The sequence below is a fragment of the Hyphomicrobium sp. D-2 genome, assembly GCF_029872155.1.
Lineage (GTDB): Bacteria > Pseudomonadota > Alphaproteobacteria > Rhizobiales > Hyphomicrobiaceae > Hyphomicrobium_A.
The window spans coordinates 175,037-232,707 of record NZ_JARXLA010000008.1 but is presented as its reverse complement, the minus strand read 5'-3'; the positions used below and the strand labels follow the sequence as shown (position 1 = coordinate 232,707).

The 57,671-nt window shown below is 62.1% G+C and carries 45 protein-coding genes and 5 pseudogenes (2 of these 50 running past the window's edge); 28 read left to right on the top strand and 22 right to left on the bottom strand.

The genetic code is table 11. The features are described from left to right. The 3 genes from QEZ49_RS13520 to hemC form a co-directional block, all read right to left on the bottom strand. Nucleotides 1-1,272, bottom strand: partial view of a hypothetical protein gene (locus QEZ49_RS13520; RefSeq protein ID WP_280387637.1) — the 5' portion only. Its footprint begins 495 nt before the window's first position; 1,272 of the gene's 1,767 nt are visible here — the first part of the coding sequence; its start codon is at nt 1,270-1,272; its stop codon lies off the left edge, out of view. A 94-nt stretch (nt 1,273-1,366) separates the two neighbouring features. After that, on the bottom strand, nt 1,367-2,080 hold the full coding sequence (locus QEZ49_RS13515; protein ID WP_280387316.1) for a uroporphyrinogen-III synthase: 714 nt from the start codon (nt 2,078-2,080) through the stop codon (nt 1,367-1,369). A gap of 11 nt (nt 2,081-2,091) precedes the next feature. Next, entirely contained in the window at nt 2,092-3,021 is a 930-nt protein-coding gene (hemC, locus tag QEZ49_RS13510; RefSeq protein ID WP_280387318.1) for a hydroxymethylbilane synthase, read from the bottom strand. A gap of 108 nt (nt 3,022-3,129) precedes the next feature. Between hemC and tsaD the strand changes: the two genes are divergently transcribed. The 6 genes and pseudogenes from tsaD to acs all read left to right on the top strand — a co-directional run bounded on the left by tsaD (nt 3,130) and on the right by acs (nt 9,198). Beyond that, nucleotides 3,130-4,233 carry a tRNA (adenosine(37)-N6)-threonylcarbamoyltransferase complex transferase subunit TsaD gene (gene tsaD, locus QEZ49_RS13505; RefSeq protein WP_280387635.1) on the top strand — a complete coding sequence of 368 codons (1,104 nt, stop codon included), beginning with the start codon at nt 3,130-3,132 and terminating at the stop codon, nt 4,231-4,233. 75 nt (nt 4,234-4,308) lie between these two features. Next, a pseudogene (locus tag QEZ49_RS13500) lies at nt 4,309-5,303 on the top strand (NAD(P)H-dependent glycerol-3-phosphate dehydrogenase). A gap of 141 nt (nt 5,304-5,444) precedes the next feature. Next, nucleotides 5,445-5,867: pseudogene (locus QEZ49_RS13495) on the top strand (EVE domain-containing protein); the annotation flags it as partial. 102 nt (nt 5,868-5,969) lie between these two features. After that, on the top strand, nt 5,970-6,650 hold the full coding sequence (locus QEZ49_RS13490) for a methyltransferase (RefSeq protein WP_280387322.1): 681 nt from the start codon (nt 5,970-5,972) through the stop codon (nt 6,648-6,650). A 67-nt stretch (nt 6,651-6,717) separates the two neighbouring features. Next, on the top strand, nt 6,718-7,134 hold the full coding sequence (locus tag QEZ49_RS13485) for a DUF1761 domain-containing protein (RefSeq protein WP_280387324.1): 417 nt from the start codon (nt 6,718-6,720) through the stop codon (nt 7,132-7,134). Between the two features lie 108 nt (nt 7,135-7,242). Continuing rightward, on the top strand, nt 7,243-9,198 hold the full coding sequence (gene acs / locus QEZ49_RS13480; RefSeq protein ID WP_173952937.1) for an acetate--CoA ligase: 1,956 nt from the start codon (nt 7,243-7,245) through the stop codon (nt 9,196-9,198). 160 nt (nt 9,199-9,358) lie between these two features. Here the strand turns inward: acs and QEZ49_RS13475 are convergent, their stop codons facing one another. After that, the gene (locus QEZ49_RS13475) at nt 9,359-10,069 is read right to left on the bottom strand and encodes an extensin family protein (RefSeq protein ID WP_280387327.1); all 711 of its coding nucleotides are present in this window, start codon (nt 10,067-10,069) and stop codon (nt 9,359-9,361) included. Nucleotides 10,070-10,295: 226 nt separating this feature from the next. Continuing rightward, nucleotides 10,296-10,508, bottom strand: coding sequence for a DUF1674 domain-containing protein (locus QEZ49_RS13470; protein ID WP_280387352.1), 213 nt, complete (start codon nt 10,506-10,508; stop codon nt 10,296-10,298). Nucleotides 10,509-10,595: 87 nt separating this feature from the next. Here QEZ49_RS13470 and htpX point away from each other — a divergent pair. The 6 genes and pseudogenes from htpX to QEZ49_RS13440 all read left to right on the top strand — a co-directional run. Then, nucleotides 10,596-11,469: pseudogene (gene htpX / locus QEZ49_RS13465) on the top strand (zinc metalloprotease HtpX); the annotation flags it as partial. 396 nt (nt 11,470-11,865) lie between these two features. Continuing rightward, on the top strand, nt 11,866-13,209 hold the full coding sequence (locus tag QEZ49_RS13460; protein ID WP_280387634.1) for a transcription antitermination factor NusB: 1,344 nt from the start codon (nt 11,866-11,868) through the stop codon (nt 13,207-13,209). 144 nt (nt 13,210-13,353) lie between these two features. After that, on the top strand, nt 13,354-15,084 hold the full coding sequence (locus QEZ49_RS13455; protein WP_280387329.1) for a heparinase II/III family protein: 1,731 nt from the start codon (nt 13,354-13,356) through the stop codon (nt 15,082-15,084). Further along, entirely contained in the window at nt 15,077-16,663 is a 1,587-nt protein-coding gene (gene purH / locus QEZ49_RS13450) for a bifunctional phosphoribosylaminoimidazolecarboxamide formyltransferase/IMP cyclohydrolase (protein ID WP_280387633.1), read from the top strand. Before QEZ49_RS13455 ends, purH begins: the two co-directional genes overlap by 8 nt. Nucleotides 16,664-16,668: 5 nt before the next feature. Continuing rightward, nucleotides 16,669-17,130 carry a GNAT family N-acetyltransferase gene (locus QEZ49_RS13445; RefSeq protein ID WP_280387631.1) on the top strand — a complete coding sequence of 154 codons (462 nt, stop codon included), beginning with the start codon at nt 16,669-16,671 and terminating at the stop codon, nt 17,128-17,130. A 295-nt stretch (nt 17,131-17,425) separates the two neighbouring features. After that, nucleotides 17,426-17,749: a hypothetical protein gene (locus tag QEZ49_RS13440; protein ID WP_280387331.1), complete on the top strand. Its 324-nt coding sequence runs from the start codon at nt 17,426-17,428 to the stop codon at nt 17,747-17,749. Nucleotides 17,750-17,966: 217 nt separating this feature from the next. Here QEZ49_RS13440 and QEZ49_RS13435 read toward each other — a convergent pair whose 3' ends face one another. The 5 genes from QEZ49_RS13435 to QEZ49_RS13415 all read right to left on the bottom strand — a co-directional run bounded on the left by QEZ49_RS13435 (nt 17,967) and on the right by QEZ49_RS13415 (nt 22,390). After that, nucleotides 17,967-18,512 (bottom strand): hypothetical protein, encoded by a 546-nt coding sequence (locus tag QEZ49_RS13435; RefSeq protein WP_280387333.1) that lies wholly within the window; start codon nt 18,510-18,512, stop codon nt 17,967-17,969. A 194-nt stretch (nt 18,513-18,706) separates the two neighbouring features. After that, nucleotides 18,707-20,095, bottom strand: a complete 1,389-nt coding sequence (locus QEZ49_RS13430; RefSeq protein ID WP_280387354.1) for an MFS transporter — start codon at nt 20,093-20,095, stop codon at nt 18,707-18,709. A gap of 194 nt (nt 20,096-20,289) precedes the next feature. Further along, entirely contained in the window at nt 20,290-20,907 is a 618-nt protein-coding gene (locus QEZ49_RS13425) for a TPM domain-containing protein (RefSeq protein WP_280387335.1), read from the bottom strand. 52 nt (nt 20,908-20,959) lie between these two features. Next, complete coding sequence (locus QEZ49_RS13420; protein ID WP_280387337.1) at nt 20,960-21,805, bottom strand: TPM domain-containing protein; 846 nt, start codon at nt 21,803-21,805, stop codon at nt 20,960-20,962. A gap of 24 nt (nt 21,806-21,829) precedes the next feature. Continuing rightward, the gene (locus QEZ49_RS13415; RefSeq protein ID WP_280387356.1) at nt 21,830-22,390 is read right to left on the bottom strand and encodes a LemA family protein; all 561 of its coding nucleotides are present in this window, start codon (nt 22,388-22,390) and stop codon (nt 21,830-21,832) included. A 309-nt stretch (nt 22,391-22,699) separates the two neighbouring features. On the opposite strand from QEZ49_RS13415, the gene QEZ49_RS13410 reads away from it, so the two are divergent. The 4 genes from QEZ49_RS13410 to folD all read left to right on the top strand — a co-directional run bounded on the left by QEZ49_RS13410 (nt 22,700) and on the right by folD (nt 25,360). Further along, the gene (locus tag QEZ49_RS13410; protein ID WP_280387339.1) at nt 22,700-23,590 is read left to right on the top strand and encodes a ParA family protein; all 891 of its coding nucleotides are present in this window, start codon (nt 22,700-22,702) and stop codon (nt 23,588-23,590) included. Between the two features lie 215 nt (nt 23,591-23,805). Then, nucleotides 23,806-24,111: a YggT family protein gene (locus QEZ49_RS13405; protein WP_280387341.1), complete on the top strand. Its 306-nt coding sequence runs from the start codon at nt 23,806-23,808 to the stop codon at nt 24,109-24,111. 199 nt (nt 24,112-24,310) lie between these two features. Continuing rightward, nucleotides 24,311-24,445, top strand: coding sequence for a hypothetical protein (locus tag QEZ49_RS13400; protein ID WP_280387629.1), 135 nt, complete (start codon nt 24,311-24,313; stop codon nt 24,443-24,445). 36 nt (nt 24,446-24,481) lie between these two features. Continuing rightward, the gene (gene folD, locus QEZ49_RS13395; RefSeq protein WP_280387344.1) at nt 24,482-25,360 is read left to right on the top strand and encodes a bifunctional methylenetetrahydrofolate dehydrogenase/methenyltetrahydrofolate cyclohydrolase FolD; all 879 of its coding nucleotides are present in this window, start codon (nt 24,482-24,484) and stop codon (nt 25,358-25,360) included. Between the two features lie 351 nt (nt 25,361-25,711). Here folD and QEZ49_RS13390 read toward each other — a convergent pair. The 4 genes and pseudogenes from QEZ49_RS13390 to QEZ49_RS13375 form a co-directional block, all read right to left on the bottom strand. Further along, a pseudogene (locus QEZ49_RS13390) lies at nt 25,712-27,245 on the bottom strand (YifB family Mg chelatase-like AAA ATPase). A 235-nt stretch (nt 27,246-27,480) separates the two neighbouring features. Beyond that, on the bottom strand, nt 27,481-28,278 hold the full coding sequence (locus tag QEZ49_RS13385; RefSeq protein WP_280387627.1) for a protein phosphatase 2C domain-containing protein: 798 nt from the start codon (nt 28,276-28,278) through the stop codon (nt 27,481-27,483). Between the two features lie 36 nt (nt 28,279-28,314). Then, nucleotides 28,315-29,148: an FHA domain-containing protein gene (locus tag QEZ49_RS13380; protein WP_280387625.1), complete on the bottom strand. Its 834-nt coding sequence runs from the start codon at nt 29,146-29,148 to the stop codon at nt 28,315-28,317. 60 nt (nt 29,149-29,208) lie between these two features. Beyond that, complete coding sequence (locus QEZ49_RS13375) at nt 29,209-29,784, bottom strand: FHA domain-containing protein (protein ID WP_280387623.1); 576 nt, start codon at nt 29,782-29,784, stop codon at nt 29,209-29,211. A gap of 354 nt (nt 29,785-30,138) precedes the next feature. Here QEZ49_RS13375 and QEZ49_RS13370 point away from each other — a divergent pair, with 354 nt between their 5' ends. The 4 genes from QEZ49_RS13370 (at nt 30,139) to QEZ49_RS13355 (ending at nt 37,120) form a co-directional block, all read left to right on the top strand. Continuing rightward, entirely contained in the window at nt 30,139-32,760 is a 2,622-nt protein-coding gene (locus QEZ49_RS13370) for a serine/threonine-protein kinase (protein ID WP_280387621.1), read from the top strand. Nucleotides 32,761-32,924: 164 nt separating this feature from the next. After that, nucleotides 32,925-34,322, top strand: a complete 1,398-nt coding sequence (locus tag QEZ49_RS13365) for a cytochrome ubiquinol oxidase subunit I (protein WP_280387619.1) — start codon at nt 32,925-32,927, stop codon at nt 34,320-34,322. A gap of 3 nt (nt 34,323-34,325) precedes the next feature. Further along, nucleotides 34,326-35,339, top strand: a complete 1,014-nt coding sequence (gene cydB / locus QEZ49_RS13360; RefSeq protein WP_280387617.1) for a cytochrome d ubiquinol oxidase subunit II — start codon at nt 34,326-34,328, stop codon at nt 35,337-35,339. Between the two features lie 155 nt (nt 35,340-35,494). After that, the gene (locus tag QEZ49_RS13355; protein WP_280387615.1) at nt 35,495-37,120 is read left to right on the top strand and encodes a hypothetical protein; all 1,626 of its coding nucleotides are present in this window, start codon (nt 35,495-35,497) and stop codon (nt 37,118-37,120) included. Nucleotides 37,121-37,503: 383 nt separating this feature from the next. Here the strand turns inward: QEZ49_RS13355 and QEZ49_RS13350 are convergent, their stop codons facing one another. Next, on the bottom strand, nt 37,504-38,376 hold the full coding sequence (locus QEZ49_RS13350; protein ID WP_280387614.1) for a hypothetical protein: 873 nt from the start codon (nt 38,374-38,376) through the stop codon (nt 37,504-37,506). 310 nt (nt 38,377-38,686) lie between these two features. Between QEZ49_RS13350 and QEZ49_RS13345 the strand changes: the two genes are divergently transcribed. Beyond that, on the top strand, nt 38,687-39,613 hold the full coding sequence (locus QEZ49_RS13345; RefSeq protein WP_280387612.1) for a hypothetical protein: 927 nt from the start codon (nt 38,687-38,689) through the stop codon (nt 39,611-39,613). Nucleotides 39,614-39,828: 215 nt separating this feature from the next. Here QEZ49_RS13345 and QEZ49_RS13340 read toward each other — a convergent pair whose 3' ends face one another. From QEZ49_RS13340 to QEZ49_RS13315, 6 genes and pseudogenes are all read right to left on the bottom strand, one after another. Next, nucleotides 39,829-42,687 carry a phosphoenolpyruvate carboxylase gene (locus QEZ49_RS13340; protein WP_280387611.1) on the bottom strand — a complete coding sequence of 953 codons (2,859 nt, stop codon included), beginning with the start codon at nt 42,685-42,687 and terminating at the stop codon, nt 39,829-39,831. Nucleotides 42,688-42,807: 120 nt separating this feature from the next. After that, nucleotides 42,808-43,707: a succinate--CoA ligase subunit alpha gene (sucD, locus tag QEZ49_RS13335; protein ID WP_280387609.1), complete on the bottom strand. Its 900-nt coding sequence runs from the start codon at nt 43,705-43,707 to the stop codon at nt 42,808-42,810. A 13-nt stretch (nt 43,708-43,720) separates the two neighbouring features. Continuing rightward, nucleotides 43,721-44,897, bottom strand: a pseudogene (locus QEZ49_RS13330) (malate--CoA ligase subunit beta). 37 nt (nt 44,898-44,934) lie between these two features. Beyond that, complete coding sequence (locus QEZ49_RS13325) at nt 44,935-45,888, bottom strand: CoA ester lyase (protein WP_280387607.1); 954 nt, start codon at nt 45,886-45,888, stop codon at nt 44,935-44,937. 836 nt (nt 45,889-46,724) lie between these two features. After that, on the bottom strand, nt 46,725-47,324 hold the full coding sequence (locus tag QEZ49_RS13320) for a response regulator transcription factor (RefSeq protein ID WP_280387605.1): 600 nt from the start codon (nt 47,322-47,324) through the stop codon (nt 46,725-46,727). 140 nt (nt 47,325-47,464) lie between these two features. Continuing rightward, entirely contained in the window at nt 47,465-48,421 is a 957-nt protein-coding gene (locus QEZ49_RS13315) for a cation diffusion facilitator family transporter (protein WP_280387603.1), read from the bottom strand. Nucleotides 48,422-48,584: 163 nt separating this feature from the next. On the opposite strand from QEZ49_RS13315, the gene QEZ49_RS13310 reads away from it, so the two are divergent. The 6 genes from QEZ49_RS13310 to QEZ49_RS13285 all read left to right on the top strand — a co-directional run bounded on the left by QEZ49_RS13310 (nt 48,585) and on the right by QEZ49_RS13285 (nt 55,702). Further along, nucleotides 48,585-49,556 carry a DMT family transporter gene (locus QEZ49_RS13310; protein WP_280387601.1) on the top strand — a complete coding sequence of 324 codons (972 nt, stop codon included), beginning with the start codon at nt 48,585-48,587 and terminating at the stop codon, nt 49,554-49,556. Between the two features lie 208 nt (nt 49,557-49,764). Then, a complete protein-coding gene (locus tag QEZ49_RS13305; RefSeq protein WP_280387599.1) occupies nt 49,765-51,441 on the top strand; it encodes a formate--tetrahydrofolate ligase in 1,677 nt (558 codons plus the stop codon). 232 nt (nt 51,442-51,673) lie between these two features. Beyond that, complete coding sequence (locus QEZ49_RS13300) at nt 51,674-53,068, top strand: circularly permuted type 2 ATP-grasp protein (RefSeq protein ID WP_280387597.1); 1,395 nt, start codon at nt 51,674-51,676, stop codon at nt 53,066-53,068. A 61-nt stretch (nt 53,069-53,129) separates the two neighbouring features. Continuing rightward, nucleotides 53,130-54,077: an alpha-E domain-containing protein gene (locus tag QEZ49_RS13295; protein ID WP_280387595.1), complete on the top strand. Its 948-nt coding sequence runs from the start codon at nt 53,130-53,132 to the stop codon at nt 54,075-54,077. An 18-nt stretch (nt 54,078-54,095) separates the two neighbouring features. Beyond that, nucleotides 54,096-54,911: a transglutaminase family protein gene (locus QEZ49_RS13290; protein ID WP_280387593.1), complete on the top strand. Its 816-nt coding sequence runs from the start codon at nt 54,096-54,098 to the stop codon at nt 54,909-54,911. A gap of 53 nt (nt 54,912-54,964) precedes the next feature. Then, on the top strand, nt 54,965-55,702 hold the full coding sequence (locus QEZ49_RS13285) for a peptidase (protein WP_068459520.1): 738 nt from the start codon (nt 54,965-54,967) through the stop codon (nt 55,700-55,702). Here QEZ49_RS13285 and QEZ49_RS13280 read toward each other — a convergent pair. Further along, on the bottom strand, nt 55,692-56,654 hold the full coding sequence (locus QEZ49_RS13280) for a hypothetical protein (protein WP_280387591.1): 963 nt from the start codon (nt 56,652-56,654) through the stop codon (nt 55,692-55,694). The genes QEZ49_RS13285 and QEZ49_RS13280 overlap by 11 nt on opposite strands. Before the next feature lie 367 nt (nt 56,655-57,021). Between QEZ49_RS13280 and QEZ49_RS13275 the strand changes: the two genes are divergently transcribed. Then, nucleotides 57,022-57,671: the 5' portion of a class 1 fructose-bisphosphatase gene (locus QEZ49_RS13275; RefSeq protein WP_280387589.1), read on the top strand. It continues 391 nt past the right edge of the window; 650 of the gene's 1,041 nt are visible here — the first part of the coding sequence; its start codon is at nt 57,022-57,024; the stop codon falls past the right edge of the window.

Sequence of the window (57,671 nt, the reverse complement as noted above, 5' to 3'; positions counted from 1 at the left end):
GATGGCGCGCTTCAGGTTGGCGAGCTCCAACGACAGCACGATGCGTTCGGCGGTCGATTTACGCGCGCCTTCGCTCTGCAGAACGGTTTGCACGTCCTTGTGCAGTGCTGCGAGGCGGCTCGTGATCGGGTTCACGGCGGTCGAGACTTCATCCGACTTGGCAAAGTCGGTGAGGCGCGTGTCGATCTCGGTCTTAAGGCGCTTGATCTCTTCCTGGGTCGAGCGGATAGCGGCCGCAACGCGGTCGTCTTCCGATTTCAGCGACGACACGCCGGTGACGATCTCGGCGTTCTCGGCCTTGATGGTCGAAAGTTCGCGATCGATGCGCTGGGTGCCGGAGCGTGCGGCTTCGGCAACCTCGGCGGCGGCGGTGAGGCGCGTGTCGATCTGCTGGGTCAGGTTCTTGCGCAGCGCGTCGAGCTGATTGCCGAGCGTAGCTTCCAGATCAGCAAGCTTGCCGGTCAGCGCGGCGAGCTGCGGAAGCTGGCCAGCGTTCGGATCGTTGGCGGCGGCGGTGGACATCAGTGCAAGCTGGTCTTCCAGCTTGCCGATGCGCTTGCCAGCATCCGAATCCGATCCCTGTGCCAGTACCTTGTCGCTGATGTTGCCGACAGCGGTGCTCAGATCAGCCTGCTTGCGCGTTACGCCTTCGATGTTGGCGTTGAGTTGTTCAACCTGGCCGAGCTTGGCCTCAGCGGCGGCGAGGCGCGTGGCGAGTTCCGGATTGACGGCGTTCTGCGACTGGCTTGTCTCAACCGCACCAAGGCGCTGTTCAAGCGCGCTCAAAGCCTGCGATTGCTGCCGGTTGAGATCGACGCCGAGGTGATTGGCGATCTGGTCGCCGGCGAACAGCGCGACGGCGCCGCCCGCAACGCCAGCGGCGATGTGGGAAATGAAGCTGCCAATGCCACCGCGGCGGGCGCGTGGAGCTGGCGCATCCTTGGGGCCGTTGCCCGCCGCGGCTGTTGCCTTGGAAGCATCGCCTGTCTTGGCGGCCTTGTCGGCAGAACTGGCGTCAGTCTTTGCGGCTGCGCCCGATGCGGATGTTGCGGCGGAAGCGGCAGCGGCGCCAGCTTCCGTTTTACCGGTCGCGGCGGTTTCGCCGGGCTTGGCTGATGCAGCCGCAGCGTCCTTCGGCGCGTCCTTGTCCTTCGCCGTCTCGGGCGGCGTGACGTCCTGCGCCTTGAGATCAAGCGTAGCGTGAGGGCGGTTGCCCTGCTGAGACGCTGAACCTGCCGGCTGCTTGCCGGGCCCGTTTTTGTTCGCAGTCATGTGTGCAAGTACCTCGCAGCGGACCGATCAAGCGCACGCCCGATTTTGGGGTGGAGCTGTAGCACGCGGGTCAGACGCTACCCTACAGTCCTGACTAGAGCGTTTCCACCCGGCTAATGACTGTCAGCAGGGCGGGAACATCAGGTGTTTGAGCAACTTCAACCCGCAGGGGAGCCAGCGGCTCCAGCGCGGCGGCGACGGCCGACGAAATGCAGGCCATAACGGCCCTGCGCGTGCCTTCCTCGACGCCACCATCCTTAGCTAACCGCGCAAAGGTCGCTCCGGTTCGCGGCGACATCAAGATCACGGCATCGATTGCGCCGGCGGATAGCAAATCCCGCGTGGTCGGAAGCAATTCCTTTGCCGGATCAGAGCGATAGGCGATGACGGGCGATAGCTCGACGCCGCGTGCGGCCAGCGCTCCGGCCAGATCGAAGGCGACCACCTCTCCGCGAACGTGGGTCAGCGGTCCACCTGTTGTGCGGGCCATCTGCTCGATGAGGGGCAGGATGCTGAGCGCGGTGCCTTCACCTACCGTTATGTTTTTAAAGCCGATTTCCTCGGCATGGCGGGCCGTTGCAGGGCCGACCGCGATCAGCGGCAGGGAAAGCGCTGCTGATAAGGCCGGGCTTTGCGCCAGCGCCCGCAGACCATTGCGGCTGGTGACGACAAGGCCTTTGGCACCGTCCAGCGCATCGGCGGCGATCGGCAACGGCGTGATCTGCAACAACGGATCGGCCGACACCCGATGCCCGAGCGCCTCAAGCTGCGCCGTGAGTGCCGCCGCGTCGGGTTTGGGGCGTGTCACCAGAATGTGCATCAGGCGACCGTGAAGAAATCCGGCCCGGCCTGATCGAGCACCTGGGCGGCGGCATCGCGGCCGATGGATTCAGCCAGCGCGGCCCCACCCATATGATCGACGGCGCTGATGCGCTTGCCATCGGTGGAAAGGATCTCGGCGCGCAGGCGTATCATGCCATCGGCGATGAAATCGGCATGTCCGGCGATCGGCGTGCGGCATGAGCCTTCGAGCTGGGTCAGGTAGGCGCGCTCGGCGGCAACACAGGTTGCGGTGGGCTCGTGGTTCAGCGGCGCGAGCAGGCGGGCCGTCGCGTCATCATCGGCGCGGATCTCGATGCCGATAGCGCCCTGCGCGACCGCGGGCAGCATCACGTCGGCTTCCATGGCGGCGGTTATATGCTGCGAAAGCCCGAGGCGATTGAGGCCAGCGCAGGCGAGGAAAGTGGCGTCGGCCACGCCTTCTTCCAGTTTGCGCAGGCGCGTCTGCACGTTGCCGCGAAAATCGACCACTTTCAGGTCGGGTCGCGCGCGCAGTGCCTGGGCCGCACGGCGTGGCGATGAGGTGCCGATAAGCCCACCTTCCGGCAGGTCATCGAGCGAGTTGAATTTCAGGCTGACGAAGGCATCGCGCGGGTCTTCGCGCTCCAGGATGGTCGAGATGACGAGGCCTTCGGGCAGCACCGCCGGCATATCCTTCATCGAATGGACGGCCAGATCGATCTCCTTAGCGAACAGCGCCTCTTCAAGCTCCTTGGTGAACAAACCCTTGCCGCCGACCTCGATCAGCGGACGATCCGTCACGCGGTCGCCCGTTGTCTTGATGACGACGATTTCGCACTGATCCGGCTTCAGGCCATGGGCGGCGCCGAGTTTGCGCGCCACTTCATGGGCCTGCGCGAGCGCCAGCGGCGAGCCTCGGGTTCCGATGCGGATTTTGCTAACTTGCAAGCCGTTCTCTCCGGATGGTAGGCGACGGGCGACAGAAGCGGCGCCGATGTGCCGCCATCTATGCCCCCCGGAACCGGGGAACGCAAACGCGGGATTGCCCCAGCCGCCATGGCGAACGAACAGCACCAGGGAAATCGGCCCAGCATCGTTCTGGGTCTGGAAACAAGCTGCGATGAGACAGCGGCGGCTGTCGTCGTGCGCGAGCCCTCGGGCGAGGGGCGCATTCTTTCCAGCATCGTGCGCAGCCAGTGGGAGCAGCACCGTCCGTTCGGCGGCGTGGTGCCGGAAATCGCTGCCCGCGCGCATGTTGAATGTCTCGATGTGCTGGTGCGGGAAGCGCTCAACGGGGCGAATGTTGGACTGGACGATCTTTCCGCCGTGGCAGCCACAACCGGTCCGGGGCTGATCGGTGGCCTGATCGTGGGTGCAATCACCGGCAAGGCGATTGCTATGGCGCGGGGCATTCCATTCATCTCGGTGCACCATCTGGAAGCGCACGCACTGACGGTGGGGCTGACCGAAGGCATTGCGCCGCCGTATCTGCTGCTGCTGGTTTCCGGTGGGCATACGCAACTTTTGATCGTGCGCGGCGTCGGCGATTACGAACGCCTCGGCACGACGATTGACGACGCGCTGGGCGAAGCCTTCGACAAGACGGCCAAGCTGCTCGGTCTCGGCCTGCCGGGCGGTCCGGCGGTGGAGCGGATGGCGCTTAAAGGCGATGGCAGCCGGTTCAAGCTGCCGCGCCCGATGGCCGGGCGGCCGGAGCCGCACTTTTCATTCGCCGGCTTGAAAACGGCGGTGCGCCGCGCGGCTGAAAAACTTGCGCCGCTGTCGGATCAGGACGTCGCCGATATCTCCGCTGCGTTCGAGCAGGCGGTGGTGGAATCGGTATCGGATCGGTGTGCGCGGGCGGTGGAAATCGCGGCGGCGCGGTTGGGCTCTGATGTGCCGTTGCGGTTTGTGGTTGCGGGCGGTGTGGCTGCCAATCAGCGCCTGCGTGCTTCGCTTGCTGAACTGGCGCAAGCGCGCGGGTTTTCGTTCCATGTTCCGCCCGCCAATCTGTGCGGTGACAACGCGGCCATGATCGCGTGGGCCGGGGCGGAGCGTCTGGCGCGCGGGATGGTTGATCCGCTCGACGCACCAGTGCGTCCGCGCTGGCCACTTGATGCCAACGCTGCGCCTGCTATCGGTGCTGGGGTAAAGGCGTGAACGGGTGAAGGCGTCGTGTTCGCAGGCTATAGTGGCCTCGCAGTTGCGTGTGCGGACCTGCTTCAGGAGCTTGCGGTGAAGATCGATAGCGTCGGCATTATCGGCGGTGGCGCCTGGGGCACGGCTCTGGCGCAGGCGATGGCGTTCGCAGGGCGCAAGGTCACGCTGTGGGCACGGGAAGACGATGTCGTTGCCGCTATCAACGCGCGCCACGAAAACGAGACCTTTTTGCCGGGCGTTACGCTTGATGCCGGCATTGTTGCAACCGGTGATCTGGGTGCGGCCGCCGCATGTGATGCGGTTTTGCTGGTGGTGCCTGCTCAGCATGTGCGCCGCGTTGCGCGCGACCTGCGACCGTTGCTGCGGAATGCTCAGCCCGTCGTAATGTGCTCCAAGGGCATCGAGCAGGCCAGCGGCAAGATGATGGGCGATGTGCTGGCGGAGGAGCTGCCGCACGTAACGCCGTTGGTGCTTTCCGGTCCGAGCTTCGCGGCCGACGTAGCGCGCGGGTTGCCCGCCGCGCTGACACTGGCGTGCGCCGACGAGGCTATCGGGCAGGAGGTGGCGGAGCGGCTGGGCAGCGCGAAATTCCGTCTCTACTGGTCGAGCGACATGGTGGGCGTCGAGTTAGGCGGCGCGCTGAAAAACGTGCTGGCGATTGCCGCGGGCATCGTGGACGGTCAGGGGCTTGGTGCCAGCGCGCACGCGGCGCTGGTGACGCGCGGTTTTGCTGAAATGCGCCGCCTCGGCAAAGCGCTGGGTGCGCGGACTGAAACCCTGAACGGGCTTTCCGGTCTGGGCGATCTGATCCTCACGTGCGGCAGTCCGCAGTCGCGCAACATGTCGTTAGGGCGGGCGCTGGGCCAGGGGAGGCGATCGACAAGGTGCTAGCGGGCAGGCTTGCGGTGACCGAGGGCGTCTACACCGCTACGGCCGTGCGCGGGCTGGCTGAAGCGAATGACGTCGATATGCCGATCTGCGCCGCCGTTTGCGATGTGGTTGAAGGGCGTGCGAGCGTGCGCGATGTGATCGGCCAGCTTATGCAGCGGCCGTTGAAGGCCGAGGACTGAGCGCTATCGCGGCGCTGTGCGCCGAGGCTGCAAGCGATTCTGTGTGTTGATGAAACGGCCAGCCCGCAGCCTCGGCGCTTGACAGTGCCGCGCCCTTGGGCGACGCCCCGATGACAGAATAATTTAGCGGAGGTGCGGCTTATGCCTTCCTACTGGCTTATGAAGTCCGAGCCGGATTGCTTCTCGTGGGACGATCTGAAATCGCGCGGCAAAGGCGGTGAAGCCTGGGATGGCGTACGCAGCTTTCAGGCGCGCAACTTCATGAAGGCGATGCAGATAGGCGATCTGGCGTTCTTCTATCACTCCAACATCGGCAAGGCCGTTGTAGGCGTGATGGAGATTGCGGCGCTCGCCCATCCCGACGCTTCTGACGACACCGGCAAGTGGGAATGCGTGGATGTGCGCGCCGTTGCGGACATGCCCAATCCGGTGCCGCTGGCCGCCATAAAGGACAACTCCAAGCTTGCTGAAATGGTGCTGGTGAACAATTCGCGCCTTTCTGTGCAGCCGGTTTCGGCGGCGGAATGGGCGGAAGTCTGCCGTATGGGCGGCTTGAAGCCGGCGGAAATCAAGGCGTCCGGCGGCGGCGGTCAGAAGCCTGCTGGCTCCGCCAAGGAAGTCGCAAAGAGCGGCGCTGCAAAGCGACCTGCCAGGAAAGCAAAATAAATGACGAAGGTGTCCGGACGGCTTGATCCCAACAATGGTGAAGCCGTCAGGGCTTTCATCGCGGAGAATACGCGATGCCTGGCGCCGCCTCTGGTGCCTGAAATCCTGCTGCACCTGGCCGAAGAGTCGGTGCCGATCTGGCAGAAAACCGAAGAAGAACTGGGCGAGATGAACGTGCCGCCGCCGTACTGGGCATTTGCCTGGGCGGGCGGGCAGGCGCTGGCGCGCTACATGCTGGATAATCCGCATCTGGTGGCCGGTCGGCATGTGCTGGATCTGGGGGCTGGTTCCGGTTTGACTGCGATAGCGGCGATGAAGGCTGGCGCGATAAGCGTACTGGCCGCCGACATCGACCGGTTTGCGCTGGCGGCGACGGAGCTGAACGCGGCCCTTAATGATGTGAAGGTGAGCACAACCGCCGAGGATCTGCTTGCCGGAGCTCCGCAGGGTTTCGATCTGATCCTGGTGGGCGACCTGTTCTATGAGCGCGCGCTGGCGGAACGCGTGACGCGCTACATCGAGGCGGCGGTTGCCAATGGTGCGCTGGTGCTTATCGGTGATCCGCAGCGCAACTATTTCCCCAAAGGCCGCTTTGAGTGCGCGGCGGACTATCGGGTGCCGGTGACGCGCGAGCTTGAAGACGCAGAAATAAAGAATTCTGCTGTTTGGCGGCTTGGCTAACCGGGGATCGGGCGACGGGGCGCAGGCGGTCTGCTACCTTCAAGTTCTGATTTCCAGGGGAGCTGCCATGACTTTTGCGGGAATGAACCTCATCGCGATCGTTTCGGCGGCGGTTGCGGCCTTCATGTTCGGCTGGGTCTGGTATGGGCTTCTGTTCGGCGAGGCATGGCGGCGGGCCATCGGCTGGAAGCGCACGGAAGTGCAGTCGCAAAGCCCCAGCCCCATGCCTTTTGTCATCAGTTTCATCAGCCTACTGGTGATGGCGTGCGTGTTTTCCGGCGTGCTGCGCCACACCAAAATAGAGCTGACCGTTGCCAACGGCCTGATCACCGGCGCGTTTCTGTGGCTGGGCTTTGTGATCACAACGATTGGCACCAACAACAGATTCCGCGATGCAAAAACGGCCCTGACTGTCATTGACGGAGGTCATTGGCTGGGCGTTTTACTGCTGCAGGGTGCTATTCTTGGCGCATTCGGTCCCTGATATTGGCCAGATGCGACCAGACAGCTTCGCCGAAGTGCCAATTTGCGGACCATGCTCGCCGCCGTCATAATGCGTCCAATTACGAATACTTTCGCGGGAGAAATGCCGATGTCGGGGAACCTTTACCCAGTACCGGGTGAATGGCGCGAGGGCGCCTTCATTGACGAGAAAGCCTATCACGAGCTTTACGCCCGCTCCGTCTCCGACCCCGACGGGTTCTGGGGCGAGGTCGGACGCCGTATCGACTGGATCAAGCCCTATACGAAGGTGAAGAACACCTCGTTCGATCTGCAGAATGTTTCGATCAAGTGGTTTGAGGACGGCACGCTGAACGTGTCCGCCAACTGTACCGACCGCCACCTCGAAACTCGCGGCGATCAGGTCGCGATCATCTGGGAGGGCGATGAGCCCACCGACGACGAAGAGATCACCTATCGCCAGCTGCACGAGCGCGTGTGCAAGCTCGCCAACGTGATGAAGTCGCACGGCGTCAAGAAGGGGGATCGGGTTACGATCTACCTGCCGATGATCCCGGAAGCGGCCTATGCGATGCTAGCGTGCGCGCGTATCGGCGCGGTGCATTCGATCGTGTTCGGTGGCTTTTCTCCGGACAGCCTCGCCGGACGCATCGAGGACGCAGAGTCCAAGTTCATCATCACCGCCGACGAAGGCGTGCGTGGCGGCAAGTATGTGCCGCTGAAGAAGAACACCGACGACGCGTTGGCCAAGTGCGGCAAGGGTGATGAGAAGGTGCTGGTTGTTCGCCGCACCGGCCGCCCTGTTGCCTGGAATGCAGGCCGTGATCTGTGGCTGCATGAGGAACAGAGCAAGGTTTCGGCTGAGTGTCCGCCGGAGGAAATGCGCGCGGAAGATCCGCTGTTCATTCTTTATACGTCTGGTTCAACCGGCAAGCCGAAAGGCGTGGTGCATACGACCGGCGGCTATCTGGTGTTCGCGTCGATGTCGCACCAGTACGTGTTCGATTATCACGACGGTGATGTCTACTGGTGCACGGCCGACGTGGGCTGGGTCACTGGCCACAGCTACATCGTTTATGGACCGCTCGCGAACGGCGCCACGTCGGTGATGTTCGAAGGCGTGCCGAACTATCCGACCATGTCGCGCTTCTGGGATGTCGTGGACAAGTGGAAGGTCAACATCTTCTACACCGCGCCGACGGCAATCCGTGCGCTGATGGGCGCTGGCGACGACTTCGTGAAAGGTAGCGATCGCTCATCGCTGCGGCTGCTTGGCAGCGTCGGCGAGCCGATCAATCCGGAAGCATGGGAATGGTATTATAACGTTGTCGGGGAGCAGCGTTGCCCGATTGTTGATACGTGGTGGCAGACCGAAACCGGCGGCATTCTCATTTCGCCGTTGCCGGGTGCAACGGATCTGAAGCCGGGCTCGGCCACGCGGCCGCTGTTCGGCGTGCAGCCGGCGCTGGTTGATGAGAAGGGCGTGATCCTGGAAGGCGCGACCAGCGGCAACCTCGTTATTCTGGATAGCTGGCCGTCGCAGGCGCGCACGATCTACGGCGATCACGAGCGCTTCGTGCAGACCTATTTCTCGACCTACCCCGGCACCTACTTCACCGGAGATGGCTGCCGTCGCGACGAAGACGGATATTACTGGATCACTGGCCGCGTCGATGACGTGATCAACGTGTCCGGCCATCGTCTGGGTACGGCGGAAGTGGAAAGTGCGCTGGTCTCGCATCCTCTGGTGGCTGAGGCCGCGGTTGTCGGCTATCCGCACAACGTGAAGGGCCAGGGCATCTACTGCTACATCACGCTGATCGCGGGTGAAGAGTGGAGCGATGCGCTGTCGAAGGATCTCATCAAGCACGTGCGTACGGAGATCGGCCCGATCGCGTCGCCGGATCTGATCCAGTTCGCGCCGGGCCTGCCGAAGACCCGTTCGGGCAAGATCATGCGCCGCATCCTGCGCAAGATCGCGGAGGACGAGTTCTCGAACCTTGGCGATATTTCAACGCTGGCCGATCCGGCCGTGGTGCAGGATTTGATCGACAACCGCAAGAACCGCCGCGACGCTGCGAGCTGAGTTCTGCGAGGCCTTTGTTGCTGCATGAATTGAAAAGGGCGCTCCATGTGGGCGCCCTTTTTGTTTGGCGCCGGCGACACCCCTCCGGGGCGCCGGCCGCCGGTGCATTTTAGTGAGGGCTGGCGACTGCGCTTCGCGCCGCCGGCCGCCGAGCGCGATGCTATTTGCAGCTGCGCAGCAGGCCGCGATCGAGATGCAGATGATCATGATGCGCTTCGTTGAACTCAGGCCCGATGGCGACGCGGAAATACGGGCATGCGCGCATGTGCGCTTCGCGCAGGAAGCGGCCCTCCGGCGTGTTGGCGCGGTAGTCGCGCGTGATGCTCATCTGCTTGCCGTTCTCCAGCCGGAACGCGCCGATATCGACGGCGTTGGCATAGGAATGCTGGCTGCGCATTTTCAGCCAGCGTTTGTTGCCGATGATGTTGCGGCAGTTATAAGTGCCCATGTCCTGCACCCAGACGACACGGCTGCCGAACATCTCCATCGCCAACGGCTGCACGCTATGCTCCATCCACAGCGCCAGCGCGACGGCGGTTTCGCAGGTCAACGCGCTAAGGCCGATTTCGGCGCCGCTCACTTTGGAAACGCGCACCGCATCGGTCCAGCCGCAGCCGTTGGCCCGCACGTTGTCCGCGATGGCCTGCGCGTTGATCTGCGGCGGCTGCAGGATGGCGCGGCACATGTCGGGATCGCTGCGCAGGGCGGCGATGCGCGTGTCGACGAAGATCAAGGGCGGATCATCCAGCGTAATGGCGGGGAACGGCAGAAAGCGCTCCGGGATGAGGCCGAAGCGGAAAACAGCGGCGCCCGCGAGTATCAGCAGCAACAGCAGGATTGCGCGCAGAATGTTTCGGCCCGTTCGGCGCATGTGTGTCCTTAGGTGGTGCCGCTGCAGTGGCGAATGCCGGATGCGCATCGGGCGACGCGCAGGCGATCGGCTTTTATGGGGCTATTCAACTCTTAAGAAAAGGTGAAAGCCCGTTCCGCTTTGAAGCACGGCAGCGCGGTGTTTCGGGCGCACAGCGAGCGCCGCGCGCGTGCGGCGAGAACCGTCATGGGGACGGCGCGGAATAGAATGGCAGTCAGTCGTCGGATCAGAAGTCCGAAGCAATGCCGCCTTTTTCCCAATCGCCATAGCGGGCCGGATCGGGCCCTTCGCGCCCGCCAATTTCCTTGGCGCGCTCCTGGGCGGCGGCGTCGGCGGCCCGGCGGCGCTCCTCCGCTTCGGCAAGCGCGCGCTTGGCTGCGGGGCTCAGCACGCGGTTTGCGGGCGCGGTCTGTTGCGCCCCATCTGTCGGGTTTTTGATTGCATGTCGGTCATGAGCACTGGTTGTTGCTTAACTGTCTATCCATATACCATCTCGACGAGTGTTTATGGCGGAGCTGCGACAAGAATGAATCATATCAAGACGGCCATGCTGCTAGCGGCTCTGACCGCTATATTTGTGGCGATGGGCGCTTTGATCGGTGGCACGGGCGGTATGCTCATTGCCTTCATCTTTGCGCTTGGCATGAACTTTTATACCTACTGGAACTCGGACAAGATGGTGCTGCGCATGTATGGCGCGCGCCAGGTGGATGAGCGCACGGCGCCGGATTACTACAATCTGGTGCGCGAGCTGGCGCGTCGGGCCGAACTGCCGATGCCGGCCGTCTACATCATGGAGAGCGCGCAGCCGAACGCGTTCGCGACCGGTCGCAATCCGCAGAACGCGGCCGTTTGTGCTTCGACCGGTTTGCTGCAGGCGATGAGCCGCGAAGAAATCGCCCGGCGTGATGGCGCACGAACTGGCGCACATCAAGAATTACGACACGCTGACGATGACCATCGCGGCCGCGATTGGCGGCGCGGTGTCGATGCTGGCCCAGTACATGCAATTCGGCGCCATGTTCGGCGGCGGCAACCGTGAAGGCGGTGGCGGCATCATGGGCGTGGTCGGAACGCTGATGGCGATCATCGTTGCGCCGCTGGCGGCAATGCTGGTGCAGATGGCGATCAGCCGTTCGCGCGAATATGTGGCCGACCGTATGGGCGGCGAGATCTGCGGTCAGCCGCTGTGGCTCGCGTCGGCGCTCGGCAAGATCGAGAACTATGCGCACCGCATTCCGAACGAGGAGGCGGAGGCTGTCCCGGCAACGGCGTCGCTGTTCATCATCAATCCGCTGCAGGGCTGGGGTATGGACAACCTGTTCTCCACCCATCCCAATACGGGCAACCGCATTGCGGCGCTGGAGCAGCAGGCAAGCCGTATGGGCGGAGGCTCAGCGCCACGTTATGCCGATGATGGGCGTCAGGGTTATGCGGATGACAACGCTGGGCCATGCGTCGCAGCAGCGGCAGGGCTCGCAGCAGCGTCAGGCTGGGCGCAGCGGCAATAGCGGTCCGTGGGGCTAACTGCGCCATCTTGGCCGTTGCGGTTTAGCGACTTGTCCCGACCGGCATCCTGTCGGACAACGGCCCCGCGATTCCGCAGCATTTAACCAGCAAGGCAGGCGCACGTGACTAAAGAGGCCGCGTCAGGATCTCGATCTCAATCCAAATCGCGGCCCGCTTCCCGCTCGCAAGGTTTTGCGAAAGGGCCTGCTCGCGTTAAAGGCCCGGGTGCTGGCCAGGGCTCTGGCAAGCCATCGCAGGGTCAGAAGTCGAACAAGTCGGATGCGCCATTGCCGCCAGGGCTTGCGGCGCGTGAAGCGGCGGTGCGCGTGATCGCTGCGGTATTGAATGAGGGGCGCTCGTTCGAAGCCGCCGCTGCCAAACAGTTTGAAGACTATGGGCTGGAGGGGCGCGACCGCGGCCTGGCGCGTTTGATCGCGGCAACAGTTCTGCGTCGGCAGGGCGAGCTTGAAGCGATCCTCGACAGCTATCTGCAAAAGCCGTTGCAGAAACAAAAAAGCCTGCTGTGGCCAATATTGCTGGCCGGTGCCGCGCAGCTTCTTTTCCTGCAGATGCCGCCGCACGCGGCCGTTGGTCTGGCGGTTGATCAGGCGCGACGCGATCGCCAGGCGGCGCATTTTAACAAGCTGGTCAATGCATTGTTGCGCCGCGTAAGCCGCGAAGGCGCCGAGGCGTTGCCCGCGCTTGATGGCGTGGCACTCAATATTCCGCAGTGGCTGATGACGCGGTGGCGCGAGAATTACGGGGCCGACACTGCGCGTAAGATCGGCGCGGCTTCGCTTGCCGAAGCTCCGCTCGATATTTCCGTGAAATCAGACCCGCAGGCATGGGCCGAAAAGCTCGGTGGCACGGTGCTGGCCACCGGTTCGGTGCGTCTCGCAGCCGGTGGACGCATCGAGGACATGCCGGGCTTTTCGGAAGGCGCATGGTGGGTTCAGGACGCCGCTGCCGCGCTGCCCGCGAAGCTGATGGGCGATGTGCGCGGCAAGAGCATCGTTGATCTGTGCGCCGCCCCGGGTGGCAAGACGGCCCAGCTTGTGTCCGCCGGTGCTGAAGTGACCGCGCTCGATCTGTCGCCGCAGCGGATTGAACGCCTGCAGCAGAACCTCGCGCGGCTCGGATTGTCGGCCGAGACGGTTGCGGCGGATGCTGGCGAGTGGGCGCCGGAGCGCACCTTCGACGGTGTGCTGCTTGATGTGCCCTGCACCGCGACCGGCACCATCCGGCGCCATCCCGACATTCTGCGCCTGAAGCGGCTGGAGGACATTGCGGCCTTGGCCGAGATCCAGTCTCGCCTGCTCGATCAGGCGGCCAAGCTGGTCGCGCCGGGCGGCATGCTGCTCTATTGCACCTGTTCGCTGGATGCTGAGGAAGGCGAGCGTCAGGTTGCCCGCTTCCGGGAGCGGAACGCTCAATTCCGGCTGGCCCCCATCAAGGCGGGCGAATCAGGTGTTGCGGCCGAATGGCTGACAGCCCGTGGCGAACTGCGCACGCTGCCTTTCCACACCCCTAGCCTCACGCCGGGCCACGCGACAGAGCTGCCGACGGGCGAGCAGGACAAACTCGTCGGAATGGACGGGTTTTACGCCGCCCGACTGGTGCGCCAGAGCTGATTCGTTACAGGACGACGCGGCTGCGCACAGGCTAGCGGCCTCCCAGCCTTGTATTAGCCCCGCGACGGGGTTAGTCGGAACGAAGGGGCAATCAGGAGTTCTGCGTCGTGGCCCCCGGTCACAGGCGGGCGGTACGGGGCTCACATGGCGGAACTGACGCTCAAGGATCGTTTGCGCAGAACGGCGCTGCATGCGCACGGCGCGCATCGTACTGGCTTGGCTGGCGTGCTGACCATGCCGTTGCGCCGGCTGGTTGAGCCGACGCCGGAGCTGGAGCACCTGCTCATCGTTCCGCAGGATCTGCGCACCGCCGATCCAAGTTTCTGGGACGAGATCGGCTATGGCCAGTTTGGGCTGGCCGGTTCGGTGGCGGTGTTGAACGGGCGTTCGCCGTTTGAGGTCGATCCGGTGCCGAGCGTGGCCTGGGCGCAGGAGCTGCATGGCTTCGGGTGGTTGCGCAATCTCTCTGCAATCGACGTTGAGGGTGCCAGCGCAACCGCGCGGCGTCTCGCGCTGGAATGGATTGACGGGTTTGACGACGATCGGCGCGGCGTTGCAGCCGACCCGCAGGTGGCCGCGCGCAGGCTCATCTCGTGGCTTTCACACGCCAACTTGCTGCTGGAAGATGCCGATCGCTCAACTTATACGGCGATAACCGGAAGTCTGCGCAGGCAGTTCGCTTCACTTGCGTCAGTGCGCAAGGACGCCCCGATGGGCTATCCGCGCCTGCTGGTGGATATCGCGTTGTCGTTCGCGGTGCTGTCCATCGCCGGTTTCGATCGGCACGCGCGTGATGTTGAAGCAAATCTCAACGCTGAATTAGCGTGGCAGATATTGGCCGATGGCGGGCATGTGACCCGCAATCCGGCAGTGTTGGCGGATCTGCTGCTCGACCTGCTACCGCTGAGCCAGTGTTTCACTGCCCGTGAACGTCCGCTGCCGGATCAATTGCAGCGCGCGCTGAATGTGATGGTGCCGATGCTGCACTATCTGCGGCTCGGCGACGGCATGTTGGCGCGTTTCAACGGCGCGCCGGGCGTTTCTGCTGCCGCTGTTGCGACCGTTGCCGCCTATGACGACAACTCGCGTCCACCGCTGATTGAGGCGCGGGCTTCCGGCTACGCACGTCTGCGGCGGGGCAGCACGGTGATCCTTGCCGATGTCGGCGGTCCGCCGCAGTTGGCGCTTTCGTCCAGCGCGCATGCGGGATGTCTTTCCTTCGAAATGAGTGCGGGCGCCGTGCCGTTGTTCGTTAACAGCGGCGCGCCCTGCCTTTCCGGCGCCGAATGGGGCCCGGCCGCGCGGGCAACCGCCAGCCATAATACGTTGACGCTGGCGGACAGATCGTCGGCGCGGCTTATCGCCCACCGCAAGCTGGAGGCTCTGTTGGGCTCGCCGCCGATCCGGTATCCCGACCGGGTTGACTGGCGCGTTGAGGAGTTCGAAGGCGAGACCGTGCTGCAGGCCAGCCATGATGGCTATTGCCGCCGGCACGAGCTTGTCCATACGCGGACGCTGCGTTTGGACACTGACGGCTTGCGGCTGACGGGGGTAGATCGTTTGAGCGGCGTGCAGGGGCAGTTGCGGCTGCGGGATGACCTGCCGTTCGCGATCCACTTCCACCTGATGCCGGGCGTGCGCCTGGAGCTGGGTGAAACACCGCGCGAGGCCGTAGTGACTCTGCCGGACGGCCAGCTATGGCGCCTCAGTGCGCGGGGCGCAACGCTGTGTATCGAAGAGAGCTCGCACTTTGCGGGCAGTCCGGTTCCGCGCCCTTCAATGCAGATCGTTCTGCGCGGCGCGACGTTCGGCGAAACCGAAGTGAGTTGGGTGGTCGAAAGATTGCCCGAAGCAACAGAGACCTGGAATGACTGAAAACCTGCCTATTCGCCGCGCGCTGCTTTCCGTTTCCGACAAGAGTGGCCTGATTGAATTTGCGCGCGCCCTTGCGGGCATGGGCGTGGAGCTCCTTTCTACCGGCGGCACCGCTTCTGCGCTGCGCGCGGAAGGTCTCGCGGTGAAGGACGTCTCGGAAGTGACGGGCTTTCCGGAGATGCTGGATGGTCGGGTGAAGACGCTGCATCCGATGGTGCACGGCGGTTTGCTGGCCATTCGCGGTGACGCCAGCCACGATGCTCAGGTGGCGGAGCATGGCATCGCGCCGATCGATCTGCTGGTGGTGAACCTCTATCCGTTTGAAGCAACGGTGGCGAAGGGCGCGGATTTCGACGACTGCATCGAGAATATCGACATCGGCGGTCCGGCGCTGATCCGTGGCGCAGCGAAGAACCATGCCGGCGTGACAGTTGTCATCGAACCCGATGACTATGCCGCCGTGCTGGATGCGATGCGCGCCAATAACGGAGCAACGACGCCGGAACTGCGTCGCCATCTGGCCGCGAAGGCGTATGCCCGCACAGCCGCCTATGATGCTGCGATCAGCAACTGGTTTGCTGGCGTGCTGGGTGAAGAAACACCGGCCTATCGCACCGTGGGCGGCCGTTTGCGCTCGCCACTGCGCTACGGAGAGAACCCGCATCAGCACGCAGCATTCTATGCCACGGGTGAAGCGCGCCCCGGTGTTGCCAACGCCGTGCAGCATCAGGGCAAGGAGCTCTCCTATAACAACCTGAACGACACCGACGCCGCGTTTGAGCTGGTTGCCGAGCTTGGCGTTGAGCGCCCCGCTGTCGCGATCATCAAGCACGCAAATCCCAGCGGTGTCGCGTGCGGTGAAAGCCTTGTTGATGCCTATCGCAAGGCGCTGCGTTGCGATCCGGTGAGTGCATTCGGTGGCATCGTGGCGCTGAATGGAACGCTTGATGCGGAAGCTGCGGAAGAAATCGTGAAAGTGTTCACCGAGGTTGTTATCGCTCCGCGCGTGACCGAGGAAGCAGCGGCGATCTTTGCTGCGAAGAAAAACCTCCGGCTGCTGACAACCGGCGGCCTGCCTGATCCCGGCGCGCCGGGCATCACGGTGCGTTCGCTTGCAGGCGGGCTGCTGGTGCAGTCGCGCGATAGTGGCGTGATCCGCGCCTCCGATCTGAAGGTGGTGACGAAGCGCGCGCCGACGGCGGAGGAGCTTGCCGACCTGCTGTTTGCTTTCCGTGTGGCCAAGCACGTGAAGTCGAACGCTATTGTCTACGCTAAGGACGGCGCCACGGTCGGCATTGGCGCAGGGCAGATGAGCCGCGTCGATTCCACCCGTATCGCCGCGCAGAAGTCCGCCGATGCGGCCGCTGCCATTGGCGCCACCGAGCCGCTGACGCGCGGATCTGTGGTGGCGTCGGATGCATTTTTCCCGTTCGCCGATGGTTTGTTGACGGCGGCGGAGGCCGGGGCCACGGCGGTGATCCAGCCCGGTGGCTCGATGCGTGACGATGAAGTGATCGCCGCCGCAGATGAAAAGGGCCTCGCCATGGTGTTCACGGGCGTGCGCCACTTCCGGCACTGACGACGATGGCGGGTGGAGCGGAAGGTGTCCGCCTGCGACCGGCCACCCGCGCCGACTGGGATCTGATACGTGGTTGGCTGGGGCGTGCCGACATCGAAGCCTGGTGGGGGCCGCGCTCGGCAACGGAGGCCGAGGTCAACATCGCCATGGGCTCGCGCCACGCGCTGTGTCGGGTGATCGAGGCCGATGGTACGCCGATCGGCTATGCGCATGCGATTGATGCCACCGCGTGGGGCGATCAGCTACCGCAGGATTTGCCCGCGGGAACCTGGGATCTCGATCTGTTCATCGCGTCAGAAAATCATCGCGGCAAAGGCGCGGGGCAGACCGCGCTGGCAATGCTGAAGGACGAGGTTTTCAGCACCACACTGGCAACGGCGGTGTGCGTGTTTCCGTCAATCCGAAACGAGCGCGCCGTCCGGGCCTATGAGAAGGCGGGGTTTCGCTGGCAGCAGAATCTGGGATGATCCGCACATGGGGCTGTCATGGTTCATGCTGGCGGAGCGACCGAAGCGCTGACGATGTTCAATCGCGCATGAGGTGCGAATACGTACCCGGTGAGCACCCGCTTGATCCGTTCTAACTTCCGCTTCGAACAGTCGCTTGCCGCCAACTTTGCGCATGCTGATGCAAGTCGAAGTGTTGCAGAACTGCCAGCCCGATAGCGTCGCGACACCGCACTTTCGATCAATGACGTTTTATTGTCGTTATTCGCTGAAAGCCCTAAGGTGGATGTATCATTCCTAATCGGGGACTTTCACCGTGAACACTTTTGCCCGCGCAATCATCTATGCCGTCATTCTGGCCGCCATCGCGGCTGGCGTGATCTACATGTATTCGCCGCTGCCGACCGCAACGACGCCTGCCGCTGACGCACCTGCAGCGTCTGAGCCGCTGGCTGCGCCTGCCGAGGAGCCCGCTGCTGAAGTTGCTCCGGCTGCTGAAGCACCTGCTGCCCCTGAGCCGATGGCTGAGCCGGCTCACGAGCCTGCTGCTGAAGCCCCGGCTGAAGCTGCTCCGGCTGCTCCTGAGCCGAACGCTGAGGAAGCAACGCCTCCGGCCACCGAGACGCCTGCACAGCCATAATCGGCATAGGCATCAAGGCCTACTAATGATAGCCGCGGCCCGCCTTCCGTGTTCATCACGGTTGGTGCGGCCGCGGTTTTCTTTTGTGCGCTGTGCGGTACGGATCGGGACGCGCAAGGCGTGCGATCACGCGATCCAGCGGATTACGGCGTGAGGATTCCTGCGCGCATTGAATGCGACATGGCGGATGGCAGACGCCGGGATCTGAGAAGAGCCGTTAGTGCCACTTCTGCGTTTCGGGATCGACGGTGCTGTCGCTTCCTTTATCGGAGGGCTGCTTGTCGCCCTGACCAACGTTCGGTGGCGACAGCGTTTCCGGCTTATCCTTCGCTGCCTCATCCTTCGGCGCATTGAATTCCTTCGCCGCCTCTTTCGCCTTGTCGAGTACCTCGGAAGTGGCCTGCTTGGCCTTGTCCAGCACTTCGCGCACGGCTTCGGCCGCCTTGTCCATCAGCGTCGTTGCCTCGCGGGCATCGTCGAGAGCATCTTCGCTGGCCTTCTTGCCTTCGTCGATGCTGGTCGCGGCATTTTCCTTGGCCTGATCGATCGCCTTCAGAAGCGCTTCCTTGGCGGCATCGATGGCAGCGTTGGTGGCGCTCTTGGCGTCGTCGATCACCTCTGACGCCGAGCGCTGCGGCGGAGCTGGGTCGGCTTCGGTTGCTGCTGGCGGCGGCGTATCCGTCTGGGCCTTGTCGGTTGTGGGTTCAGCGACGGCAGCGAGTGGCAGCATCAGGGCGGCAAGCAACGGTAAAGCGCGGTGCATGGAACGAACTCCTCATTGCCGCTTCGATAAAAGGGCCGGAGGATCATGGCGCCGAAGTGTGTCCGGCGTATTGATCCATGCCAACACGTGCCGCAGATGGGCCATCAGCATCGGCCACCAAGCAAAGATAAGGCGCCCCCGATCCCGCGACCAGAGGCGCCCCGATAAGCGCAAGGCTGAAAGATCCGCCGTTATTAATCCCGTCTTGCGGGCATTCTCACCTTGGTCATGAGGGCCATGCCGACGATGAGGAACAGCGTGATCGCAGCCATGCCGATGCGCTGACTCTGGGTGATCGCCGTAACCAGTGCCACCAGCAGCGGCGCCAGGAATGCGGTCACCTTGCCGGAAAAGGCGAACAGACCAAAATACTGGGTGATCTTGTCGGGCGGCGCCAGTCGCGCCAGCAGCGAGCGGCTGGACGATTGCACGGGCGCCGCAACGAGGCCGACGACGATCGCGAACGCCAGGAACACCTGCTCACCCGCGGATGAGAATGGCCCCGAGCCAGCTTCTTTCGGCGCGACATCAAGGAAGAACAGCACGTGGTTCTTGTCGACGGACAGGATGCCGATGGCACCGAGCAGCAGCAGGAACAGCGCCGTTACGATCACGAACTTGGCGCTGATGCGGTCATCGAGCACGCCGCCGATGAGCGCACCGAATGCGCCGATCAGCGTCAGGATGATGCCGAAGATGCCCAGTTCCAGCGGTCCCCAGCCGAACACTGACGCACCATAGATGCCGCCGAAGGTGAAGATGGCGGTGAGGCCGTCCGTGTAGATCATGCGTGCGGCCAGGAAGAAAAGCATGTCGCGGTTCTGCGGCAGCGCGCGCACCGTGTCCCACAGTTCCGCCGTGGCGGGGCGGCCATCGTGCACCCGCTTCTGTTTGATGTCCGGTACGAACAGGAAGAACGGGACCATGAACACCAGATACCAGACGGCCGATAGCGGACCGACGATGCGGTCGCCCTCGCGTGTGGTGGTGTCGAGCGGCAGCAGCGGATCGAGGCCGAACATTGTCATGCCGCTGTCGCCCATCGGCACGATCAGCCCGGCAACGAGGAACAGGCTGGCGAGGCCGCCGAAATAACCGCAGGCCCATCCTGAGCCGGAGAGCCGGCCCAGTTCGCTTTGCGGCACAAGGCTGGGCATGATCGCGTTGGTGAACACGGCTGTGTATTCAGCGCATACCGTGGCGATGATGAAGGCGAGCAGCACCAGATAGATCGTGGATGATGGCGCTGCGGGTGTTGCGATCCAGAGCGAGGCCATCGCAATGGCGAGGATGACGGAAAACAGCGCGATCCATGGTTTGCGCTGGCCGCGTCCATCGGCGAAAGCGCCGAGGAATGGGCTGCCGAGGGCGATGAAAATGCCCGCAATGGCGGCGCCGAAGCCCCACATCGATTGGCCTTGCGGGCCATCGCCCACCACCACGTTGGCAAAGTAGGGCGCGAACAGGAAGGTGAGGATCAGCGTGTAAAACGGCTGCACAGACCAGTCGAACAGCATCCACGAAATGCGCGCCCTGAGCGGCGCGCGGGCCGTCGCTGTTGCGCCGGTTTGAGGCGTAGCCATATCCACGATCGTCTTCCCCGTTCAATTCTGCGGGGAGCCTATAGCATGAAAGATGGCGGTGCTTGGGGCAGTTCGTCATCAATTTCGACGCGGACCGGGCGCGCCGGCATTGGAGGGCGCAGGCGCGGCAACCCGGCAATTCACCGTCCTGGCTGGGCGCGAGCGCTGGCGACCTGATCCCTCGCTGACCCCGTTCAGGGCAGGATGATCAGATGGTCCGGCAGGTCGTCGGCATCGTCATCGCCCGGCGGAAAATGCCGCGCCAGTTCATCGCCGATGGCGCCAATCGCAATGATGAAGCCATCCGTTGCGCGGCCCTCACCGATATGGTCGGTCAGTTCGTCGATGATCTGCTGCCAGACTCCGTCGGGTACGTGGTTGTTGATGGCGCGGTCGGCGATGATCTCGGCATGATGCTCAGCGCATGAAATGAACAGCAGCACGCCGGTGCGCCCTGCGGTGGTGTCGAGATTCTGAACCAGAAACTGCTCCATCGCCCGGCGGCGTGCGTGCAGATGTTTGATGCTGGCTGGCACCAGGGCAGTGCGCATCTTCAGCGGCATCAGCAGCGCCGTGATAAGCGCGAACACGGCAAGCTGGATCAGATAGATCTGCACGAGGCCGAGGTGCGTGAAATAGATCAGCACCCACGGCACCAGCAGGGCGATGATCGCCGCAACCAGCGGCGGCACATAGTGATAACCATCGCTTTGCATTGCGACGACGACGACAACCTCGCCCGAGGTGTTCCGCTCCGCCTCGCTGATAGCGGCGGAGATGCGTTCCTTGTCGGCGGCCGAAAACATGCTCATGCCGATGTCTCCCGCGTTGATGCTTCCGCTGCCATGGCGTTGCCGTTGTCCATCACCAGCTTCCCGACGAGCCGCCGCCGCCGAAGCCGCCACCGCCGCCGGACCATCCGCCTCCACCGCCGCCGGGCCAACCACCACCCCAACCACCGTAGTTGCCGGGGATCACGATTGGGCCGCGCGCTGATCTCCGCCGTTGGCCGGCCACAGCCTGTGGTGACGTATTGATAGATTGCACGACCGCGAAAACAACGAACAGCGTTATGCCTAGCCAGAACATGATCAGAATGACTGACCACATGTCGAGGTCGTCGGCGGTGCGAGCTGCGCGTGCGCGTTCCTTCACTGCTTCGGCGTCGCCCAGCAGCACATCTTTAATATCGCGCACGCCGGCTTCGACGCCGCCCGCAAAGTTGCCTTGACGGAATTGCGGTAGGATGGCGTTGTGTACGATCAGGCTGGACATGGCGTCCGTCATGATCGGCTCAAGGCCGCGACCAACTTCAATGCGCACCTTGCGCTCGTTGGGCGCAATGATCAGCAGCACGCCGTTGTCTTTGTCTTTCTGGCCGATGCCCCAGTTGCGGCCAAGCTGGTAGCCGTAGTCTTCGATCGCGTAACCCTGCAGCGAGTTGAGCGTAACAACCGCCACCTGATCGGTGGAAATCTCCTCAAGCTCGGCAAGTTGGGCGCTGAGTTCGGCGCGCTGTTGCGGCGTCAGCAAGTTCGCTTCATCGACGATGCGACCGGTGAGAGCGGGGAAGGTCGGCGCCGTCCATGCCGCGGTCATGCTGGCCAGCAACAGCACGCTCGCGACGGCGCACACTAACGCCAGCCATGCCACCGCGACCGGGCGTTGCGCCGCCCGGCTCAACGGCGAAGCGCTTGCGGCCGCGTGCATTGCGCGTCTCCTCAAGGGCGGCGGTTACTGCTTCGGGCCGAAATCGACCTTCGGAGCTTTCATCTCTTCAGCCGGGATGTCGAACGTCGCCATTTCCTTGGCCGACGGATACATCACAGCGCGCCAGATGCGGCCCGGGAAGGTGGTGATCTCGGTGTTGTAGGCCCGGACAGACTGGATGTAGTCGCGCCGCGCGATGGCGATGCGGTTTTCAGTGCCTTCGATCTGGCTTTGCAGCGCCAGGAAGTTCTGGCCCGACTTGATATCCGGATAGCGCTCAACGACAGCCATCAGGCGCCCAAGCGCACCGCCGAGCTGGTTCTGCGCATCCTGGAATTTCTGCATCGCTTCCGGATTGGTGAGGATGTCAGCCGGGATGTTGATCTGGGCCTGCGTGGCTTTGGCACGGGCCTCGACAACATCCGTCAGAACCGTGCGCTCCTGATCGGCGAAGCCCTTCACGGTTTCAACCAGGTTCGGGATCAGATCGGCGCGCCGCTTGTACTGATTGAGCACCTCCGACCACGCCGCCTTGGCGTCCTGTTCGTAGGTGGGGATGGTGTTGATGCCGCACCCGGCCAGCATGAAAGTCACGGTGGCGACGAGAATGGCGGTGAGGGGGCGGGGCAGTGAAAGCGTCGGCGCGTGAGCCATGGCTTGGGCCTCTTTGGAGGTATCCGGGGCGGTCAGTCTCACCTTTCAACCGTTAAAGGCGACAGAAAGGTGACAGATGCTCTGGTTGCAAGGTTTATCGGCCGCTATTTCTGACGGGCAATTTGTGTGCGTTGTGGCCCGTTCCCATGGCTGCCATATTCAGCGGCCATTGATAACGTCGGCCACGGCTCCCAGTCGGGGGCTATCCCGCGTGGCGCATTTTGAGGAAGTCCGTCTGGTATGCGCAATTCCATTGCAGTGATGAACACCAAGGGCGGCGTCGGCAAGTCGACGCTGGTTCTGGCGCTGGCCGAGACAATCTCGGCCTATCACGGCAAGAACGTGCTGGTGATCGACAGTGACGCGCAGGCCAGCGTGTCGAGCATGCTGATGTCGGTGTCGAGCCTCTACAAGCTGCAAAGCGACGGTGCGACGATCGTCGACTACCTGCACGCCCGCGTGCTGAAGGGGCAGGTGATCGATTGGCCGAAGTACATCGTGCGCAATGTATCGGATGTCGATGATGCGCGGTCGCTGTTCCTGCTGCCAAGCGATATGCAACTCACGTTGCTTGAGCGCGAGGTCTCGAAGGAAAATCTGCACGGGCGGCTGCGCGAGGTCATCGGCGAATTGCTGAATGGCGTGCGCCGCGTGTTCGACATCGTGTTGATCGATTGCCCGCCGGGGCTTTCCGTTCTGACGGAGTGCTGGCTGCGCGAAGCGGATTTCCATGTTTCGCCCACCAAGGCCGATTACGTGTCGGTGTGTGGGCTTGAGGTTTTCAGGCGCTTCAAGGCGCTGAATCCGGAAATGGGCTTCGCCGAAAATCTTGGCGTTATCGTCAACCTCAAGGAAGCGACGTCGTCTTCCGATGAGGAATATCACCGCTGGCTGGAATCCAATCCGGACAACGCGTGTTTCGCGCAGGCCATTCCGCGCATGTCAGCGCTGCAGGATGCTGCGAACTTCCAGAGTTATGAGCGCAGCTACTTCGCGAAGTATCCGGGGCAGGTGGGTTCGGCAGTGCGCGCTCTGACAGAAGAGGTGCTTGCACGTCTGGCGCAGCGCACCGGAGCAACCAGTGCATCGCCACCACCTCCGCCACAGCAGGCCAACGTCGCCAACGCTTGATAGAGGTTTCCGGGCCGGGGCGACGGGACTGAAGCTGCGTCAGTTGCAGCTAGTCGCCCCTGCAACAGGGTAGCGTCCTACCGCTTGCAAGCTGCCGATGTTTGCGTTTTGCATGAGCCACCTTCAGCGTCCGCTCACCGCATGCAGTCCATGTCGCTTGCCCGTTGGCCCCGACCAAGGTTAAACGTGGCGCTGCAGCACGGGAGCGCAGCACGATGTTACTTCTCCGCCTGATCGATTTTGCCGGCTACCTCGTCCAGCTTTACGTCTATGTCGTGATCGCCAGCGTTATCATGAGCTGGCTGATGGCTTTTGGCGTCGTCAACCCATACAACAATACCGTTCGCGCCATCTGGCAGGGCCTCAACGCGGTCACTGAGCCGCTGCTGCGTCCGATCCGCAATTTGCTGCCCAACCTGGGTGGCCTGGATCTTTCGCCGGTGGTTCTGCTGCTGGGCTGCTTCTTCGTGCAGAGCGTGGTGCTTGGCACGCTGCGGGATCTGGTTATCGCGAGCGGATGAGCTCGGCCGAACAACCATGGCGGGCAGGGGATGGGTGCGTCATCGTGCGCGTGCGCCTGACCCCTAAATCCTCGATAGAAAGCGTCGACGGCGTCATTCCAAGCGCGGAAGGGGTGGCGTTTGCCGCGCGCGTGCGTGCAGTTCCCGCCGAGGGGAAGCCAACGCGGCGGTTGAAAAACTCATTGCCCGCTGGCTGGAAGTGCCCAAAAGCACTGTGCGCGTGACTGGCGGGGCAAAATCCCGCATCAAGTCGCTCACCATCAGCGGGAAACGGATCGCCTGGAGCAGCGGCTTAGGGCAAAACTCGCGCCCAGCCGCTGAGGACGCGCCTTAGCGCGGGGCCAATCACCAATCCGAGGAGGATTTTTTCATGGCTGCATTCGTTATCGACGGCAAGGTCATTGCCGCCAAGGTTCGCGCTGATGTCGCCGCCGACGTGGCGCGCCTCAAGGAGCAGCACGGTTTCGTGCCGGGCCTGGCGGTGGTTCTGGTAGGCGAAGACCCGGCCAGCAAGGTCTATGTGCGCAACAAGGCACAGCAGACCGTCGAGTGCGGCATGCAGTCGTTCGAGTTCAAGCTGGCCGAGGATACGCCCGAGGAAGAGGTGCTGGAGCTGGTTCGCAAGCTCAACGCCGATCCGGCCGTCAACGGCATCCTGGTACAGATGCCGCTGCCCAAGCACATGGATTCAAACAAGGTTCTGGAACTGATCGATCCGCTGAAGGACGTCGATGGCTTCCATCCGATGAACGTTGGCCGCCTGTCGATCGGCGAGCGCGCGCTGGCGCCCTGCACGCCGGTCGGTTCGGTGATTCTGGCTCGCAGCTTCAAGGACGATCTGTCCGGTCTCAACGCTGTCGTCGTTGGCCGTTCGAACATCGTCGGCAAGCCAATGGCGCAGCTCCTGCTGCGTGAGAACTGCACCGTCACCATTGCACACTCGCGCACCAAGGACCTGCCAGACGTCGTGCGTGAAGCCGATCTGGTTGTGGCCGCGATCGGCAAGCCGGAGTTCGTGAAGGGCGACTGGATCAAGCCGGGCGCCATCGTGATCGACGTCGGTATCAACCGCGTGCTGAAGGAAGACGGCAAGGGCAAGATCGTCGGCGACGTCGAGTATGCCACGGCTGCGCAGGTCGCTGGCGCGATCACCCCGGTTCCCGGCGGCGTCGGTCCGATGACCATCGCGTGCCTGCTGAAGAACACGGTAGAGGCGGCGCTGATGCAGCGCGGTCTGATGCGCGCCTGATAGCGCCAAGGTGATCCGGTTAGGGGCATGAATACCGCCCTGCACTGTGATCGCCGATGAAGTAATGCGAAGCGGCGGGCTGCAGAGTCCGCCGCTTTTTTCGTATGCGGCCTCGAGTTGTGCGGCAGGTGGCGTTCCTCTTGAGCCGGACAGGCGGGCTCTTGCCGAGCGCCGCGGGCGCGGTCATCGGAGCACCCGCGGCGGGGTCGATGCCAGTGCCACTGCACGGCGCCTGACCAGCTTAAACGTGCCACACGATCCGCAGCGGTTACGCGTATGCAGAAGCTTCGTTGCGGCCCATGCTTGAAAATGGTTGCTTCGGTTCGTTTCCCCCGTGTCTAAAGCGGCCAATCAAGCCGCGTGAGCGTGCTGCTGGCGCAAGGTTTCGCCACGATAGCTCAGCGCTTCGGCAATGTGCACGCGTGCGACGGCCTCGGAGCCATCGAGATCGGCCAGCGTGCGTGCAACGCGCATCGTGCGGTGGAAACCGCGTGCAGTGAGCTGCAAGGATTCCGCAGCCCGGCGCAGCAGCTCCGCCCCCTCGGCGTCGGGGCGCGCAATATCTTCCAGCAGCCGGCCGGTGCAATCGGCGTTTGTGCGCAAGCCTTTGGCGCCAAGCGCCTCAAAGCGCGCCTGTTGCAGAGCGCGGGCGCGCGCAACCCAGGCACCAACTTCGGCGCTGCCTTCCGATGGTGGTGGCAACAGCAGATCAGCGGCACTCACGGCCGGTACTTCGATCTGCAGATCGATGCGGTCGAGCAAGGGGCCAGAGATGCGGGCCTGATACTCGGCGGCACAACGTGCGCCGCGTTTGCAGGTGCTGCCGGTTCCGCCACCGCATCGGCAAGGGTTCATCGCAGCTATAAGCTGGATGCGGGACGGATAGTGGATGCGATGGTTGGCGCGAGCAATGATCGTTTCGCCGGTTTCCAGCGGTTGCCGCAGGGCATCCAGCACACCGGGTTGAAACTCCGGCAGTTCATCCAGAAACAGTACGCCAAGATGCGCGAGACTGACCTCGCCAGGTCTCGGACGCGAGCCGCCGCCGACGAGCGCGGCCATGCTGGCGGAATGGTGCGGAGCCCTGAAAGGTCGTTGTGTTGCGAGCTTGCCGCCCATCAACTCGCCCGGCGAGACTGTGCACCATCGATACTTCCAGCATTTCCTCCGGCGACAGCGGCGGCAGGATGGAGGGTAGCCGTGCGGCCAGCATCGATTTGCCAGACCCTGGCGGGCCGGTCATCAGCAGGTTGTGGCCGCCTGCGGCCGCGACCTCCAGCGCCCGCTTAGCACTCTCCTGTCCCCGCACGTCGGCGAGGTCGGGTTGCAATGTCGTGGGCGAACTAAGTGCTGGCTTAGGGCGTGCCAGCACCTGTTGGCCTTTGAAATGATTGACCAGTGAGAGCAGGTGAGGGGCGGCGATGATGTCGATATCTTCTCCGGCCCACGCGGCCTCCAGGCCCACATTCGGCCGGACAGATGAGGCCTTTGCGCATTGCATTGGCGCCGATCGCGGCGGGTAAAGCGCCGGGCACCGCCGGATGGAGCCATCAAGCGCGAGTTCGCCAATGGCGGTGAAGCCGGCAATCACCTCAGGTGACAGGGCACCCATGGCCACCATCATCGCCAGCAGGATCGGCAGATCGAACTGGCTGCCTTCCGTGGGAAGATCGGCGGGAGCAAGGTTCACCGTGACGTGTTTGAACGGCAGGCCAAGCCCAACGGCATGCAGTGCGTTGCGCACCCGCTCGGAACTTTCAGCTACCGCCTTGTCGGGCAGGCCGACGATGACCAGCGCGGCGCGACCGGGCGTGATGCGCACCTGCACTTCAACGGCGCGCGCCTCGATACCAACGAATGCCAGCGTGGAAATATGCCCGTACATGCTGCCCCCGGTGCCGACCCAATTCCGCCGGGCGATCAACGTCGCTCCACGAAGTGTCAAGCCGATGCAACCTTAGCGTGGGGATGCGGGGCGTAAAGAACAATATGAGAACAAATCACCGGATGCTGGCGGTCGGGGTTGGCGGGCCGCATCGGTCTTTCGCCACGCCGGCGAGATATTCATTCCGTTGCGAGAGCGCCTTGCCTTCTTTGCCGGCCGCATCGTCTACCGTCCACTAAACCACCACCAGCGGCCGCACGGCCATCACGGTCGTATTGTCCTGATGCGGATCTCGAATGGCTTCCACGGCACGGATCAGTGCATTGGCAACAGCCTCGGCGCCGTCATTCGCATAGGCGGAAACGATCCGTTCGATCTCGGCGATTTCCAGCGTGTGCAGCCCATCGGACGCCAGGATGACGTAGTCGCCCTCTTCCAGCATCAACGGTTTGCGCGATACATCGACCAAGTCAAGTTCGTCGCCGGTTACGGCTGAGCGCAGCATGTGCCGTCGCGGGTCGTTTTTTGCCTGCTCCGGTGTCATCTGGCCTTCGGCGGCCATGCGATCCAGCTCCGGCGCGAGCGAATGATCTTCATTCAGCAGCGCAATCTCGCCACGGCGATAAAGCAGCAGCGGGCTGTCACCGACGCTGATCCACTCGACACCCTCGTGGGTGAAAACCGCTGCCACCAGAGTAGTGCCCATGCCCGAAAGCACCGGATTAGCGTGCACCTCAGCGGCTATTGAATCATTTGCAGACTGCAGCGATTTTATCAGCCGGTCGGAGCGCGATCCGTTGAGATCGGCGTAGGCGGAGATGAAATTCTTGCACGCCATGCGGCTGGCCAGAGCGCCAGCCGTGTGCCCGCCCATGCCATCAGCCAGCACCGCGATGAGACGCGTTGCGCTGGCGGTCAGCGGCAGCTCCGCGCTCCCGGCGCCGCGTTTCTCGGCGGGCCAGAAGGCGCTTGAGTCTTCCTGATAGTCGCGCGCACCCTTGGTTGCGCGAGCGGCGTGATCGTAGGCCTGCATCAGTCCTTGGTATCATTGAGATCGGCCCAGTCAAACTCAGCGCCACAGAACGGCACGAAAACGAGGCTGCGTGCGCCCGATCGTGATGACGTCCATCTGGTTAAGCTCTACTGCGCCGGTCGGGCGTTGCTCATTGATCGAAACGATATTGGTCTTGGCCGGGTTCGGCACGAACAGAAATGATCGTGACGAGGAATCATAACGGATATAGGCCTGCTCTTCCGACGAAATTGCATCATCGCCGAAATCCAGCGGAATGCGCTGGTTACGCGCGCGGCCCATGGTGTTGTTGCCCTCGAAGATCGGCCGGAACGCGCCCATGCCAGCGCCGCCGACAACGACCAGCCAGCCAACGACGGGATCCTGCTCGAACTCGCCGCGCTGCACCTGGGCCTTGCCGCGTACAAGCTGGGTGCGGGGCGGCTGCGTGGCTTCGGCTTCGTCAACTTTGGGGGCGCCGCCACGCACAACGCGCGTAGTGGGCGGGGTGGCGAATTCCACGTGGCGGTCAGCCTTCAGCGAGGTCTGGGCTTTCACGGCGCGCGCGGCCTCTGCCGCGCTTGGACCGCTGCCGGCCGGTGCCGCAACGGCGGCAGGTGCAGCGGATGGATTTTGCGCGGCCCGTGTTTCGTCCTTGCCGCCGGAGGGCGACGGCGTGGTCGCTGCCGCCGTTGCTGGCGTGCCCGATCCTGAGGCCGGCGCTGCGTTCTGAGGCTGAACCTGCCGCAGCATTGCCGCATCGGCTTTCACCGTAACTGGAGCGGTATCGGCAGAGCTGGCATCGCGTTGGGTGTCGTCGCGGCTCGCGGCGGCAAGAGCGTCTTTCAGCGATCCGAGAAACCGTGCCGGCTTAACTCCCTGCTGTGACATCGTCGTTCTCCGTTGCGTTTGAGGCTTCGTTCAACGCGTTTCGTGACCGCCGAGAACCGATCAGGCCGGTTTCGCAGCAAATTTCAGTTTTGCTTCCCCAACTGCGATCTCGTCGCCCGGTTGCAGCCGAGCTTCTGATACGCGCGCACCGTTGACGAAAATGCCGTTACCTTCCTGGCCGGAAAGATCGGTGATCAGCACCGATCCGTCGGACGTGCGCCGTGCTGCGGCGTGATAGCGATGCACGGTTTTTTCCTGGAGGCAGATGTCATTGTCAGCTTCACGCCCGATGCGTACGAGGGTGCGATCGATCACATATTGCCGGTTGCCGTGTTCAAGCCACGCCTGCGTCGGCCAGCTTGCAAGCCCTGTGCGTACGGTTACAGAGCGCGGCTTGGCATCGCCGCGCCGTGACGGACGCGAGACAACGATGGTTGCATCCGGTGACCGATGCTGCCGCCGCAAAATTATTCCGGCAAGTGCAAGCGAAGGCAACACGACGATGGCGACCATGACCAGCATGAGTGCCGGTGCGCTGGTGTAGCTGTCAGCAAGCCAATTCATGAAGTCGCTCCAGACGTTCGCAACGACGCCCGTGACTGCGGCTGTGCTTGCATAAAGAAGATCGCGGAGCACGCTTGTTCCGGCTTTCTTATGTCGACCTGTAGGCCGGGTGATGACCGACGAGGCGCTGCTGCAGAGATGGCGACGGCAGTAAGCAACAACTACAGCGAGCATCGCGCGAGAGAAATTTTCGCGGATCTCAAAAGTGCCAGGCCTTCACCTCAAAACAAATCAAAGTGCACCGTCATTCCGCATGAGGGCGAGATGATGGCAACAACCCGGGCGCGCAAGAAATGTTCCGATGAATATACATGCTCAAGTCTGCGCCACATTTGCCGGACATAAGTGTGTCGAAGGCGGTACGTCAATTTGACGAGCGACACAGCGCGTAGCATTTGAAGCGATGCGTCGACGCCACGGGGAGCTATGACGAATCTTATCGCGCTGCCTAGCGGAACGGTGCTGGTCGGCGATTACCGGATCGAGCGAGTGCTGGGTGCGGGGGGGTTTGGTATAACCTACCTTGCAACCGAGATTGCGCTCGCGCGTCTGGTGACGATCAAAGAATATTTTCCCAGCGATATCGCGGCGCGCGAAGGCAACATTGAAGCTGCGCCGCGCTCGCGCGATTGCTCCGGTGATTATAAGTGGGGCCTCGACCGCTTCATCGAGGAAGCGCAGACGCTTGCCAAATTCGACCACACCAACATCGTGCGCGTGTATCGCTACTTCCGCGCGAACAACACCGGCTACATGGTCCTCCACTTCGAGGAGGGCAAGAGCCTTAAGGGGTGGCTGCAGAGCCTTGGGCGGGCGCCGCGTCAGAAAGAGCTGGACGCTATTCTGGGTCCGCTGCTGGATGCGCTGGAGCTGATCCACAAATCGGATTTTCTGCATCGGGATATTGCGCCGGACAACATCATCATCCGCACGGCTGGCGATCCGGTGCTGATCGATTTTGGTTCCGCGCGCGGCGAGATTGCTTCGCACACCAAGACGGTGTCGGCGCTGGTGAAGCCGGGCTACAGCCCCTACGAGCAATATGCCGAAACGAGCCACAAGCAGGGGCCGTGGACGGATATGTACGCGCTCGCCGGCACGCTCTATCACGCCATCACCGGCAAGCGTCCGCCCGATGCGCCATCGCGCATGGTGAAGGATGATCTGATCCCCGCGCGCGAAGGTGCGCTGAGTTCCTACCGTGCCGGTTTCCTGAAGGCGATCGACAAGGCGTTGATGCTGACCGTCGAGAAGCGGCCGCAAACCATCGCTGCCTGGCGGCACGATCTTTTCGTGCCCGATCCGGTTCGCACAGGCTGGCTTGGTCGCACCGGTGGCCGGGGCAAGAGCCGAAAGCAGGATGAAGCGGTTGCGGCTGATGCGGCGGCACCAGCGGATCAGGCCGCGCAACCCGTTCATGCGCAAGCGGCCGCCGAGGTTGCCGCTCCGAAAGCACTCGCCCCCAAACTGAAGGCGCAGAATGCGCCGGTGCGCAAACCGGTGGCAAAAGAAGCCCCGGTCAAGCAGCAGCCTGTCTTGGATGTTGCTGAAGGTAAGACGGTGCTGGCCGCGACGGTACCACTGCCGCAGCCGGAGCGCGCGCCAGTCGCTGCCGCTGCTGCGCCGGTTGTCGATGAGGCTTCGAAGCCGAAGGGCGGACTGCTCGATTTTCTTGAGGGACTGCGCAAGAAGCAATCGGACAACAAGCTGGCGGACGGCGCGGCGGTCAAGGCGGCGCCTAAACCGCAGCCGAAGCTCAAGCCGGCTGCGCCGTTGCCATTGGCCGAGCCAAAGCCCGCACCCGCACCGGTCGCGCAGGCGGCTTTGCCTCCACTCGGTGTAGCAGCAGCGAAAAAGAAGCCGCCACAGAAAGCGCCAATCCCGAAGGACCATGCGCTGGTTGTTGTGAAGGCACCGTCGCGCCCCAAGCCTCGCCGCATGAAGGGCTCAAGGCCAAGTCTGGTGCCGATGCTGTTTAAGCTGCTTGTAGGCGTTGGGGTCGCCAGCGCCGCCGTGGCGATGCAGGATCGCCTGCCGCAGTTTGAAAATCGCGGCTCGGCAGTGACGACTGGCATCACAACCGGCAGCACTACAAGCCCTCCGGCACTGGAAGCACAGGAACAGGCGCAGTCGGCCAAAGCTGCAATCGTTACGCCGATCGCTGAGGTCGCGGCCCATAATGGGGCGATTACCGGCGCTGTGTTCACGGCCGACGGGCGACGCATTCTTACCAGCGGTGCCGATGGCACGATGAAGCTGTGGGATGCATCCCATCGCACACTTGTACGCACGATTGAGCTCGACGACGGGGCGGCCACTTCGCTGGCGCTCAATGGGTCGCGCGCGCTCACCGCGCACGCCAACGGCAAGGTGGTGATGTGGGACATCGATACCGCTGCCAAGCTGGTGACAGTGCAGCGCAATGAGGCAAACGTCTGGGCGGTGAAGTTCGCGGGCGATCCCGAGCGTTTTGCGGTCGCCAGCCATGACGGCGGGGTGGCACTGTGGGATGCGCGCCAGCCATCCGCACCGCTTGCTGTTCTGGATGGACACGAGAACGCCGTGCAGGCGCTTGCGTTTTCGCCGCAGCAGTTGCTGCTGGCGTCCGGCGGTGCCGACCGTGTTGTTCGGCTTTGGAATCTCGACACGCTCAGTTTGAAGCGAGCGTATCGGGGTGCGAGGGATTTCGTCACTGCGGCGGCGTTCTCGCGCAGCGGCAAGCTTATCGCGGCGGGAAGCCTGGATGGCCGGATACAGGTGCTGTCGACGCTGTCGCAGCGCCGGATGCGCGTGCTCAACGGTCATCGCGGTCGGGTGAGCGACGTGGCGTTCTCTGTATCGGGTGACGAGCTGGTTTCCGCCGGCGAAGATGGCACCGTTCGCCTGTGGGATTTGAAACGCGGGCGCATACTGCGCGCTCTGCCGGGGCATGTTGGCGGCGCGACAAAAGTGATTTTCTCACCTGATGGCCAGCAGCTTGTGTCTACCGGCACGGATGGCCGGTTGCGCTTTTGGCAATTGCCATTCGCCGCGATTGCTCAGGAATAGCTGCATTTTTTCGAAGTCTTGCGTCGATTGCAGCATTGCAGAGCTGTCATGGCTGCTGTGTACAACTATCCGTGCGCGTTGATGCCGCTTATGGCTCGCACTCGACGCGGCAGACGAAGCGCGCCACAATAAGCCATCTGTCATTTTAGAGCGAAGCGGGTGCCATGGATTTAGATGCCGTTTTGCTGGCCCGTATCCAGTTCGCCTTCACGATAACGTTCCACATCATATTTCCGAGCTTCACGATCGGACTTGCCGCGTTCATCGCAACGCTACTCGTGCGATGGCGGTTGACTGGGCGGGAGCACTTCAGAAATCTGGCGCGCTTCTGGACCAAGATTTTCGCGGTCTCGTTCGCGATGGGCGTCGTCTCCGGTATCGTGCTGTCCTATCAGTTCGGCACCAACTGGAGTAACTTCTCAGTAGTGGTTGGCAACGTGCTTGGGCCGTTGCTGGGCTATGAGGTGCTGACGGCGTTCTTTCTCGAAGCCACGTTCCTCGGCATCATGCTGTTCGGCTGGAACAGAGTTCCGCCCAATATCCACGTGCTGTCGGCAATTCTGGTCGCGGTGGGCACGTCGCTTTCGGCGTTCTGGATTCTGTCCGCCAACAGCTGGATGCAGACACCGGCGGGCCATGAGATCCGCGACGGCATCGCCTATCCGGTGGACTGGATCGCGATCATCTTCAATCCCAGTTTCCCCTATCGCTTCGCGCATATGTTTACGGCTGCCTATCTCACCACGTCGCTGGTGGTGCTGGCTGTTGGCGCCCGCTATCTCATGCAGGGTCGCTTCACTGAAGAAGCCAAGACGATGCTGCACATGGGGCTGGGCATGGTTGCCATTCTGGCGCCGCTGCAGGTGTTTATCGGCGATCAGCACGGCCTCAATACGCTGGAACATCAGCCGGTAAAGGTGGCCGCTATCGAAGCCCACTGGGATGGCTCCAAGCCCGGCGATCTCGTTCTTTTCGCGTGGCCGAACGAGAAGGAAGAGCGCAACGACTATCAGATTTCAATTCCGGGCGGTGCCAGCCTTATCCTTAAGCACAGCACGGAAGGTTTGTTCCCCGGCCTCAAAGAATTCCCGCGTGATGAACGTCCGCCGGTCGTGCCGGTGTTCTTCTCGTTCCGGATCATGGTGGGAATGGGCATGCTGATGGTCGCGCTGGGGCTTATCGGAGCGTGGCTGTGGTTCCGACGCACGCTTTACGATGCGCGCTGGTACCTTAAGTATGCGCAATACGCTTGGCCGCTTGGCTTCATCGCCACGCTGGCCGGTTGGTACACCACGGAGGTGGGGCGTCAGCCATGGATCGCGCAGGGCATACTGCGTACCAAGGATGCCGTGTCGCCGGTCGCATTCGGTGCAGTGCTTACGACGCTGATCCTGTTCGTCATCGTCTACAGCATCGTGTTCGCGATGGGCATCTACTACATAAATCGCCTCATCAATTACGGCCCCAAGGGCGCAGCAACACAAACGCCTGAAGGCGTGCCCTCGCGACCGCTGCAAGCTGCTGAACCCGCCGCGCATGACGCCATCGAGAAGGGGGCCTGAGCCATGGACGCGATCCACTATTGGCTTCCGGTTCTGTGGGCCGCCATCATCGGCGTTGCGGTTGTGCTTTACGTCATTCTTGACGGGTTCGACCTTGGCCTCGGCATCCTGTTCCCGTTCACCCCGGAGGAGGAACGCCGGGATGTGATGATGAACTCGGTCGCGCCGTTCTGGGATGGTAACGAGACGTGGCTGGTGCTCGGCGGCGGCGGTCTGTTCGTCGCCTTTCCGCTGGCCTACGCGGTGATCATGCCAGCGCTTTATCTGCCGATCATCATCATGCTGCTGGGGCTCATTTTCCGCGGCGTCGCGTTCGAATTCCGCTGGACCGCCAAGCCCAACCATCACTTCTGGGATCAGGCGTTCGCCTATGGGTCGATCGTAGCGGCGTTCATGCAGGGCGTTGTCCTGGGCGGCTACCTGCAGGGCATCCATGTCGAGAATAACGCCTTTGCGGGCGGCACGTTTGACTGGTTCGCGCCATTCCCGCTTTTCACCGGCGTGGCTCTGGTGGTCGGCTATGCGCTGCTGGGCACAACCTGGCTGATCATGAAAACCGAAGGCGAGCTGGCGGTGAATGCACGGCGCTGGTCGAAGTATTTGTTGCTGGCCGTGCTGGCGATCATGGTCATCGTCAGCCTGTGGACGCCGCTTGCGTTCGACCGCATCTCCGAGCGCTGGTTCACCTGGCCCAACATTATCTATCTGTCGCCGGTGCCAATTCTCACCGCGCTGGCCGCGTTCGGGTGCTGGTATGGTCTGAACAATGGGCGCGAGGTGATGCCGTTCATGTCGGCTATCTCTCTGTTCCTGCTTGGCTTTGTCGGGTTGGCAATTTCCAACACGCCCTATCTGGTGCCCCCCTCTCTCACCTTCTGGGACACCGCGGCTGTGCCGGAATCGCAGATCTTCATGCTGGTGGGCGTGCTGATCATGCTGCCGCTCATTCTTGGCTACACCGTCTTCGTCTACTGGATGTTCCGCGGCAAGGTGCGCGAGGGCGAGGGCTACCACTGAGTTCGCTAGCAATGAGTTCTGGGGGGTAATCGACGGCGCGGGGCTTCAGGGTCCAGGCGCCGCCATGATAGCGTGCTGTCTCAAGGACATCTGGCGATTCGCTTAGCGCGTTTCGCGCACTGCGAGCGATCGCGACTGACACCTTCGGAGAGCGCATGTTCCGCTGGCGTAGACGAAACGACGGCTTTGAATGGCGCCAATATGTGCGCACAACCATCCTCGTCCGCCGCAAGCAGCGGCGCGATCGCATCGCGGATGCGGGCAAGGCGGCCGTCGATAATCTAAAGGCTGCGGGCCATAAGGGCGTTGCGGCCGGGGCCGATGGCATCAAGGCAGTCGGCAAAGGCGCTGTCCATATCGGTGCACAGGGTGCCGATGCCGGGCTGGCAGGCGCGAAGGCGCTGGGGCGCGGCGCTGCCCATGCTGGGCAGAAGGGGGCGGTGGCCGGTGCCGAAGGCGCGAAAGTGCTGGGCCGGGCCGCAAGCAATGCCGGCCGGCAGGGTGTCTCGCTAGGTTCCGCCGGTTTGGCTGCGCTTGGAAGTGGCGCAAGGGCCTTGGGGCAGCGGGGCTACCGTCTATCTCGACGCGGAGCACGATCGATCAGCGCCGGCGCTGTCCGTGTCGGCGGCGGTGTGCGAACAGGCACCCCAATTGCCATTGAATATCTGCGCCGTGCGGGCGCCGTGCTGTTTGGTGCCATCGCCTATGCATGGGCTGTCGTGCGCGCGGCCACGGGATTGATTGCGGATTGGCTGGCGCCAATGCTTGCCCCTGTCGGCGCGCTGTTGCGGATGCCGGGGCTGCGCACCGCTCTGCTCATAGGCGGCAGCGTTGCGTTGGCGGGCGGCATAATCCGTGCCTTTGCCAACGGGATGGAAAGCGACACCTGGATTGCGCTGAGCGTCGGCGTCGGCGTGCTGCTGATGGTGGCGCTGGCTGAGATGGCCGCCGGTGTGCCGGGCTGGCTGGCAACGCCGTTGCAGAAAGCGGGCTCCAGATCCGGCGAGGCCCTAGGCAGCTTTTTCACGCGCCCTGCGGTTCAGGCCGGGGCCATGGCAGGTTTGGTTCTGCTGGTTATTGGCGGTGGTGTTGCGGCATGGCGCGGTGACGGTGGCGAGAGCCAGATAACGACCGCTTCAACCGGTAAGCTCCGCACGGCTTCCATCCGGCGCGCATCGAGCGGTGAGGTGACCGGCAGAGCCAATGCGATAACCGGCGATATGCTCCGCGTTGGCTCCAAAGTCATCCGCCTTGAGGGCATTGAAGCTCCTATGCCGGGGCAGGTTTGCAAAACCGCCAACGGCCGGACCTGGCTTTGCGGCCGCACGGCGCGCCAGGTGCTTTCCGGTCTGCTGGCCAAGGGCCGGGTGACCTGCCAGCTCAGAGCAGGCTCCGACGAAGCGGTGCCCGGCACCTGTTACATGGGCGATATGGATGTCGCTGGCCAGTTGGTTCGCGACGGCGCGGTGTTTGCCCGGCAGGGCTTCTTCGCAGCTTACGGGCGCCATGAGCAGCAGGCGGAAGATGCGAAAGCCGGTCTGTGGGCGGGCTCAGCTGATCGGCCATCTGAGTATCGTGATCAGAAATGGCAAGAAGCGACGAAAGCCGCCCCGGAGGGCTGTCCGATCAAGGGCAATGTGCGGCGTGGCCGGAAAGTCTATGTCGTGCCTTGGGCGCGCGGCTATGAACGCTTCCGGGTTGTTCGCAGCCGTGGTGAACGCTGGTTCTGTTCCGAGGACGAGGCACGTACGGCCGGTTTCAGCCCGATCGAAGAGTCTTGATCGATACCGCGACATCTCTGAAGAGCGGAAAGAGAGAAAGCCCGCGCTCCGGGGGAAGAGCGCGGGCTGCGATGCGTGACGCCACTTAGGGGGGACAGGTGGGAGGGCGCCACGTTCTGAGGATGAGAATAGCACGGGCCGTAGTTTAGAAAAGCTATTTCGTTTTCTGTTTCTTAGAGCAGTTAAAAAAAGACTTACAAACGGGCAATGTTTGCAGTTGCTCACTTCATTTTGCACTGCAAAAAAGCGAAGCATTTTGGCCGTAAAACCGGCGTTTGTGAGCTTTTATAGTGGGCGAAGTTGATTTCGCCGCAGGGTACAAGCAGGGTTTGCCGGCTGCTTTTCGGAACATGCCGCCATTCTACTTTAGTCGAATGGCGAATTCATTTTTCCAGCCCTGGAAAAAGCCGGTTTTGTAATTTCAAACGGGCAATCTCGATACCGCTGAATTGCAAGCTGGTCGCAGCCCCAACGGGTGGCGTTTGCCGATAAGCCGCCGCCACGACCACATTGCTGATCTGCGTCAAAGCATCGGTTCGCAAGCTCAGATGTGTATTCTCAGTCGCAAGCGTTCCATCGACCCACAGGCGCAGAATGCCGTCGCTCTGGCCGGGTGTGTTCAGGACAGTTTCCAGCTCGATACGCAGCCAGCGGTCGGTTGCCAGAGGCGTGACGCCGAAAATGTGAAGCGGGTCGCCGTTCTCGTTGACGCTCCGGATGAGTGGAACGCCCTGCCCGTCCCATTGGGTCTGAATGGAAATGGCATCCTGCTTTGTCGTCTGCGGATCGTCCTGCGCTTCCAAGCCGGGAAGCACGCCGCCGCGACCGAAATCAAACGTCTTGGGCAGGCGCAGATAGTAGCTGAGGCAGGTGGCAGTGCCGATCTCCTCGACGAAGGGCGACCAGCGGAATTCGATGCCGTTCGTGATGGTCCCGCCCGCGGCCGACGCTTCCGGGGTTGAGCGCAATTCAACCTGCATCGCGTCCGGTAGTGGGCCGCCTTCGACAGCAACGACCGATGCATTCTCCAGCACCCCCACGTTGCGGCCGCCACGGGTGCGGGCTTGCAGGGCCATGGGGCTCAACAGTTTGCCATCCGCGCCATGAAGGGGAAAACGCATGGCCGCACTGGAGCGTTGGGTGCATGGCGCAACGGTCGAGGTGTACGACATGTCGTAAACCACATAGCCGACGACGATGAGCCCCAACAATATTCCGCTGGCGCTAATGAGCAGGTCGAACGGCCGTTGGTGCATCCCGGTGTCCCCGACGCGAATGAAGAGAGCTGCGCCCTTGCACTCAGCTCCTCTATAGCGTGCGCGTTAAATATCCATTCTCGCTGAATATCCGTGTAGCTCTGTGTTTGCTCTGGCTGCAGCTCGGCCCTTCAATGCCTGGCCCGTACCACAGGCAATGGTGGCTCATGTGCAGATAAAAAATCATGCCTTTGGCGATCGGGTTCTGTGCGCATGATCGTCACCACGGTTTTTTTGAAGGGCATAGTGCGGTAAAAAACTCGGGGCAGAGATTTGTTCTTATGCATCTTCGCTAACGGGGGATCAAAACATGACGATCAGGCTGGCGCTGTCGGGTATTGCCCTGATGGTGATGGGCGTAGGTTCCATGCCATTGGCGCTCGATGCAACTATCCCTGCGATCAGCAAAAGTTTGCAGCAGGCGCGGACCGCTTCTCCGTTGACGGAGGTTCAGCAGCGGCGGCGATCGCGTTCGGTTGAAACGCGCGAGACCGCACCCGAAACGTCGGCATTGACTCCGGGGCAGGCCAATAACGGCGAGGTGCTGTTCGGCTTGCAGGACGTCGGTTTTCTGGTCGATCGCGATGTTATTCGTGTCGGCGCCGAGATCGGCAAATTCGATCGCATTCGGCTGCGCGTGTTGCGCAATGAAATTTTCATCACCGATCTCAAGGTGATCTTTGACGACGGCACCACCGAAACAGTCCTTTCCGATGCCCGCATTAGGGACGGCCGCAAGACCGATTGGATTGCGTTGGCACACAAGGGTTTCATCAAGGAAATCCAGCTGGTCTATCGCTCACAGCCCAAGTTCAAGGGGCAGGCGCGAGTGGAGATCTTTGGCGAATATCAGAAGGGCTGGCTTGGTGCTGATGGCGAGGGCCGCAAATATAACGATGGCTGGGTTCTGCTCGGCACCGACACGGCGGGCAGCATTGGCTTCGATGAAGTGAAAATCCCGGTTGGCGCCAACGAAGGCGGCTTCAGCCAGCTCCGCGTATCGGTCAAGGATCGCGACGTGACCATGACCAATCTGTCCGTCACCTATGAGGATGGCAGCACGGATGAGTTGAACGCGAACCGGACTAAGATTGCAGCAGATGAGGCTTTCGGTCCGGTCACCCTCAAGCAAAAGGCTGGCATCAAGCAGGTTGAGGCGACCTGGCGCTCCCGCGCGCTTGCAACCTCAAAGCGAGATCGGGCCTATGCAACGGTGCAGGTGTGGGGCAAGCATTAAGCAACTACGCTGGGCCGTCTGCTCAAGATCACGCGAAGTTGTGATGGTCGTGATTGGCGTATGACAGGCGAATGCGGAATTATACTGCCAAGCCCCGCGTGACAGGACGAAATAAAAAGCCGGCACCCTTTTGGGGCGCCGGCTTTTTTAATTTCAGATCGTCGGGCAGCACATCCGGGCTTGGAACGACCGGATGTACTACCAGCGTGGCTGCATCAGCCGAAGGCGCCGAAGTGGTGGGAGATGCCGGTGCCGATTTCGCGGATCAGATCGTACGACTGCTCCATCGGCGTCAGGATTTCCGTTTCGATCCGGCCATAGTCGTCGATGCCATGCGGCCGGTAGGTGGCCTTCTCACCGAACTGGGTTTCATCGCCACGTTCGTGCGCACGCCGCGGGAACGCCTTGCGCATTTCCGATACGACTGCGGGCACATCCAGCATCAGCGCGAGATCGAATAGCTGAGCATGCGAAATGCCGTCGTGGGTCGCAAAGCGTGGCATCTGAGCCGCCAGCACGAATACGCGCATGATAAGCGCTAGGCGGATCGCCTGCAGCAGATCGAGTTCAAGGCGCGCGTCATCCGGGATCTTGCCGGCTTCGATGCCAATTTCTTCCAGCAGTGAGTGCAGTTCAACCGCGTCGAGGCGCAGATGGTGCACCAGACCGTTGATCTCACCATTGCGATCATCGGACAGCAGATTTGCAGCCAGCGCGCGGAACGCAGGCTCGATGTTGGGCTCGCGACCCCAAGAGGCTCGCCAGGCCCAATAGCCCGGGTCGAACACCTTCGCGTTCGCGGCCATGGCATTGAGGCTGGAGAGCTGCTTGCCGCGGGCGATCATCTCGATCAGCGTACGCAGACGCTGGGAGTTGCGCGCAAGCTCGACAAAGCGCTCGCGCTCCGAGCCAACAGCAGCGCCAAGGCCGGCAACGACGTTCGCCACATAGCCGAACTCCTGCAGGATTGCGTTGTTCGGGATGGCCCGCATCCGCGACACGGCGCTGCGATCGACGGCGCCGCTGGCGTCCATCTGGCGCTTCACCGGACGCGACCCGGTCTTGTACAGAATGTTGGCACCAAACGCGCTCAGGACAGACCGATATCCCGGATGGGCGAACAGGTGCTCCTGATAGGTGCGCAGCCGACCCAGGAAGTCGAGCCGAAGGTCTTCATCCTCGTAGAACGGATCGTTCGTTTCGCCGGGCACCTCGCCGTCCATGATGACGGAAGCAAGCGCGCGCGTCGTCAGGCGGCGATTGGCGAAGAACAGATAGCCATCACCACCCTGGAAGCTGGTCTCGTGCTTGAGCGGAATGCCGTTGTCGGCGAAGCGCCGACGGACGTCGTCGGAGAACAGATAGTTCAAGCGAGACTGCATCGGGCCGGGATGCGCACCGCGGCCCATCGATTCGCCGTGGGTAGAGAAGACCAGGGTCTCGATGCCCTTGACGTCCGAATTGGCGATGGCCTCGGCGATGCCGTTATGCATGCGCTCGATAGCCAGCGTCGCTGCGATCTGACCGACAAAGCGACCAGCGTCAGAGAAGCCCGTCTGCAATGAGAGGCGTCCACGACCACGCACGTAGTCGATGTAGGCGCGTTCTTCCAGCAGCCGTTCGATGATACGAGTGCCGGTTTCCAGGCCAAGCGGCGTTTCAAACAGCGGCGATACGTCGGTGATGTCATCGACGCCGAACAGCTTGGCGAAGAAGATGGCGATCAGCACCGTAGCGGGCGATTCAGTTTCTGCGATCAGGAAGCGCACCGGCGTCTCGCGATCGACGTGCTTCTTGATCTGCGCGATGAGTGCGAACTGACGGATTGCGGTCGCGGTTTCGAGATCCAGGGATTCGAAATTTACCGTCTCTTTGCGCGCGCCCTCAATCATGCTGACGATGCGTGCCAACGCCTGGCTTTCAGACAGATCGCGCGTCCACGGCTCGTGCACGAAGGCGCGGAATGCGTTGTTGAGCTGCACGGCGTTGATGCGCACGTGGATGTGTGCGGTGCCGAGGCCGGTTGCTTCCATCAGGCCAGCGAGCACTGCGATGGAACGCTTTTGACTGCCATCGGGAAGTTGCTCCGCCAGACTGCGCAGCAGGCTGACGATCGGCTCCACCGTCGTGATGTTGTATCCATCCTGACGGGTGATGATGTTGGCGGCTTGGGCCAGCTCGCCATCGCCATTCATCACCTTGTCCAGCGCGGCGATCTGCTCGTCGACGGCGGCAATGGTCAGGTCGAGCTTGCCGGTAACCTGGCGGCAAAGGCGCTGTGCTTCGCCTTCGGTGGGAAGCTCGTCCCGGATGGCGAAGAAGCGCTCGCGGATATCGGCCAGCGATGCACGCTTTTCGGTGAGACGCAGAATGAACGACTTGCGCCAGCTGATGTCGGTGCGGCCGTCGAGGTCATAGCCAACCCAGCAGGCAAACGTCGCCAGCTTCGGGTGCAGCGTATAGGCTTTGTCGCCAAACCGATGCACGGCGGCGGTGAAAAAGCTGTCCAGCAGCTCGACGTAAGCGTTACGAAGGTTCTGGATGGCGTTCTGGGCGCGGCGATGCTCGTACGCCAGATCGATCGAGTCATCGGGCCGATGCGGCACGCCAATAGGCGTGTTGGGATCGAACTCATCGGCAACGGCGATCTCAACGATGCGCTTTGAGAGCTCGTCGGAAAGGCCAAACGTGGGATGCGCCGTCAGCACGATGCCCGTGCGCGCGCGTTCCCAGCGTTGTTTGAAGGTATCGAAGTCGGCTGCGGCTGCGGCGCCTTCGACGAAGTCGGCGAATTCCTGATAGGTGGTGCTGCGATCAACGAAGCCCACGCGCTCGCGCAGATGGCGTGCACGCTGCACGCAGGCGCGATCCATGAGGCGCGTAGCAATCGCCTTCAGATCGTCGAAGCTGATGTCGTTGTTTTCGAGCTGTCGTGACAGATCAAATGCAAGATTGACGATGGGGTTGAGCGCCGGCGTATCGGGAATGCGCTTGCGCAGTGCGCGCAACTCGTCACGCAGCTTGAATTCGTCGAGCTTGCCGGAGCCGGCAGTCGGCAACACTTCGTCTTGCATTCTGTTCTCCACGTTATCGCGCAAGGCCGCCAACGCGGCGGAACGCCCGTCCGTGAAGAATTCGGGGTCGCCGGAGGGGATGATTGGGCTCGTCCCTTGCAGGAGACGAGCCCGAAGCTCTTACGCTACTTTATTGAAAGAGTTTAGAACTTTGGCGACGGTTGCCCCCATCTCCGAAGGAGTTGGAGCAATGGTGACGCCGCAGCCCTTCAGGATCTCAACCTTCTCCGGCGCAGACTCGCCAAATGCCGAGATAATTGCACCGGCGTGGCCCATCTTGCGTCCCTTGGGCGCGGAAAGGCCGGCGATGTAGGCGATGACCGGCTTCGTCATGTGGTCGCGCGCGTACTGGCCGCCTTCAGCTTCCTGCGGACCACCGATCTCACCGATCATCAGCACGGCGTCGGTTTCCGGGTCACTCTCGAAATGCTCAAGAATATCGCGGAACGAGGAACCGTTGATCGGGTCGCCGCCGATGCCGACGGAAGTGGAGACGCCGATGCCAAGAGCCTTGAGCTGGGCAGCAGCTTCATAACCGAGCGTGCCCGAGCGTCCGATGATGCCAACGCGGCCGTGCAGATAGATGTGCCCTGGCATGATGCCCAGCATGGCCTTGCCCGGCGAGATGGTGCCGGCGCAGTTGGGGCCAGTGAGAACCATGCGGCCCTCTTTCTTGTAGCGGCGCATGTAGCGCTTCACCCGGATCATGTCCTGAGCCGGGATGCCATCGGTGATGCAGACGCAGTATTTGATGCCTGCATCGGCCGCTTCCATGATCGCGTCGGCAGCGAATGGCGGCGGCACGAACACGATGGATGCTTCCGCGCCGGTTTCCTGCACCGCGCCTTTAACGGTGTTGAACACGGGGCGGCCAAGGTGCGTGGAGCCACCTTTGCCGGGCGTAACGCCGCCTACGACATTTGTGCCGTAGTCGATCATTTCCTGCGCGTGAAAGGTTCCGATGCGCCCGGTGAAACCCTGGATGAGGACCGGGGTATTCTCATTAATGAAAATAGCCATTAGCTGATCCTCCTCACTGGGTCGCGCCGGGCTTGGCAGCGGCGACAGCCTTCTGGGCCGCCTCTGCCAGCGTCTCGGCGGTAATGACTGTCAGTCCGCTCTCGTCAAGGATGCGACGGCCTTCCTCGACGTTGGTGCCGGCAAGACGGACAACCACGGGCAGCTTGATGTCGAGGTCGTTGACGGCGTCAACGACACCCTTCGCAACCCAGTCGCAGCGGTTGATGCCGGCGAACACGTTCAGCAGCAGGGCTTTGACGTTCTTGTCCTTCAGCACCGCCTTGAACGACTTGGCCACGCGCTCCGGAGAAGCACCGCCGCCGATGTCGAGGAAGTTTGCGGGCTCGCCGCCAGCCAGCTTGATCATGTCCAGCGTGGCCATTGCGAGGCCAGCGCCGTTGACAACGCAGCCGATGTCGCCGTCGAGACCGACGTAGGCCAGACCGCGGTCGGATGCGTAGGTCTCGCGCGGATCTTCCTGGCTCTTGTCGCGCAGCTCCGCGATGTGCGGACGGCGGGAAAGAGCGTTGTCGTCGAAGCTCATCTTGGCATCGAGCGCCAGCAGCTGCTTGTCCTTGGTGACAACCAGCGGGTTGATTTCAACCATCGTGGCGTCGAGATCACGGCAAGCGCGGTAGCAGGCCATGATGGTCGGCACCAGCTTGTTGATGATCTCAGGGTCGACGCCCAGCCCGTACGCGACTTCGCGCGCCTGGAACTGCTGCATGCCGACGGCCGGATCAACCGAGACGCGGATGATGGTGTCCGGCTGCTTGGCGGAGATCTCTTCGATCTCCATGCCGCCGGCAGCCGAAGCAACCACCATGATGCGCTCGATCGAGCGGTCCAGGACAAACGCCAGGTAAATCTCCTCGGCGATGTCAGTGGCTTCTTCAATGTAGAGGCGAGACACCAGCTTGCCCGCAGGGCCTGTCTGGTGTGTCGCGAGTTTCTTGCCGGGCAACGCTTCGGCTGCCCGTTCGATTTCAGTATCGTTCGAGCAGACCTTGATGCCGCCGGCTTTGCCGCGGGCACCAGAGTGGATCTGCGCCTTCACTACCCACTTGCTTCCACCGATTTCCAGTAGCGCGGTAGGTCGCCTGTTCAGGGCTATACGCGAGGCCGCCCCGAGGGATCGGCACGCCGAACTTCGAGAGAAGTTCCTTGGCCTGATACTCGTGGATATCCATCTGATTTTCCCTAGGTCAAATAGAGAGGTTTATAGCGTCAGCTGCGAGCTGCCGCACCGGCCTTGATGGCAGCTGCGGTGGCGATCAGGTTGCGAGCCATCTTCTCCGACGCAGCGTCGATCATCTTGCCATCGAGAGAAGCAGCGCCCTTACCCTGGGCCTCGGCTTCCTTGAGGGCTTCAATGATACGCTCGGCGCGCGAAACTTCCTGAGCCGTCGGCGAGAACACTTCGTTGGCCAGCTCGATCTGCGAAGGATGGATTGCCCACTTGCCTTCGATACCGAGAGCTGCGGCGCGCTTTGCACCGGCAGTGTAACCGGCCGGATCGGAGAAATCACCGAACGGACCATCGATCGGACGCAGGCCATAGGCGCGGCAGGCAACCGTCATGCGCGACAGGGCGAAGTGCCACTGGTCACCCGGATAGTCAGGGTTCAGACCGCCGATGACAACTGTGCGGGCCTTGTTGAAGGCTGCATAGTCGGCAACGCCGAAGTGCATCGCTTCAAGGCGGCTCGGAGCAGCGGCGATGGCTTCAACGTTGGCCATGCCGAGCGGGGTCTCGATGAGCGCTTCGGTGCCGATCTTGTTGGTGAGGCCCTTGGCTTCTTCGATCTGGCTGACGAATGACTCGATGGCATAGACGACCGCAGGAACGCCAACCTTCGGAATGAGGATGGTGTCGAGCTTCGAACCGGCCTGCTCGACGATGTCGACGACGTCGCGATAGCAATAGTGCGTGTCGAGACCGTTGATGCGGACCGAAACCGTCTTGCCGGCGCCGCGCCAGTCAAGGTCGTTCAGGGCCTGAATGATGTTCTTGCGGGCCTGCTCCTTGTCCGGCGGTGCAACGGCATCTTCGCAGTCAAGGAAGACGTAGTCGGCGGCGCTGGTGAGGGCCTTTTCGATCATCGTCGGGTTGGAGCCGGGAACTGCGAGCTCCGAGCGCTGCAGACGGGACTTGCGAAGCGGATAGAGAGTGAAGCTCATCTTAGGGTTATCCTCCTGTGTGATGGCTTTTCGGTTGATGATGTGCGGTTTGACTTTGGCTTTCTTGCTTTGGGCAAACCGCGCTGCGGGAAAGTGCTGGAACAGCGAAAAAAACGACCGCTGCTCCGGGTGAAACTCAACTGGCCAACCTCGGCGTCGGTCGGCGCATGCTGCGCGTCGTCGACGATGAGATTGATGGAATTCGGTGAAGCGCATGCGCGGTCGCGCGCGCCGAAACAGCAATAGAAAACTCGCGCAGGAAATTGGCGTCTGCAGAAACGAATCCGCGAGCTGCGCGGTGTGCTGAATGCACACGCGTCAAAGCCAAAGAATGCGAAATCGTCGTTGCGCGCATCAACGTTTCCCCGGGGCGTGCCGTTTCTTATGATCGTTGCCGATCTTGCAGGTCATAACCGTGCGCCTTCCAGTGCAATGCGACGGCTGCTGAATTTGAAAGTCGCGCCGAAGCGCTGCCCCCAACTGCCGTTACAAAGCCCCTCGTGCGCCAAGCATGGCCCGTTGCTGTTTGCAAAAGAACGAGGCCGATAGCCATCTAATTGGCGATTGACCGAAAGCATCCCGTTGCCCACAAGCGCGCGCAACACCCTATCGGGCAGCTGCAATGCGCTGTCGGGTAGCTAACGTATCGTGCATGAGGGTAGGCGTTACTACCCGATGCACAGAGCGCAATTTGCAAAGCTGATGCTTGCGACGTGCGCCGTCCGTTTGCGTGCCCAACGGAGCAAAACCTTATCGAAGAGTTTACGGCGCGCAATGCGCAAATACGCACGCAGACATTGTGCAGTGCGTCATTTCGAGTGAAAAATAAGGGTGATTTAGCGCTGATCCAGCGTTGTCTGCATGTACAGCGCAACCGCCATGGCGCGATTTGAAACGCCGAGTTTGTCGTACAAATTCTTCAAGTGATATTTGACGGTATTGCGCGAAATGCCGATGCGCGATGCAATCTGCAGATTGGTCCAGCCGTTGGCGAGCGCCGTCAAAAGCTCGCGTTCGCGCGAGGTAAGTTCTCCGAACGGATCACTTGTTAGCGCCTGCAAATCGACATACGGCAACGACATGCGACCGCGCGAAACCGCAGTGATCGTATCAACAACCATTTCCGGTTCGTCGCTTTTGGAGATGAAACCCCAGGCGCCCAGGCGCACCGCCTGACGCAGAACATCCTTGCCGGGTTCGCCGGTGTAGATGATGAGCCGGGTGGTGATGTGGCGCCGCTTCAAAGCCGACAGCACTTCGCCGCCGGTCATATCGGTAAGCGACCAACCGATGACGCCAATGTCCGCCGGCTGCGCTTCAACGGCTTCGATGAAATCGCCGCCATTGGGGTGCACGCCCAACACCTCGAAGCGCCCGTCGCGCGCAATAAAATCGCGCAGCCCCGAGCGCACGACCGGACTTTTGTCGGCGATCATGACCGTGGGACGCGGCGGTCCCTTTTTTGATTGCGCAACCGAGTTAGGCATGGGGCCTTGTTAGCAGGGAACATAAATAAAAGCGTCAACGTCAGAGCGCGGCGCTCTTATGCCGCTTGTCGTCGCCACACTCATTGCAACTACACTTTGGCGCAGCTTTTGGCTCCGACGACATCGGCGCAATCGCTGTGCTCAATCTCGATGGTAGCATGAACAACCCCGAAGGCCTGTTTGAGGCGCTCACGGATTGCCGCTGAAATCTGCTCTGGTGGTACGCTAGCACAGGTCAGCGCATGCAGCGTCATCACATGGCGGTTTTCGCTCAGCGACCATGCGTGAACATGGTGAACGGACTGCACGTTCGGGACGTTGGCGACAAGATCCTGGCTGACTTCGCGCACGTCGATGCTGTCCGGGGCGCCTTGCAGCAGAATGTGGCCGGATTCCTTGGTAATCAGCCACGCGCTGCGGACAATGAGCAGCGTGATGACCACCGACAGAATGGGATCGATCGGCGTCCAGCCCGTATAGAGAATGATGATGGCGGCCAGGATCGCGGCGACCGAGCCCAGCAGGTCCGAAATGACGTGCAACAGCGCTGCCCGCACGTTCAGGTTGGCTCCGCCGCCTTGGTGCAGCACCAGAAACGTGATGGCGTTAACCGCGAGTCCGATGCCGGCGATGATCAGCATCGGCATGCCAAGCACCTCCACCGGCTCATACATGCGGTGCAGCGCTTCGTAAAAAATCATCGCCGAAATGAAGAACAGCGCCAGCCCGTTGCTGAACGCGGCCAGCACTTCAAAGCGCCCGAATCCGAAGGTGCGCTTCCAGTCGGCGGGTCGGCGCGCAAAGCGCATGGCCATCCACGCCAGAATAAGCGCCGCTGAATCGGTCAGCATATGACCTGCGTCAGCCAGCAGCGCGAGCGAGCCTGAAATAACGCCGCCGATGACTTCGGCGAGCATGGTGCACGTTGTCAGCGCAGCCGCGAACAGCAGCCGGCGCTCGTTGCGGGAGCCATCTTCCGGCGCAAGGTCGTGGTTGTGGCCGTGCTCGCCAGCGTGGCCGTGCGAGTGCCCGTGATGCTTACCCATGGCTTCACTCCTGTTCACCGCACTCTAATAACATGCTTCGCACGGGGCAATTTGTCAGGATGCGATAGGGTGTTAGCTGGTGCATGTCTGCGCTGTGGCGCAACAGGCGCAGGCGATGCGCGGCCGAAATTCCCACCAGTGCCGTTTTTGATCGGGAGCGCAGGTGTCCCCCAATTCGCGCGGCAAGCTCCGCGTTTTAGCAGATGCATTGAGGACGAGCGGCAAGGCCGGCGGTGGTGACCATCCGCTGGCAGCGCTGATCCTCATCACGGCTTCCATGGCCATGCTGGTCGGCATCGCGGCCGTGGTGCGTGGCGCGACCATGGCGGGCATGGACCCGCTGCAGATCATGTTTTTTCGCAACTTTTTCTGTGTTGTGTGGATGCTGCCGCTGCTTGCCTGGCGCGGTTTGTCGCTCGTTAGGACAAGCCAGCCCGGCCTTTACGGCTTTCGCGTCGCGCTCAGCTTTATCTCGATGCTCACCTATTTTCAGGCGCTGGCGGTTTTGCCGGTGGCCGAGGTGACTGCAATTGGCTTTCTGGCGCCGATTTTCGGCGCGCTGTGCGCGATTTTTCTGCTGGGCGAGCGGGTCGGCATTCATCGCTGGGCTGCGATCTTGGTCGGCTTTGCCGGGGCGATGATCATGCTGCGGCCGGGCGGAAGCGCCTTTGGCTACGGTCAGATCGTCGCGCTCGTATCGGCTCTCACACTGGGATTCATCGGCCCGCTCATCAAGCAGTTAACTGCGGCGGACGATGCCGACCGGATTGTTTTCATCACCAACCTGGTTTCGACGCCGATTTCGCTGGTGCCTGCACTGTTCGTCTGGGTCTGGCCGTCGTTCGAAATGTGGCTGCTGCTCATGCTGATGGGCCTGTTCGCGCTGCTCGGCCACGTCGCGCTGGTGCGTGGCTTCGCCGTCGCAGATGCATCGTTGGCGATGAGCTTTAATTTCAGCCGCTTACCGTTCGCGGCGATGGTCGGATACATCTTTTTCGGCGAAGTCATCGATGGCTGGACCTGGGTCGGCGCGACGGTGATTTTCGCCGCCGCGGTCTACATCACCCACCGTGAGGCCATGAAGGCGCGGCGGGCTTCGGCGCTGCAACTCAAGGCGTCCGGCTATGACGGATAAGTGCGCCGAAACGCATTCAGCAAATCTGGCGAGCGAAACTTCGCCAACATTAACAATGTTGCTTCCGTGGTGCGGCATTGGGGGCGAGGGGCAGTGCCCACTTGCGTCCGGCTCTTTAACAGACAATATCGGCGCCGGGAAATTGACGCCCGCCGTAGGCTGACAGTCTTGGCGGGCCAAAAGCAGTGGTTTTGGGAGGAGCGATACCGTGACCGTTAAGTCCGACATTGAAATTGCCCGCGCGGCGAAAATGAAGCCAATCGGTGAAGTGGCCGCGAAAGTGGGGATTCCTGCGGAAGCGCTCATTCCCTATGGCACCACCAAGGCGAAGGTCAGCTTCGATTACATCGACGCGCAGAAGGATGCCAAGGACGGCAAGCTCATCCTGGTGACGGCGATCAGTCCGACTCCGGCAGGTGAGGGCAAAACCACGACCACTGTCGGTCTCGGTGATGGCCTGAACCGCATCGGCAAGAAGGCGATCATGTGTCTGCGCGAGCCTTCGCTCGGGCCGTCGTTCGGCATGAAGGGCGGCGCTGCAGGCGGCGGTTATGCGCAGGTCGTGCCGATGGAGGACATCAACCTCCACTTCACCGGCGACTTCCATGCCATCACGTCGGCGCACAACCTGCTGTCGGCGATGATCGACAACCATATCTACTGGGGCAACAGCCTTGGCTTCGACACGCGCCGCGTTGCGTGGCGTCGTGTGCTGGATATGAACGACCGCGCCCTGCGCCAGATCACCAACTCGCTGGGCGGCGTTGCCAACGGCTTCCCGCGCACCGATGGTTTCGACATCACCGTCGCTTCCGAAGTGATGGCGATCCTGTGCCTTGCGCTCGACCTCAGGGATCTTGAGCGCCGCCTCGGCAACATCATCGTCGGCTATACGCGCGACAAGACGCCGATCCGCGCCCGTGAGCTGAAGGCTGACGGCGCGATGACTGTTCTGCTCAAGGACGCGCTGATGCCGAACCTGGTGCAGACGCTGGAGAACAACCCGGCGTTCATCCATGGCGGTCCGTTCGCCAACATCGCGCACGGCTGTAACTCGGTGCTCGCCACCAAGACCGCGCTGAAGTTGGCTGACTTCGTTGTGACCGAAGCAGGCTTCGGTGCCGACCTCGGCGCTGAGAAGTTCTTCGACATCAAGTGTCGCAAGGCTGGCCTGAAGCCGGATGCTGCCGTCGTGGTTGCAACTGTTCGTGCGCTGAAGATGCACGGCGGCGTCGGCAAGGATGGCCTGAAGGAAGAAAATCCGGCCGCTGTTGCCAAGGGCTGCGAGAACCTCAAGCGTCACCTTGAGAACATGGCCAAGTTCGGCGTGCCGGTCGCAGTTGCCATCAACCGCTTCATCACCGACACCGATGCCGAGGTGCAGGAAGTTGTGAAGGCCGCCGAAGCACTGGGCGCCCGCGCGTTCGTTTGCACCCACTGGGCCGATGGCGGCGCTGGCACGGAAGATCTTGCCCGTCACATCGTTGCGCTGACCGACGAAGGCAAGGCTGCGTTCCGTCCGCTGTATCCGGAAGACATGCCGCTGCGTGAGAAGGTGAAGACGATTGCGCAGCAGATCTATCGCGCATCCGACATCGCCTGCGATGCTTCGGTTGAGACCGCGTTCAAGGACCTGGAAGCTGGTGGCTTCGGCAACCTGCCGGTCTGCATGGCCAAGACGCAGTACTCGTTCTCGACCGATCCGAACAAGCGCGGTGCGCCGACCGATCACGTCGTGGGCATCCGCGAGCTGCGTCTTTCTGCTGGCGCCGAGTTCGTCGTCGTCATCACTGGCGAGATCATGACTATGCCTGGTCTGCCGCGCGTGCCTTCGGCTGAAAACATCCGTCTCAATGCTGACGGCGAGATCGAAGGTCTCTTCTAAGCTGAGGCGCAGCGCGGCGAAGCAGCGCGCTTGCAGTAAAAGGGGCAAAGCACGTTCAGTTTGCTGAGCCGATAGGCAGACGATCAGCTAATGGGCAGCAAATCCGGTGTGATTTGCTGCCCATTTTGCGTTTTTCGTGGGCATGATGCGACGTTGCTTAGCAATGGGGCGAACGTTGCATCAAGAGCAGACACAGGTCAGGGCCCAGCCAAAGCGCAAGGCTTTTGACGAAATGTACGGTAGCGGCGAGGGCGTACGGCCGCCCTATCACGCGGTTGCAGAATGGCTGGGCACGCAGGCGCTCGGCGATCTCCGGCAGAAGCTCGCCGACGCAGAAACGATGTTCCGCCGAACTGGCATCACCTTCGCTGTTTACGGCAGCGAGGACACATCGGAGCGGCTCATCCCGTTCGACATCATTCCCCGCATCATCTCCGCTGCCGAGTGGCGCAAGCTGGCGGCGGGCATCGAGCAGCGCGTGCGCGCGCTCAACGCCTTCATGTTCGATATCTATCACCGGCAGGAGATCATCCGCGCAGGCAAGGTGCCGGAAGAGCTGATCGTTTCGAACTCGGCGTTCGTGCCGGAGATGATGGGCGTGTCAGTTCCGCTCGGCATCTACAGCCACATCATCGGCATCGACATCGTGCGCACGGGCGAGAGCGATTTCTTCGTGCTGGAGGACAACACGCGCACGCCTTCTGGCGTCTCCTACATGCTCGAAAACCGCGAAACGATGATGCACATGTTTCCGGATCTGTTTGCGCGCAACCGCGTGGCGCCGGTCGAGAATTACCCGGAAAACCTGCTTAAAACGCTGGAAAGCGTCGCGCCAACCGGTCTGAAGGGCGAGCCGACGATTGCGCTGTTGACGCCCGGTCAGTTCAACAGTGCGTACTATGAGCATTCGTTCCTGGCCGATCAGATGGGCGTCGAGCTGGTCGAGGGACGTGATCTCGCGGTGATCGATGGCTATCTGCAAATGAAGACCACGCAGGGTCCGCGCCGCATTGATGTGCTGTATCGGCGGATCGACGACGACTTCCTCGATCCGCTGGTGTTTCGGTCGGATTCGGTGCTGGGCGTGCCGGGACTTTTCGATCTCTATCGTGCAGGTCGCGTTACGATTGTGAACGCACCCGGCGGTGGCATCGCGGATGACAAGGCGATCTACAGCTACATCCCGAAGATCATCAAGTTCTACACCGGCCGGGCGCCGATCCTGCAGAACGTGCCGACCTATAACTGCCGCAAGGCCGACGATCTCAAGTATGTGCTTGAGCACCTGCCGGAACTGGTGGTGAAAGAAGTGCATGGCTCGGGTGGCTACGGCATGCTTGTGGGCCCGACCGCGTCGAGCAGCGAGATCGAAGCGTTTCGCGCCAAGCTGACGGCAAACCCCTCAAACTACATCGCGCAGCCAACGCTGGCGCTTTCTACAAGCCCCACCATGGTAGAGACGGGCGTCGCGCCGCGACATCTCGATCTGCGTCCGTTCGTGCTGGTGGGCGATGAAGTGCGCATGACTGCCGGCGGGCTGACGCGCGTGGCGATGCGCGCCGGATCGCTGGTTGTGAACTCAAGTCAGGGCGGAGGCACCAAGGACACCTGGGTATTGCAGGACTGAGCAAACACGTTGCGCAAATACCAAAATGACAACGCGAAGCAACATTGAGGCGCGCGTATAAATGCTAGGACGAACGGCCAACGATCTTTACTGGCTCGCCCGTTATGTGGAGCGGGCTGAGAACATGGCTCGCTTGATCGAGGTGGGCTACCGCATTGTGCTGCTGCCGCGCGATGGCGAGGGCGCGCACGAAGAGTGGCGTTCGACGTTGGCCAGTGCGGGCTGCGCGCAGGGTTTCTTCGACAAGCACGAAACTCTCTCAACGCGCGATGTCATAAATTACCTGCTGTTCGATTGTTCCAATCCATCCAGCGTGAAGTCGTGTCTGGCTGCGGCGCGGCGCAATGGACGCGCGCAGCGCACATCGCTTACGCGCGACATGTGGGAGAGTCTCAACGCGGCGTGGATCGAGTTTTCCGCTATCAAGCCGGAGAGCGTAACCGCCGGCGAGTTGCCGCGTATTCTGGATTGGGTGCGCTCACGTTCGGCGCTGTATCGTGGTGCGATGCTGAACACTATCCTGCGCAACGACACATTCTTCTTCATGCAGCTCGGCACGTTTCTGGAGCGGGCCGACAACACATCGCGCATTCTTGACGTGAAGTACTACGTGCTGCTGCCGCATGTGGAAATGGTAGGCAGCGGCATCGATGCGGTGCAGTGGGCGGCGATATTGCGCTCTGTCTCGGCGCACCGCAGTTACCGCTGGGTTTACAAGGAAAACTACAAGCCCTGGCGCATCGCCGAGTACCTCATTCTCAACCAGGCGATGCCGCGTTCGTTGCGCTCGTGCTACGAGCAGATCGGCGTGACGCTGGATGATCTCGCCGAGTACTACGGCGATCAGCATGCGTGTCACGGCACGGCAACGGGCACGCGCCAGCGGCTGGCGAAGGGCAACATCGACAACATCTTCCAGTCCGGCCTGCACGAGTTCATCGAAGATTTCATCTCACGTAACAATCGGCTCGGCAATGAAGTGGCCGATGCCTATCATTTCAACGGCTGAAGGAAAGGGCGCCGGCGCATGCTTATATCCATCGGTCACGTCACCCGTTACACGTATGGCCTTCCCGCTTCCTGCAGCGTGCACACGCTGCGGCTTACTCCGCCTTCGTTCGAAGGTCAGAAGGTGCTGAGCTGGCGTGTCGAGATGCCGGAAATCGCTGGCGCGGTGCAGTATCGCGATGCGTTCGGAAATGTATCGCACCTCGTTTCAATTCCGCGTTCCTATGATGAGATCTCCATCATCGCGCGCGGTGTGGTTGAGACGAAGGACAAGTCCGGGCTGGTACGCGGGCTGATGGAGGCGGCACCGGTCCGCATATTCCTGCGCGAAACGCCAAAGACTGCACCGGATAGCAACATTCGCGCGCTGGTGGCCGATGTCGCGCAGGCCGATCCAATCGACCGGATGCATGATCTGATGCGCCTTGTGGGCGAGCGGGTGGAATATGCCGTGGGCACTACAACGGCTTCGACCAGCGCCGCGGAGGCGTTGCGCGTTGGCCGTGGTGTCTGCCAGGATCATGCGCACGTCTTCATTTCTGCCGCGCGGTTGATGGGGTTTCCGGCGCGCTATGTCAGCGGCTACTTCCTGACCGGCGACGTGCTGGGCTCGGAGGCGCAGCACGCCTGGGCCGAGGTTTATATCAATGGCCTCGGCTGGCTGGGCTTCGATCCGGCCAACCAGATCTGCCCGACGGAAAGCTATATCCGGCTGGGTTGCGGACTGGACTCGCTCTCGGCGGCGCCGATAACCGGCAATCGTACCGGGGGCGGTAACGAGAACCTTGACGTCTTCGTAGAAGTCCAGCAGCAAAGCAGTGCGCAACAGCAGTGACCGAGAATAATCTCAACGGGTCGCCGCGGCGGCCTGATGATGGGAACTGACTGATGACTTACTGCGTCGCAATGTGCCTCGACCGGGGCCTCGTTTTTGCGTCCGATACCCGCACGAATGCCGGTGTCGATAACATCAGCCAGTTCCGCAAACTGCATTACTGGTGCAAGCAGGACGACCGGGTCATCGTCATGCTGACGGCGGGTAATCTTTCGATTACTCAGTCGGTCATCAGCTTGCTGAACGAGCAGATATCGTCAGGCGATGGCAACCCGGATCATCAATCGCTCTACACGGTGCCGTCGATGTATCGGGCCGCGAGGCTGGTCGGGGATGCTGTGCGCAGCGTGCGCACGATCGACGGACCATCGCTGGAAGCGACGCGCGCAGGCTTCTCTGCGTCGATCATTCTGGGCGGTCAGATCGGTACGGAGAAGCCGCGGCTGTTTCAGATCTACTCGGAAGGTAACTTCATCGAAGCCAGCGAGGAGACGCCATACCTGCAGATTGGTGAGCACAAGTATGGCAAGCCGATACTGGATCGCGTAGCGCAGCCGGGCATGCGTCTGGGGCAGGCGGCAAAGCTGATGCTGCTGAGCTTTGATTCCACACTGCGCTCGAACCTGTCGGTCGGCATGCCGATCGACATTCTGCTGTACGAGCGCGACAGTCTTGAGATCCGCAGGGAGAAGCGCATCCATCAGGATGACGAATATTTCCGCAATCTTTCGGCTTCGTGGTCGGAGGCATTGCGGATGGCGTTCACGACGATTGACGAGTTCAACGTCTGATCTCAGCCTGGGCCGATGCATCGCCTCGCGACGACCTGACAGCGATTTTACCCTCCGCCGATGATGCCATTTTGCTGTTCATCGGAATGACAATCGGTTTCGTCACGCCGGACGGAGGCTGACCGCACGTCGCCTCGATGTGCTTTGCAATTGCGCGCACGGCGCCAAGCGCGTCGCGCTGTGCCAGCGTTGTTTCCAGCGGTCCGACAATACGTGGCAGCAGCATTGCGGCGACGAGAACAGCCATCGGATGACATGCGCCGGTCGCCGCAAGCCAGACTGCCAAGCCGAGCATGGTCGATTGCAGCGCTGGACGCAGTGATCGCAGTGTCACCCTCCACCATGGTCCCGGCTGCGTATCCTGATGGATGCGTAATCTGTGATGCACGATTTTCAATGCGCGGCTTGCTGCCATGCGCGATTGCGCGGTTCTTGGCGACGTGTCCGCAAGTTGGGCGGCCAGAGTTGCCCTTTGCTGCATCAATTCGAGCGCGTTTGCGGCGCCACTTGCGTGCTTGCGATTACCGGCAAGCCAGCACAGCGCGATGACCATCGCAGCAACGGTGCCGAATGCACCGAGCCACGGATGCAGCCAACAGAGTGCTGCGAGGTATAGCGGAAGGAACGGAAGATCACACATCGCTGCTGGCGCCGGTCCGCTCAGGAAGATGTGCAGGCGGTCCAGCTCGTGTAATGGCGGAAGCTGGGTTGCGGGCATGGCCATCACGCGGTCATCGATGGCGCGCGCACGGCGCAGGAGCACAAGCTGGCGTACGGCGTCGATGCAACCCGTGACGGCGTAGAGCGCCAGCATGGCAGCCGTGAGCTGAAGCAACAGAATTGGATCGCCGCCCGGCAGCGCGTGGCTGTACAGCAGCAGCATATAGGCGGGGCCGGTGAAGCTGAGCACGCCCACGGCCAGGGTGAGGCCCCAGATGGCCACCTGATCCAAGGGGGTTAGCAGTCTCAGCAGCAGAATGGACCGGATGTTCACGCGGGTGGAATTGAGTGGCTGAAAATGGATTGGTGGGTTGCGCAGTCCGGAAAAGAGGGTGCCGTCGGGATGGAGCTTCGCAACTAAATTCAATCATAGGTTGTGGCGCGCAGGTCAACTGTATAGTGCCTGGGCGTGCCGGCTGGCGGCCTGTTTCTGGCCCACTGTGTCCTGATCGCGCCCATCTGCAACGGCTGAAAATGCATCCCTGTTCGCTCATCGGTCCTCGCCCCTGCAGCTGTGGCGTGGCATAGAACCCGTGCCTGATATTCGTCCCCCAACGCGTTTTGCGTTGCGGCGCGGAGCTGGGAGGGGCGGCAAAGGGATGGAGCAGCCACTAACGCTTGCGGCTTATTTTAGCGGCTGGGCTGGTAACCGGCCGGCGCGGCTGGCGATTGCCGCAACCATGGAGGCCCTGGCGTCAGCGGCTGTGGAGCTGTCGGATCTGCTGGCGCTCGGCGCTTTGGCGGGCCCCATGGGCAGGCTCACCGGCCTGAAAGGCGACGTCGACGAGCAGAAAGAGATCGATCTCGTCGCCAACAACCTGCTGATCGACGTGCTGCGCAAGGCGCCGGTTGCTGCGCTGGCTTCTGAAGAGATGGAAGCGCCGTTGCTGCTGGATGCCAAGGCGCCCTTGCTGGTGGCGGTTGATCCGCTGGACGGTTCATCCAACATCGACGCCAACGCCTCCATCGGCACCATTTTCACCGTACTGCCCGCGTTGGAGCACAACGATGATCCGTCGGCGTTTTTGCAGCGCGGCGTAAATCAGCTGGCGGGCGGATTCTTTCTGTATGGGCCGCAGACGGTGCTGGTTTCCACGGCTGGCGCGGGCACGCAGATCTTCACTCTCGATCGCCGCTCCGGCACGTTTCTGCTGACGCATCCGAAAGTGGAATTACCGCTGCGGACGAGCGAATACGCGGTCAACGATTCCAATACGCGCCATTGGGATGATCCTGTCCGCACCTACAT

Bases quoted from the DNA above. Each gene is read 5' to 3' on its own strand.
- QEZ49_RS13455 (WP_280387329.1), top strand. From the start codon at position 13,354: ATGGCGGAACTGACGCTCAAGGATCGTTTGCGCAGAACGGCGCTGCAT.
- QEZ49_RS13410 (WP_280387339.1), top strand. From the start codon at position 22,700: ATGCGCAATTCCATTGCAGTGATGAACACCAAGGGCGGCGTCGGCAAG.
- QEZ49_RS13325 (WP_280387607.1), bottom strand. From the start codon at position 45,888: ATGAGCTTCACTCTCTATCCGCTTCGCAAGTCCCGTCTGCAGCGCTCG.
- folD (WP_280387344.1), top strand. From the start codon at position 24,482: ATGGCTGCATTCGTTATCGACGGCAAGGTCATTGCCGCCAAGGTTCGC.
- QEZ49_RS13385 (WP_280387627.1), bottom strand. From the start codon at position 28,278: ATGCAGGCCTACGATCACGCCGCTCGCGCAACCAAGGGTGCGCGCGAC.
- QEZ49_RS13355 (WP_280387615.1), top strand. From the start codon at position 35,495: ATGTTCCGCTGGCGTAGACGAAACGACGGCTTTGAATGGCGCCAATAT.
- QEZ49_RS13285 (WP_068459520.1), top strand. From the start codon at position 54,965: ATGACTTACTGCGTCGCAATGTGCCTCGACCGGGGCCTCGTTTTTGCG.
- QEZ49_RS13405 (WP_280387341.1), top strand. From the start codon at position 23,806: ATGTTACTTCTCCGCCTGATCGATTTTGCCGGCTACCTCGTCCAGCTT.
- sucD (WP_280387609.1), bottom strand. From the start codon at position 43,707: ATGGCTATTTTCATTAATGAGAATACCCCGGTCCTCATCCAGGGTTTC.
- QEZ49_RS13370 (WP_280387621.1), top strand. From the start codon at position 30,139: ATGACGAATCTTATCGCGCTGCCTAGCGGAACGGTGCTGGTCGGCGAT.
- QEZ49_RS13345 (WP_280387612.1), top strand. From the start codon at position 38,687: ATGACGATCAGGCTGGCGCTGTCGGGTATTGCCCTGATGGTGATGGGC.
- QEZ49_RS13290 (WP_280387593.1), top strand. From the start codon at position 54,096: ATGCTTATATCCATCGGTCACGTCACCCGTTACACGTATGGCCTTCCC.
- QEZ49_RS13445 (WP_280387631.1), top strand. From the start codon at position 16,669: ATGGCGGGTGGAGCGGAAGGTGTCCGCCTGCGACCGGCCACCCGCGCC.
- QEZ49_RS13430 (WP_280387354.1), bottom strand. From the start codon at position 20,095: ATGGCTACGCCTCAAACCGGCGCAACAGCGACGGCCCGCGCGCCGCTC.
- QEZ49_RS13315 (WP_280387603.1), bottom strand. From the start codon at position 48,421: ATGGGTAAGCATCACGGGCACTCGCACGGCCACGCTGGCGAGCACGGC.
- QEZ49_RS13475 (WP_280387327.1), bottom strand. From the start codon at position 10,069: ATGCGCCGAACGGGCCGAAACATTCTGCGCGCAATCCTGCTGTTGCTG.
- QEZ49_RS13420 (WP_280387337.1), bottom strand. From the start codon at position 21,805: ATGCACGCGGCCGCAAGCGCTTCGCCGTTGAGCCGGGCGGCGCAACGC.
- QEZ49_RS13490 (WP_280387322.1), top strand. From the start codon at position 5,970: ATGACGAAGGTGTCCGGACGGCTTGATCCCAACAATGGTGAAGCCGTC.
- QEZ49_RS13435 (WP_280387333.1), bottom strand. From the start codon at position 18,512: ATGCACCGCGCTTTACCGTTGCTTGCCGCCCTGATGCTGCCACTCGCT.
- acs (WP_173952937.1), top strand. From the start codon at position 7,243: ATGTCGGGGAACCTTTACCCAGTACCGGGTGAATGGCGCGAGGGCGCC.
- QEZ49_RS13365 (WP_280387619.1), top strand. From the start codon at position 32,925: ATGGATTTAGATGCCGTTTTGCTGGCCCGTATCCAGTTCGCCTTCACG.
- tsaD (WP_280387635.1), top strand. From the start codon at position 3,130: ATGGCGAACGAACAGCACCAGGGAAATCGGCCCAGCATCGTTCTGGGT.
- QEZ49_RS13350 (WP_280387614.1), bottom strand. From the start codon at position 38,376: ATGCACCAACGGCCGTTCGACCTGCTCATTAGCGCCAGCGGAATATTG.
- QEZ49_RS13295 (WP_280387595.1), top strand. From the start codon at position 53,130: ATGCTAGGACGAACGGCCAACGATCTTTACTGGCTCGCCCGTTATGTG.
- QEZ49_RS13320 (WP_280387605.1), bottom strand. From the start codon at position 47,324: ATGATCGCCGACAAAAGTCCGGTCGTGCGCTCGGGGCTGCGCGATTTT.
- QEZ49_RS13340 (WP_280387611.1), bottom strand. From the start codon at position 42,687: ATGCAAGACGAAGTGTTGCCGACTGCCGGCTCCGGCAAGCTCGACGAA.
- purH (WP_280387633.1), top strand. From the start codon at position 15,077: ATGACTGAAAACCTGCCTATTCGCCGCGCGCTGCTTTCCGTTTCCGAC.
- cydB (WP_280387617.1), top strand. From the start codon at position 34,326: ATGGACGCGATCCACTATTGGCTTCCGGTTCTGTGGGCCGCCATCATC.
- QEZ49_RS13485 (WP_280387324.1), top strand. From the start codon at position 6,718: ATGACTTTTGCGGGAATGAACCTCATCGCGATCGTTTCGGCGGCGGTT.
- QEZ49_RS13425 (WP_280387335.1), bottom strand. From the start codon at position 20,907: ATGAGCATGTTTTCGGCCGCCGACAAGGAACGCATCTCCGCCGCTATC.
- QEZ49_RS13380 (WP_280387625.1), bottom strand. From the start codon at position 29,148: ATGTCACAGCAGGGAGTTAAGCCGGCACGGTTTCTCGGATCGCTGAAA.
- QEZ49_RS13300 (WP_280387597.1), top strand. From the start codon at position 51,674: ATGTACGGTAGCGGCGAGGGCGTACGGCCGCCCTATCACGCGGTTGCA.
- QEZ49_RS13415 (WP_280387356.1), bottom strand. From the start codon at position 22,390: ATGCTGGCCGGGTGCGGCATCAACACCATCCCCACCTACGAACAGGAC.